This window comes from Pseudomonas sp. NFPP12, assembly GCF_900103205.1.
GTDB classification, from domain to species: domain Bacteria; phylum Pseudomonadota; class Gammaproteobacteria; order Pseudomonadales; family Pseudomonadaceae; genus Aquipseudomonas; species Aquipseudomonas protegens.
Genome location: NZ_FMWW01000003.1, coordinates 281,194 through 336,358, shown reverse-complemented (window position 1 = coordinate 336,358; position 55,165 = coordinate 281,194). Strand labels below are relative to the sequence as shown.

Below are 55,165 nucleotides of genomic sequence, written 5' to 3'. Positions count from 1 at the left end.
GCCAGCAGGTACACCAGCAGGAAGGCGCCGAACGGCGGCGCTTCGGGCAGCAGCAGATAAAGCACGGTGGCGGCTGCGGCGACATCCAGGGCGGTGATGATCAGTTGCAGGAAGGTCAAGCGACGCCCGGGCAGGCGCAGGGTACGGCGGCCAACCCGCACCAGCAGGTTGTCGCGCAGAGGCTGTTCCGGAAGGCGCCGGCGATAGATGCCGATGGCCAGCACCGCTCCCAGCAGCAGAATGGCCAGGGCGATGCCCGCCAGCAGGCTTTCCGGCAGGCGCAGGGCCGCGGAGGCTGCCGGCAGGTTGCTCAGTGTGGCCAGGGCTGCCAGCGGAGGCAGGGCGCAGCCCAGGGACAGGCTGGCGAACAGGGTCATGTGGGCCACATCGGCGGCCCCCAGCCCATGGCGGGCGTACAGCCGGTAGCGCACTGAACCGCCGGAGAGCAGCGACAGGCCTATGGCGTTGCCGATGGCGAAGGCCGTGAAACCGCCCAGGGCCAGGGTGCGGCCGGGCAGGTTGACCCCAGCATAGCGGCTGGCGGACCACTCGTAGCCCAGCAGGATGATGAAGCCGACGATGGTCGCGCCCAGGGCGCCGAGCAGGGCCGGCTTGGGCACGTCGAGGATCGAGTCGTGCAGTGCGTAGAAGTCCAGCTCGCTGAGCAGGTGGCGACAGGCGATCAGGGCAATGGCGAACAGCAGCAGGGTCACGGCCAGGCCCAGCGGCTGGCGGTATTTGCTCAACAGGTCCAGCCAGCGCAAGCGAGTGACTGTAATGGGTTGAGTGGTGGTAGCGGTATCGGCGTCTTGTGAATCAGACATGTTGGCGCGCATCAATCACCTCGTGGATTGTGCGCGACAGGATGGAGGTATCCAGCCAAGTTACCAATCCCTGTAGAAAAAATAATTTCAAATATTAACGCGTCTCACCGTGGCCCGGCGAGCCTGCGCGATCAACGCAAGGTGGTTGCCCCGAGACAGAGCATAGCTTGCATGGTGAAGAGTCGACGCGCTGCTAAAGGTTCGCAACACATTGCCAGATCATTGTTGCCAAAGGACTTTTTCGACAGATACAAAAAAGGCCACTCTTTCGAGTAGCCTTTTTTGATGTTTGGTTGCGGGAGCCGGATTTGAACCGACGACCTTCGGGTTATGAGCCCGACGAGCTACCAGACTGCTCCATCCCGCGTCTGTGTGGCGGCATTCTACAGGCGAACGACCGAGTGTCAACCTTTAATGGTCCCAGAGGTCAAATTAACGTCGAAAACCTGGCTGGCCAACTTAAGTCATGGACCTGCAAGGAGTTTTACAGGGCGTGAAGGTAAGGAAAAACACGCGCGCACAAAAAAGGCCACTCTTTCGAGTAGCCTTTTTTGATGTTTGGTTGCGGGAGCCGGATTTGAACCGACGACCTTCGGGTTATGAGCCCGACGAGCTACCAGACTGCTCCATCCCGCGTCTGTGTGGCCGAATTCTACAGAGCCGGCAGATCCTGTCAATCATTAAATTTTGAAAATTGCTTCCGGTTCAATCGCTTAGCTTCCTTGAAGGGGCTTTTCGGAGGGCTCGGGCCTAGCTAGAACGGGGCTTGCAGCTCTATTGACGGCGTTGTTGTCATTGAGCAAATAAATTCAGCCGGGCCTGATGAAGGTCAGCGCGAAGATGCAAGGTACTGGTGCTATATACAGGTGTCGGTAGATACTTGCCTTCTGCTTTCATTGCGACCTGTGCCTTCCATGATCTCTGCCTTTATATGATGCAGCGCAAAATCATCCACATTGACTGCGATTGCTTCTACGCCGCCATCGAAATGCGCGATGCCCCGCACCTGGCCAGCAAGCCGCTGGCGGTGGGCGGGTCTGCAGATCGACGGGGGGTGATTGCTACCTGCAATTATGAGGCGCGGGCCTATGGGGTGCGCTCGGCCATGTCCTCCCGGCACGCCCTGACCCTGTGCCCGGACCTGGTGATCGTCAAGCCGCGCATGGAGGCCTATCGGGAAGCTTCCAAAGAGATCCATACGATCTTTCGCGACTACACCGACCTGATCGAACCCCTGTCGCTGGACGAGGCCTACCTGGATGTTTCCGAAAGCCCGAGCTTTGCCGGCAGCGCCACGCGTATCGCCCAGGACATTCGCCGTCGGGTTTCCAATCAGTTGCACATCACCGTGTCGGCCGGGGTGGCGCCGAACAAATTCCTGGCGAAGATCGCCAGTGACTGGAAAAAGCCCAACGGCCTGTTTGTGATCACCCCTGACCAGGTGGAGGATTTCGTCTCCGAGCTGCCAGTGAGCAAGCTGCACGGAGTGGGTAAGGTCACGGCGGACAAGCTGGGGCGCCTGGGCATTGTCGACTGCCTGCAATTACGGGACTGGAGCAAGCTGGCGCTGGTGCGCGAGTTCGGCAGTTTTGGCGAGCGCCTGTGGAGCCTGGCCCGGGGCATCGATGAGCGGCCAGTGCAGAACGATAGCCGGCGGCAGTCGATCAGCGTGGAGAATACCTACGACGTGGACTTGCCGGATCTGGACAGTTGCCTGCAGAAGTTGCCGGAACTGATGGAGATCCTGGCGGGGCGCATGGCGCGCATCGACAGCAGCTACCGGCCGGGCAAGCCTTTCGTCAAAGTGAAGTTTCATGATTTTACCCAGACCACGCTGGAACAGGCGGGGGCGGGGCGTGACCTGGAGAGTTATCGGCAATTGCTGACCCAGGCCTTCAAGCGCGGCGGCAAGCCGGTGCGCCTGCTGGGAATTGGCGTGCGTTTGCAGGATATGCGCGACGGTCATGAACAGCTGGAGCTGTTCCAAGGGGGGGGGTAGGGGCTGGCCGGTTGCGATCCATCCGAGGCATCGCTTTCGCCGGCAAGCCGGCTCCTACAGGGGGTCAGTTGCTGCCGGGGTCGGCCACCAGGCGGCCGGCATTCTTGGTCAGGGACTTGAGGAACTCGTTCTGCAGCTCCGGATCGTTGCGGGTCAGCTCGATCAGGCTTTGCTCCAGTTCGCTGGCTTCTTCCTCCAGGCCCAGCTCCGACAGGCGCTTGACCCGGTGCACCCACTGGCTCACCTCATCATCTTCCAGGTCGTCGTAGATCAGTGCATGGGCTTCCTGCAATTTGCTGCGCAGGCCGCTGCTGATGCTCAGGGAGGAGTCCGAATGCACTTCGTCCTGAGCGTCTTCGACACTGATCTGCAGCTTGCCGATGTGATTCAGGTCCTGCTCGGAAAACGGATTGTCCAGCAGGTTCAAGCGCAGCACGCCATTGCGGTCGGTGCTCAGCTCGTAGGTCTGCTTGCCGGCCTTGACCTGCACCGGACGCTCGCTCCATGGCAGGCTCGAATACTCCAGGCGCTTGTCGCGCTGGACTTCATCGATGGCTGCCAGGTTCTGCTGAGCACGGCCATGGGACGGCATGTTCATGAACGGGTTGAGTCCGGACACGCCGTAGCTGATCCAGTCCTTGGTCACGCTGTCCGGCAGGTTGCCCAGGGCGAACACATTGACCACATTGGCTCCGACGCCCGCCACCAGTGCCACCGCGCCCAGCGGGATCTCGTAGATCTCGCGCCAGGGTTGGTAGGGCGTGTAGCGATCGTAGCGGCGAGTGACCTCGAACTCGGTGACTTCGAAGGTCTTCTGTTCGTGAATGCGCACTCGGCGTTGCGGCAGCTCAAGCACCTTAGGCTCACCGACATCGATCTGCAGGCTGTGATCGAGCAGTTTGCGCTCGACACGTTCCTCGTGTTCGCTGCGTTGCGACATCTGGTTGGCACAGCCGCTGACCAGCAGGGCGCCGCATAAAGCGGCGCCCCCGAGGCTTAAGGTGTTTCGCTTGAACATGACTTCTCTATCTGGTTTCAGCGACGGATACGGGCTTGAAGGAAGGACAGTACGTCGGCCACGGGCAGTGCTTGCGCCTCGGCTTCGGTACGGCTCTTGTATTCCAGGTTGCCTTCGGCGAGGCCGCGGTCGCTGACCACGATCCGGTGAGGAATGCCGATCAGCTCCATGTCCGCGAACTTGATGCCCGGGCTGGTCTTCTTGTCACGATCGTCCAGCAGCACTTCGAAGCCGGCAGCGGTGAGTTCCGAGTAGAGCTTGTCGGTGGCTTCGCGAACCTGCTCGGTTTCGTAGCGCAGTGGCACCAGGGCAATCTGGAACGGCGCCAGGGTGTCGCTCCAGATGATGCCGTTGGCATCGTTGTTCTGCTCGATGGCAGCAGCCACCACACGGGATACGCCAATGCCGTAGCAACCCATTTCCAGGGTCACCGGCTTGCCGTTCTCGCCCAGCACTTCGCACTTCATCGCCTTGCTGTACTTGTTGCCCAGCTGGAAGATGTGCCCGACTTCGATGCCGCGCTTGATTTCCAGGGTGCCCTTGCCGTCCGGGCTCGGGTCGCCGGCCACCACGTTACGCAGGTCGGCCACGGTCGGAACCGGAAGATCGCGTTCCCAGTTGACGCCGAAGTAGTGCTTGTCGTCGATGTTCGCACCGATACCGAAGTCGCTCATCAGCTCGACCGAACGGTCGATGATGATCGGCAGCGGCAGGTTCAGCGGGCCGAGGGAACCGGCGCCGGCGCCAATGGCGTCACGCAGTTCGGCATCGGACGCCATGACCAGCGGGCTGGCAACGCCAGGCTGGTTGGCGGCCTTGATTTCGTTGAGTTCGTGGTCGCCACGGATGATCAGGGCAATCAGCTTGCCTGGCTCTTCGGCGTGGACGATCAGGGTCTTGATGGTCTTTTCAATCGGCAGATTGAATTTTTCCACCAGCGCGGCAATGGTCTTGGTGTCTGGCGTATCGACCAGGCGCAGTTCTTCGGCTGGCGCTGGACGCGAGGTTTCGCGAGGCACTGCCTCGGCTTTCTCGATGTTCGCCGCGTAGTCGGAGCCGTTGCTGAAGACGATATCGTCTTCACCGGATTCGGCCAGCACGTGGAATTCGTGGGAGCCGGCGCCGCCGATGGAGCCGTTGTCCGCTTCAACCGGGCGGAACTTCAGGCCCAGGCGGGTGAAGACATTGCAATAAGCCTGGTGCATGCGGTCGTAGGTGACCTGCAAGGACGCCTGGTCGGCGTGGAAGGAGTAGGCGTCCTTCATGATGAACTCGCGGCCGCGCATCAGACCGAAGCGTGGGCGGATTTCATCGCGGAATTTGGTCTGGATCTGGTACAGGTTCAGCGGCAGCTGCTTGTAGCTGCTCAGCTCGTTGCGAGCCAGATCGGTGATCACTTCTTCGTGGGTCGGGCCGGCGCAGAAATCGCGACCGTGACGGTCTTTGAAGCGCAGCAGCTCCGGGCCGTATTCTTCCCAGCGACCGGATTCCTGCCACAGCTCAGCCGGCTGAGTGCTCGGCATCAACACTTCAAGCGCGCCCGCGGCGTTCATTTCTTCGCGAACGATGGCTTCAACCTTACGCATCACCCGCAAGCCCATCGGCAGCCAGGTGTACAGGCCGGAAGCCAGTTTACGGATCATGCCGGCGCGCAGCATCAGCTGATGGCTGATCACGACCGCGTCGGAAGGCGTTTCTTTCTGTGTGGCGAGCAAATATTGACTGGTGCGCATGGTAGGCCGTTGTCGGTTGCTGAAGACTGGAAGTGACGGAGCATTGTACGGGCGAGTTCCGCTGGCGTACAGGATTGCGCTCGGAGGGGGCGGGGGCTACTGCGAAAAGTGTGCAACCCCCGGGATTTTCTAGGATTCTTCGCCGACTGCGGTGCTGTTGGCGGAGCTTTCGGGCTCGGGTTTCGGCCCGGCGCGGCGGCTCTCCTGGAACCAGTGAATGGCGATCAGGATCAGTGTCGGCACCCCGAGGATCGCGGTGATGAGAAAGAAGTCGTGATAGCCGAACTTTTCCACCATGACCCCGGAATAGCCGCCGATCAGGCGCGGCAGCAGCAGCATGATGGAACTGAGCAGGGCGTACTGGGTGGCGGAGAACTTGAGGTTGGTCAGGCTCGACAGGTAGGCGACGAAGGCTGAAGTGGCCATGCCTGAACTGAAGTTGTCCAGGGAAATGGTGACGATCAGCATCTTCAGGTTCGGGCCCATGTCGGCAAGCATGAGGAACAGCAGGTTGGTCCCGGCCGATGCGGCGCCGCCGATGAACAGGATCGGCAGGATGCCGAACCGCACGATCAGCAGGCCGCCCATGCCGGCGCCGAGCAGGGTCATGATCAGCCCGAAGATCTTGCTGACCCCGGCGATCTGGTCTTTGGTGAAACCCTGGTCGATGTAGAACACGTTGGCCATGACGCCCATGACCGTGTCCGACATGCGATAGGTGGCAATCAGCCCCAATAGCAGAAAGGCTTGCCAGCGATAGCGCAGGATGAAGTCGTTGACCGGCGTCAGCACCGGCGCCAGGCCCCGGCGGCCCATGGCCGAGAGGCACAGGGTGCTGAGGGTGATGTAGAGGATGGCCCGCAGGAAGGCGCGGTCTTCCAGCAGCAGGTCCAGCAGGCTGACGCCGTCGAAGATCACGCTGGCGAAGTCGGTGTTGTACAGCTGGGTGAAGGTGGCGGGGACGGAAACCAGTAGCACGATCAGCACGAATACCGAGATCAACTGGTGAGCGAAGCTGTAGCGCCCGGCGGACAGTTGGGTGCGCAGCGGCACCGCGGGTTCACGCATCAGCAATGTGGTGATCAGCGCGGGGATCATCAGCACCCCGAACAGCACGTAGGTGCCGGTCCAGGCCGAGTGCTTGTAGCTGAAACCGGTGGAGCCGAAGCCTTCGGCGAAAAACAGTGCGCCGGCGGTGGCCAGCAGCACGGCAACCCGATAGCCGGACATGTAACTGGCGGCCAGGGCGGCCTGGCGGCTGTCGTCGGCGATTTCCAGGCGGTAGGCGTCGATGGCGATGTCCTGGGTGGCCGAGGCGAATGCCACGATCACCGCAATGGCAATCAGCCAGGAAAGGTGCTTTTGCGGGTCGCAGAAACCCATGCCGATCAGGCCGAGAATCACCAGGGTCTGCGCCAGCACCAGCCAGGAACGACGTCGACCGAGCTTGCCCAGGAGGGGCAGGCGCCATTGGTCGAGCAGGGGCGACCATACCCACTTGAAGGCATAGGCCAGGCCGATCAGGCTGGCGTAACCGATGGTTTCACGGGCCACACCGGCCTCGCGCAACCACACCGAAAGAGTCGAGAACACCAGCATGTAAGGCATGCCGGCGGCGAAACCAAGCAGCAACAGCACGAGCGTCGAGGGGCTGGCATAGGCGGCAAGTGCGGCGCGCCAGGTTTTACGGGGCATGGGCTGAAGTCTGCCTCAGATTACGGAAACAAAGCGCGCACTCTAACCGCTGTGCTCCACCGGGCGCCAGCCATGGCGCTGAATATCCACGCGATTGTTCAGGATAGAGACACCTTCGCCACGCAGTCTGGCCCGCTGCTCGTCGCCCGAGGGACTGCCGGCCGGCAAGCTCAGGCGACCACCGGCGCCGAGCACTCGGTGCCAGGGCAGGCTGGTGTCGGCGGGTAACTGGCTGAGGGTGCGCCCGACCCAGCGTGCCGCCCGTCCCAGGCCTGCCATCTCCGCCAGTTGGCCGTAGCTCACCACCCTGCCTTCGGGGACCTGGGCCAGGGTCAGGTATAGCGCCGTACGTCGGATCTGTGCAGGGCTTTGCGGCTCTTCGCTGTGTTCGGTCACATTCGCGCTTCCAGATAATAGAGGAGGGACGCCGGTCGGCTGTGGTGATCAAAGCCGGATGAGTATTGAACTCACTCTCAATACCCGGGTCAGTCCTGACTAAGGCTTGTTCAGCAGGAATAATGCCGTTTTTTTTCGCAAGATCGAGTCCTCTATTGCTTATGTTGCCTAGAACTTTGCTGTGTTTCGCGGTGCTCAGCGCCTCCATGCCTGTATTGGCCGATACCGTATGGTTGAAGAACGGTGATCGCCTGAGTGGCAAGATCAAGGTGTTCGACGGTGGCAAGCTGTTGATCCAGACCGACTATGGCGGCGCCATCAATATTGACTGGAAGCAGGTCAAGACTCTGGAGAGCGACCAGGAGCTGCTGGTCAAGCAGGATGCCTACACCGGAGAGAAGGCCAAGTCGCTGCAGGCGGCGGACGAAGGCAAGGTGATCCTGGCCAACGGCGAGGCGCCCAAGACGGTGGAGCTGGCGAGCATCCAGCAGATCATGAAGCCCAAGCCGCTGGTGGAGGACATGGTCTGGAAAGGCAACGTCGACGTGGCCATGGACTACAAGCGCGCCGAAAAGAATACCGATGACTACGACATCGACTTCAAGACCTCGGCGCGTCACGGGGCCTGGCGCCACAATGCCCAGGGCGAATACAACCGTGAGTTCCAGGATCATGTGGTGACCACGGACAACTGGAGCGCCGAGTACGCTCTGGACCGTTTCATCACGGAAAAGTGGTTCTGGGAGGGGCGCCTGACCTACAAGCGGGACAAGGTCGAGGACCTGGCGCGGCAGCGGGTGGTGGGTACCGGCCCCGGCTACCAGTTCTGGGATGATGAGCTGGGTGCGTTCTCCCTGGGCTCGCTGCTCAACCGTACCGATTACGAGTACGCCGATGGTGGCAAGGACAACTTCTATTCCCTGGCGATGAAGTGGGACTACAACCGTTACCTGATCGGCAAGCGGGTGGAGTTCTTCACCAATGGCGAGGTGGGGCGGCCGCTTTCGGGGGTGGCCGACTATGCACTGGATGCCGAGATGGGGCTGCGCTACAAGGTCACCGACTGGGCTTCATTGAACCTCAAGGCGGAAAAAGACCTGATCCGCGGTACCGAAGACAGCGATCTGGACAAGACCCGCTACACCGTGGGCTTTGGCGTGACCTGGTAACCCGGGACGCATGGGCGCCTTTTCAACGAGGGCGCCGACAAAAGTGACGGGCACAAAAAAGCCCCGCTGTTGAGGGCGGGGCTTTTTTACTGGATCAGTACAAGTTAGATAACTTGAACTTCTTCAGCTTGCATGCCTTTCTGACCGCGGGTAGCGATGAAAGAAACCTGTTGGCCTTCTTTCAGGCTTTTGAAGCCGTCGGATTGGATAGCTTTGAAGTGTACGAACAGGTCGTCACCGGATTGTGGAGTGATGAAGCCGAAGCCTTTTTCATCGTTGAACCACTTAACGGTACCGGTTTGGCGATTAGACATGGTGTATCTCCTTGGACAAAGTTAACTGCGACTCAGGAAAAGCCCTGGCCGAGACTGAGTGCAAAGAGCAGGAAAAATTCTTGGAGATGGTTGGATCGAAATTCAACATCGTGTAGAGATTCTCAGTGACACAAGCAGCACAGTGGCGCCACCTTAACCCTTTTTCCTGAACGTGCCAATGGTCAGCGCGAAGGTTTCTCGGTTTTCGTGACTGACGGCGGGGCGCTCGTCGCCCAGCCCTTGAAAATCGTGGCGTGAGGCGAGAAAAACGTCCCAGACTTTGAACCCGACCTCGCGCCCCGGTAAGATGCCAGACCGTTTTTTTTCACCTCGCTATTTCAGGACACCCGCCATGAGCATCAAATCGGACAAGTGGATTCGCCGCATGGCGCAAGAGCACGGCATGATCGAGCCCTTCGTAGAGCGCCAGATGCGTGGCGAAGGCCAGGATCGGCTGATCTCCTTCGGGGTGTCGAGCTACGGCTACGACGTGCGTTGCGCCGATGAATTCAAGGTGTTCACCAACATCAATTCGGCCACCGTCGATCCGAAGAACTTCGATGAAAAGAGCTTCGTCGACATCAAGAGCGACGTCTGCATCATTCCGCCTAACTCCTTTGCCCTGGCACGCACCGTCGAGTACTTCCGCATTCCGCGCAACGTGCTGACCATTTGCCTGGGCAAGAGCACCTATGCCCGTTGCGGCATCATCGTCAACGTGACCCCGCTGGAACCCGAGTGGGAAGGCCACGTGACCCTGGAATTCTCCAACACCACCACCTTGCCGGCGAAGATCTACGCCAACGAAGGCGTGGCGCAGATGCTGTTCCTGGAGTCGGACGAAGAGTGTGAAGTGTCCTACAAGGACCGTGGCGGCAAATACCAGGGCCAGCGTGGCGTGACCCTGCCACGCACCTGAGTTCGTCTGTCTGACGAATAGCGGGAATTCCTGAGCCGGCAGGCACTCTATTGGAGGTACTGCCGGTACGCGCAAGGCGTACCCGGCACAGCTCAGGAGTGCCCTCATGAAGATAGATCCGCGAATCAGTGCCACCTTGGCCAGGCTGGAACCCAATCAGGTTGGCGTACTGGCCTGGACCCTGCTGGCGCATCCTCCCGTTAGCATGGCCGGTGGCATTCCCGGCCAGCCGGATCCCGATTCCCCGCAACCCCTTGAACCCACCGAGCCGGGCGAACCGACCCTGCCCGACGAACCGCCTCCCGCGCCTGTCGCCTGAAGCCCGTACCGCGCCCGCCCGGCCCAGAGCCTGAACGGGCGCGGTATCGCTGTTACTTCAGGTTGCCGCTGAGAAACTGCTGCAAGCGCTCGCTTTTCGGATTGCCCAGCACGTCCTCCGGAGCACCTTCTTCTTCCACCAGGCCCTTGTGCAGGAACAGCACCTGGCTGGACACCTTGCGCGCAAAACTCATCTCGTGGGTGACCATGATCATGGTCCGGCCCTCTTCGGCCAGGCCCTGGATCACCTTGAGCACCTCGCCCACCAGCTCCGGATCCAGGGCCGAGGTGGGTTCGTCGAACAGCATGACCTCCGGCTCCATGGCCAGGGCCCGGGCGATGGCCACCCTTTGCTGCTGGCCGCCGGAGAGAAACGCCGGGTACTGGCTGGCCACCCGTGCCGGCAGGCCGACCTTGTCCAGGTAACGCCGGGCGCGTTCCTCGGCCTCCCTGGTGCTGACCCCCAGCACTCGGCGCGGGGCCATGGTGATGTTTTCCAGCACGGTCATGTGGCTCCACAGGTTGAAGTGCTGGAACACCATCGCCAGGCGGGTGCGAATCCGCTGCAGTTCGGCCGGGTCGGCCACGTGCATGCCGTGGCGGTCGCTGACCATGCGGATCTGCTGGCCATCCAGGCTCATGGCGCCGTCATCCGGGGTTTCGAGAAAGTTGATGCAGCGCAGGAAGGTGCTCTTGCCCGAGCCGCTGGCGCCGATCAGGCTGATCACGTCGCCGGTCCTGGCCTTGAGGGAAACACCTTTGAGCACTTCATTGTCGCCATAGCATTTATGCAGGCCTTCAACGGTCAATTTGTACATGGGGGCGTGCATCCTCAAGGCGAAAGTAGGTAACCGCTGCGATAGGCCTCGCGACCGGCGACATGGGCGATCACCATGCCTGCGGTGGCCATGCGTCGCAGCGAGCGGGCGTACATGAGCCCGGCGTTGTTGCAATGGATGGGGGTGACCCGGTCGTGGATCGGGTCGATGATTTCGGCCACCAGTTGCCCGGCCTCCAGGTATTCCCCCGGCAGGGCGTTGAACACCAGCAGCCCGCCTACCGGGGTCGCCACCGGTTCGACGCCGGCCAGGGGCGTGGCCGGGAAGGGCAGTTCGGGCAGTGGCGGCGCTTCACCGGCGATGGCCCCAAGCCGGGTCAGGTAGTCGATCAGGGCCTGGCAGTCGAGGCTGGCCAGGCCGTGGTTGACGTCGCCCTGGCCGCGCAGCTCGACGGTCACCGCAAAGCTGCCTGTCGGGATGGCGAAACGCTCGCCGAAGCGCTGTTGCAGTTGCCACCACAGCAGGCTGAAGCATTCGTCGAACGACCAGGCCGCGGAGTCGGTGGCCAGCAGGCAGGCTTCGGCGCCCAGGTAGCGAGCCAGCGGCTCCACCCGGGGCCAGGCTTCGGGGGTGGTGTAGAGATGCGCCACAGCCTCGAAGTCGCAATGCAGGTCCAGCACCATGTCGGCATCGCAGGCCAGCCGTTGCAGGGTCAACTGCAGGGACTGCAGTTGGGTTTGCGGCCGCTGGCGCGCCAGGGCATCGATCAGGTGACGGCGGATCAGTTCAAGGTTGTGTTCAGGGTCGGCATTGAGCAGCCCTTCGATGGCATCGCCGACTTGTTCGCCCAGGTCGGCGAAGCCGCGGTTGAAGTTCTGCCCGCTTTCCAGCTGGTAGCGGCCCAGGGGCACATCCATCAGCACCTGTTCCAGGCCCACCGGATTGGCCACCGGCACCAGGACGATTTCCTGGCGCAGGCGACCGGCGGCTTCCAGCTCGGCCAGGTGTTGCTTGAGGTGCCAGGCCACCAGCATGCCGGGCAACTCGTCGGCGTGCAGGGAGGACTGGATATAGACCTTGCCGGCGGCCTGGGGCGGGCCGAAGTGAAAGCTGTGGACCTGGCGCGCGGTGCCCGGCAGCGGGGCGAGCAGGTCGTGGATCTCGTGGCGCATTGACGGTTTTCCTGCAGCAAGTCCTAGTGGGTCGGCCCGAGGAAAGCCAGCCAGCGGCGTTCGGCGAGGCGGAACAGGCCCACCAGGGCGAAGGTCACGCACAGGTAGATGATGGCGGCGATGCCGAACGACTGAAAGGTCAGGAAGGTCGCCGAGTTGGCGTCCCGGGCGATTTTCAGGATGTCGGGAATGGTCGCAGTGAAGGCCACGGTGGTGGAGTGCAGCATCAGGATCACTTCGTTGCTGTAGTAGGGCAACGAGCGGCGCAGGGCCGAGGGCATGATCACGTAGGCGTACAGCTTCCAGCCGCTCAGGCCATAGGCCTTGGCCGCTTCGACTTCGCCGTGGGCCATGCTGCGGATCGCCCCGGCGAAGATCTCCGTGGTGTAGGCGCAGGTGTTCAGGGCGAAGGCAAGGATGGTGCAGTTCATTGCATCGCGAAAGAACGCATCCAGGACTGGCTGTGCGCGAATCGCGGCGATGCTGTAGATCCCGGTGTAGCAGATCAGCAACTGGATATAGAGCGGTGTGCCACGAAACAGGTAGGTGTAGAACTGCACCGGCCAGCGGATGTAGCGCTTGGGCGAGACCCGGGCGATGGACAGCGGGATCGACACCAAAAAGCCGATGCAGATCGAGGCACTGAGCAGCCACATGGTCATGGCCAGGCCGGTCACGTGGTAGCCATCGCTATAAAGGAAGGGACGCCAGTATTCCTGCAGGAGTTCGATCATCGCACGGCCTCCCGGGCGCCGGCGGCGTAACGCCGTTCAAGCCTGCGCAGGACAAAGTTGGAGGCACTGGTGATCAACAGGTAGATCAGCGCCGCCAGAACCAGGAAGTAGAAGAGTTGGTAGGTGCTCTTGCCGGCGTCCTGGGCAGCCTTGACTAGGTCGGCCAGGCCAATGATCGACACCAGGGCCGTGGCCTTGAGCATCACCATCCAGTTGTTGCCGATGCCTGGCAGGGCAAAGCGCATCATTTGCGGAAAGACCACGAAGCGAAAGCGCTGGCCGCGTTTCAGGCCATAGGCGGTGGCCGCTTCCACCTGGCCCCGGGGCACGGCAAGGATCGCCCCGCGAAAGGTTTCGGTGAAGTAGGCGCCATAGATGAAACCCAGGGTGATCACCCCGGCGCTGAAGGGGTTGATCTCGATGTAGTCCCACTCCATGAAATCGGTAAAGGAGGTCAACCAGGTTTGCAGGCTGTAGAAAATCAGCAGCATCAGGACCAGGTCCGGCACGCCGCGGATCAGGGTGGTGTAGAGCTGGGCCGGAACCCGCAGCAGGGCAACGCTGGACAATTTGGCGCTGGCGCCGATCAGGCCCAGCAAAACGCTGACCAGCAGCGACAACACCGACAACTTGATGGTCATCCAGGTACCTTCCAGCAGCAGAGGGCCGAAACCCTTCAGGCTGAGTTCGGAAAGCCCCAGGTTTTTTAGAAGTTCTTCGAGCATTGATCTGTGACCCGTAGCGATAAAAAAGGCGCCCATCGAGGATGGGCGCCGACAGGTTATTTACCGCTGTAGAGGTTCAGGTCACCGAAGTGTTTTTTCTGGATGGTGGCGTAGGTGCCATCATCGTGTAACGCTTTGATACCTTTATCCAGAAGCGCTTTCAGCTCTTTGTTACCTTTCGAGATACCCACCGCGGTCTTGGCCGGCAGCAGTGGGTCGTCCACCGGCTTGCTGATCTCATAGTCAGCGCCTTGCGGTGACTTGAGGAAGCCCAGTTCGGCCTGCAGCATGTCCTGGATCGAGGCATCGAGACGCCCGGAAGTCAGGTCGGCATAGACCTGGTCCTGGTTCTGATAGGCCTGGGTCTTGACCCCGGCCTTGTCCAGCACGGCCTTGGCGTAGGCTTCCTGAATGGTGCCCTGCTCGTAGCCGACGGTCTTGCCCTTGAGCGAGGCGGTGTCTTCGCTCAGGCCCGAGCCTTTCTTGAACACGAATGCGGTGGGGCCGGAAAACAGTTCGTTGGAGAAGTCGATGACTTTCTCGCGAGCCGGGGTGACGGTCATGGACGAGATCACACCGTCGAATTTATTGGCCTTGAGGCCTGGAATCATGCCGTCGAAGTCACTTTCGACCCACTTGCACTTGACCTTCAGCTCGGCACAGATGGCATTGCCCAGGTCGATGTCGAAACCCACCAGGCTGCCGTCGGCGGCCTTGGATTCGAAGGGGGCGTAGGAAGGGTCGACGCCGAAGCGCAGTTCCTTGTATTCCTTGGCCAGCGCGGAGCCGGCGGCCATGCAGAGAGCCAATGCAGAAAGGGTCAGCAATGCTTTTTTCATTATTCAATCCCTAAGAACCAATATGAGCGCTTGTGGCGCATGAGTACTGTTACTGGACCGCATAAGACTTAATGAAAGTAGCAATTTCCGAACCAGAGTCCCGAACAGGTGTTTTAAAAGCGCTGGAAAGCAGCGACACGAGGGAACCCGTGCGCCGAGATGGGGCGTGATTTTTGGCAGGCGCCAATAAGGTGCGAAGGGGTGGGCAATCTACGATGGGCGAACTGACAGGGCTGCCAGTGCCAAGCGCGGTTGAGGGCGCCGGTGAGCTGTTCGTTTTGGAGCAGGCCCGCTTGCACAGGACGTGCAAGCGGGTGGGGGAAGGTTACTTGCCTGGAACCAGGGTCAGGCGGGTCTTGCCGTAGCTGCGCTCGAAGTTCTGCGGTTGCATCGGCAGGCTCAGGTACTGGGCCTTGAGCCAGCCGTCGATGCCGTTGGCATAGTTGGGGCTCACCGGGTTGCCGGACTGGCCGCTGCTGTTGAGGCCCATCAAGGGTTCGCTGAGGCCGAAATCCACGATCAGGCGCAGGGCCGGTGTATCGGTGATGGCAAAATCCTGCCCCCAACGGTACGCGGCGCTGTTGATGGTGTTGTGGTCGCCTCCGGCCTGAAGCGGGCCACGGATCTGCCGGCCATTGGCGTTGGTCCACTGGTAGCTGTGCAGCTTGCCCCATTGCCAGGCCTTGCGGTCGGCGCCCAGCAGTTGCTCGCCGGAGCTGATGGCGGCTGCCAGGCTGCGGGCGAGGATGGCTGGCTTGTCTTCCTTTTGCGCGGTGCGCGAATCGTCCCAGAACGGGCTGTCTTCCTGGCCCAGCAGGTGGTCGGCCTGGGCCGAGTAGGAAAGGTTGCCGTTGGCGACGAAGGCTTGCCAGGCGTCACTGGACTCGGGGCCGAGCTTGTCGAGGAAGATTTGCTTGGCGCTCTCCTGCAGGAACAATTCGTACAACGCCGCGTCGGCCGAGCCGGCGCTGACCTTGCCGTCGAACGCGAGCAAGCGGCTATAGGCTTCCCTGGCCTTGGCGCGTTCGGTATCGGGCAAGGCCTCGATGGCCTGCTTCAGCGGCTGGGCCATGCCCGGAGCTTCGAACATCTTTTTCAGTTTGGCGGCGAACAGGGTGCTTTGGTCGTACTGCAGGGCGATCAGGCTGCGGTTGTCCTGCTTGCCGCTGGAGGCCAGACCGGCCATGCGCTCGGCCCGTTCCGGGGCGTGCCAGGAATTGGAAAGCTGCATGCCGTAGCCCCGCGAGATCACTCGCTGGTTGGCGGTGGCGATCCAGCCCTGGGGCGGGTCCTGGTCGTAGGGGTGGAGCATCGGGTCGGCGTAGCCGTCCCAGTCGTAACGGCCATCCCAACCCGGTGAGGGCAGCAAGCCTTCGCCTTCGCGGCGGTTGGGGAAGCGCCCGGTGACCTGCCAGCCGATGTTGCTGGCGTCGGCAAACACCATGTTCAGGGCGATGGCGCGGATTTCCCGACTGGCATCCGAGGCCTTCTCGACGTTCTGCGCCCGGGACAGGTCGAAGAAGGCATCCAGGGTCTTGTCGTCCTTGAGCTCCGGCGTCTGCAGGGCCAGGCCGAAACCGTTACCGAGCGCTGCCCCCAGGGCGCTGTTGAGCAGCGGGCCATGGCGGGTCTCGTACACGGCTTCGCGAATCGGCCGCTGGCCTTTGACGAAATAGGTTTCGTTGCGCACGGTCACCGGCTGCCATTTGCCGTTGTTCTGGTAGTACAGGGCGTTGCCCTGGCGCTTGAGCTTTTCCAGGAACAGGTCCTGGTTGTCTCCCTCCACCGAGCTCATGCTCCAGGCCACCTTGCCGTTGAAGCCCTGGAGAATCGCCGGCAGGCCAGCGATGGACGCGCCAGCGGCCTGGTATTTCGGCGCGCGGATCTGGGCGTAGTACCAGGCTTGCAGGTGGCTGTCGGCGGCCAGCAGGCTGCGGCCGGTGCGGCTGCGCTGTGGGGCGATGGCCAGGTTGCTGCCGCCGCGGGTGCCCAGGCTGTTGAGCTGGGCCAGACGGTTGATGGCGCGGCTGACTTCGTTCAGGCCCGGCACAGTGAGATTCAGGCCCTTGAGTTTGTCCGCTTCGGCCAAGGGCAGGGGTTCATCGGGATAGCTCGGAGTCAGCCACGGCAGTTTGTCGCTGCCGACTTTCTGCGCCAGCACCAGGGCGTTGATCTCTTCTTGCAGGTTGGCGGACTGGCCGAAGTTCAGCAGGCAGAAGATCAGCGCCGAATCCTCGGCTTTCCAGTATTCGGGGGTGTAGCCCTGGGCTGCCAGGTCCGGCGGCAGCTTGTCGCGATAGCGGAACAGGTAGGCGTTGACGCCCCGGGCATAGACCTCGAAGAAGCGCTTGATCCGTGGCGACGAAGCCTTGTACAGCTCATCGGCGCTTTTCTTCAGGTTGATCGCGCGCATCAGGCGGTCCACTTCCAGTGCGTCGGCACCGGACATTTCGGCCAGGCGGCCCTGTGCCAGCAGGCGCAGGGTCACCATCTGGCCAATGCGGTCGCTGGCGTGCACATAGCCCAGGGTGAACAGGGCGTCATGGAAGCTGCTGCTTTCGATCAGCGGTACGCCGACCGCGTTGCGCCGCACGGAAACGTTCTGTGCCAGGCCCTTGAGCGGTTGCACGCCAGAGGTGGGGGGCAGGGTGTCTTGAGTGTTCCAGGACTGGCAACCGGCCAGGCTCAGAGCACTGGCCACTGCCGCGGCAACGCCGAACCGGGGAAGAAAATGTGAGAAGGCTGGCGAGGCCATGGCAAAGCTCCTGCGGGGGGTAGCGTCGATAAAGGCGCTACGTTAGTGAGCAGGCGAGTGCCGCGCAAGCGGGGGCAGGAGGTATTTCTCGACGACGCTGCAAATAGCGATCGCTGGCGCGTCAGCGCCTGGCAAAACCCGTAGGAGCCGGCTTGCCGGCGAAGAGGCCTTCTGGCCTTGGCTGGCCCTTGCGGGCACCGTGACTGGCAAGCCAGCTCCTGCAGGCACAAGGCTCAGGAGGCGGGATTGACCTGCTCTACCAAGGCATAGGCCCGCTCGGTAGCCGGCCGGGCCTGGATGCTGTTGAACCAGCGGTGCAGATGCGGGAAGTCCTCGAGTTTCTGGCTCTGCTTCTTGTAGGAAGCGATCCAGGGATAGATCGCCATGTCGGCAATGCTGTAGTCGCTGCCGGCGACGAACTTGCGGTCCGCCAGGCGTCGATCGAGCACGCCGTACAGGCGCGCGGTTTCATCCACATAACGTTTGATGGCGTAGGGGATCTTTTCCGGGGCGAACTGGCTGAAGTGATGATTCTGCCCAGCCATCGGTCCCAGCCCGCCCATCTGCCAGAACAGCCATTGCAGGGCTTCCTGGCGCCCGCGCAGGTCCTGGGGCAGGAACTGGCCGGTCTTTTCCGCGAGGTACAACAGGATCGCCCCGGACTCGAACAGCGACAGTGGCTGGCCGCCATCGACGGGTTGGTGGTCAACGATCGCCGGAATGCGGTTGTTGGGCGCGATCTTCAGGAATTCGGGCTTGAATTGCTCACCCAGGCCGATGTTCACCGGGTACAGGGTGTAGGGCAGGCCGGCTTCTTCCAGGAACAGGGAGATCTTGTGGCCGTTGGGGGTGGTCCAGTAATACAGGTCGATCATGGAACGCTCCAATTGGGATGTATCTGTGCTTAAGGACAGCAAACTCCGGCATTAGGTCGTCCTGTCTGCATTCGATGGCTTGCCTGAACAGCTAAGTGATGCTCAAGTGCGGCAAATTCAATGACCTCGACAGAGAAAAACATGCCCCTTCCGGCCAGCACCGCACTGATGCTCATCGACCAGCAGCAAGGCATCCTCCAGCCTCGGCTTGGCCCGCGCAACAACCCCGAGGCGCAGGTGCGGATGCTCGAACTGCTGGCCCACTGGCGCGCCCGCGGCTGGCCGGTGATCCATGTGCAACACCTGTCGCGTTCGCCGGATTCGGTGTTCTGGCCCGGGCAGTCGGGGGTGGAGTTTCAACCGTGCTTTGAGCCCCGGGACGGGGAATGGCGGGTTCAGAAGCAGGTGCCGGATGCGTTTTGCGCCAATTCGCTGGAAGCGGATTTGCGGCGCGAGGGGATTGCCGGGTTGGTGATTGTCGGTGTCGCCACCAACAACTCTGTGGAGTCGACGGCGCGTACGGCTGGCAACCTGGGCTTTGCCGTGTGGGTGGTGGCCGACGCCTGCTACACCTTCGACAAGCCCGACTTCAGCGGTCGGGCCCGTAGTGCCGAGGAGGTGCATGCCATGTCGCTGGCCAATCTGGATGGCGAGTACGCCACCGTCCTGGACCTGGCGCAGTTGCTGGCCCAGGAGACCGGGCGCAGCTGAAGGCGCAAGTGCTCAGGCAGGCCCCGCCCGCGCTCAGGTCAGGCGCCGTGGCACTTCTTGAATTTCTTGCTGCTGCCGCATGGGCAAGGGTCGTTGCGGCCAACGTCTTTCAGTGCGTTGCGTACCGGCTCCTGGTGAGCGTGGTTGCAGTGCGGGCCGTGAACATGGCCATGGTCGTGATCGTGATGGTCATGATCGTGGTTGCAGTCAGGGCCATGGACATGAGGTTGCTGGGTCATTGCGGGTTACTCCGGGATAAAATCGCCGGGAATTATCACGCCATTGCGCTTCAGGTGCACGTCCTGGCCGATGAATAATCCGATTTCCAGTTTCCCTTCGAGGCGGTAGGGGATAGGTCGCTCGGGCTTGCGCAGCAATTTCACCACATCGCGGATCTGCGGCCACAGGTTGGTCCGCACCGGCACCTTGAAAAAGCGGCTGCTGTGGGGCGTGACGGTGAACCAGTGTTCGTGCTCGCCTTCGCTGAGCAGGAAGCGCTCCAGGTAGACCTTGTAGGTCAGGCGACGCACGGTCAGGTCGCTGTCGTTGGGGTTATCCACCCGCAGGTGCAGGGTGAAGCGTTGTTCCAGCAGGTTGGCCTTGACCACCTCGACCTTGACCAGATGCACCGTCGGGTCGACGGACTCATCGCTGAACCAGGAGGCACACCCCGTCAGGCCCAGCGCGCCGAGCAGGCACAAGGTTCGTAACGCACGCAGCTCACCGATCATTGCAAGAATCCCTCTGGATGCCGGTGCCCATCCTGGGCCCGGGTTGGTATCGGCCAGTCGCGGCTCAGCGGCTGAAGTAGCTGGCGCAGCACTTCTTGAACTTGTGCCCGCTGCCACAGGGGCAGGCGTCGTTGCGGCCGGATTTGAGGGGAACCGTGGGGTCGATGAAATACCAGCGTCCCTGGTTCTGCACGAAGGATGAGCGTTCGCGGTGGCTATGCTCGCCCTGGCTGTCGTGCCAGCGGGCAGTAAAGGTGACAAAGGCATGCTCGGGCTGGCCGCCGAAGACTTCCGAGCTTTCGACCTGCAACCCCAGCCAGGTGCTTTGGGCGCTCCAGTCGCTGATGGACTGGCGATCCAGGCCCGCCTGTTGCGCCGGCAGGGTGGTGGCCAGCAGGTAATCCACCTGCCCCAGCACATAGGCGCTGTAGCGCGAACGCATCAGGGCTTCCGCGCAGGGCGCGGGATGGCCGGCATGGTAATGGCCGCAGCAGGCATCCAGCAGGTTGCCGCTGCCGCAGGGACAAATCGAGGCACTCATTGTGTTACCACCAATACTTTCCAAAGTTTTCCGGGTTTGCCCAGAATCGTGAATTGAGCCAATCGGGCACTTGCTTGTATTCAAGCAGATCGTAGGTGAACAGGGTCAGGACCTGTTCATCGCGCTGAAAGCGTTCGCTGGCCTGCAACGCCAGGGAATAGAAGTCGGTTTCCTGCCAGCCGCAGGCCTGCAGATCGGCCAGTACGGCGATCCGGCTGGCATTGAGGTTGCGAATGCCCCCAAGCAGGTTCAGGCCGTCGCGCTTGGGCAAGTGCTCCAGGCAATCCACGGCCAGGGCCAGGTCGAAACGCCGCGCTGCCAGTTGCGCAGGCAGAGGGCCGGGTACCGCCTGGGCCACTTGGGTCGTGGGGTGGGCCTCCTTGAAGGCAGCCAGGGCAGGGAAGTCGCTGGCACCGATCAGCAGCAGCTGTTGTGGTGCGTAGCGATCCAGCAAAGCCGCCAGGGCCTGCTGCGGGGTACGGTTGGAAATGCCGGCGCTCATCTTAGCTCCTCGGTCAGAACGCTAAAGACTAGCGTGCCGGCATCTGCGGGCCTAGAGCGGTTCACCACTAAATCGGCGAACCTCCCGTGTTTACAGGGCGAAACCGGTGATAGCAAGGTGCTGGCGCAGATGAAATGCGCGGTCTTTACTCCGTGAATCGGCCTTGAGCCGATCCCTCAGGAGAAATCAGATGAGCATCATTCGGACGGCAGTACCCCTGGTTCTGTTAACCAGTGTGTTGACTGGTTGTGCAGGTTTGCAGAAAACCGACTGGCCGATCTGCGCCGCGGTAGGTGGCGTCACGGGCGCGGCGCTGGGCGCCACCGAAAGCTCCTCGTGGGCGGGCGGCGGCGCACTGGTAGTCGGTGGCCTGGCGGGTGCGTACTGCTGGGTAAAAGGTGATGGCGACGAGGACGGCGATGGCGTGCCGGACAGCCGCGACAAGTGCCCCCACACACCCAGAGGCGTCCAGGTCGATGCCAACGGCTGCCCACCACCGCCACCAGTGGTAGAAGAGGTGGTAGTGGTCAAGGAAGAAACCATTGTCATTCGTGATGTGCACTTCCATTTCGACTCGGCCAAGCTGACCGATGCCGACAAAACCAAGCTCAACACCATCGTCACCCGACTGAAACAGGAGGCGTCGAGTGCCCAACTGCGAGTGACCGGCCATACCGACAGCGTCGGCAGCGATGCCTACAACCAGAAACTCTCGGACAAGCGCGCCCACTCGGTCGTGGAGTACCTGATCAGCAACGGCATTCCCCGCAGCAGCTTCGTCTCGGTAACCGGCGCCGGTGAAAGCAAGCCAGTGGCGGATAACAAGACCGCCGAAGGCCGGGCGATGAACCGTCGTACGGAAATCCAGATCAACCGCTGAAACCCCAGGGCCTGTGCGGCGACGAGCCGCACGTGGCCGCCTCTGCTCCTGTGCCAGGGCCGTGCTGATGGCGCAGGAGCCTTTGATCCCGGTGCCTTCTCGGCGATGGGCTCAGCCTGTCTGTAACGGGCGATCCTCGTCGATCCGGTGGCTAAACAGCCACTTCGTGAAGAATTTTCATTCCCCTCTGGCTTACCCCCGGGATAAGTCGTTACTGTGCGCGCAAAGAATAATTTACGAGGGGAGCGTATGAAGGTTTTATGGGGGCTGGGGAAGTTTCTGACCTTGGTTTTCTGGTTGGTGGTGCTGATCAACCTGGCCAGGCCGTTGATCAACCCGCTGCATCTTCTAGTGAATCTGGCGGGCAGCCTGTTGCTGCTGACCCATTTGCTGGAACTGCTGCTGTTCAACGGCAGCCTCAAGGATCGGCCACATCCCTGGCGTGACCGGCTGTACATCCTGCTGGTGGGGATCTTCCACCTGCAGACTCTTCCTGCTCCTGTCGTTGTCGAGGCCGACCATGCGTAAGCTCTGCCTGCTGGCTCTTTTCTGCAGCCCCCTGGCCATGGCCCAGGTGGTCAAGGTCGAAACCAACTCCCTGATGCGTCTGCCCAATACCGCCAGCACTCTGCAACTGGAGCGGCTGGAAGTGGCGGACTATGGCACCTTGCTGATCCCGGCCAATGTCACCGAACTCAAGGTGGACGAACTGCGGCTGGGGCATGAGGCGCGGATCGCCATCGTCCCTACCGAACAGAGCCTGCACTTGACTGTTCGCCGTGCGGAGCTGGAAGCGGGCAGCCAGATCACTTCCCGCGGCGCGCCGGGTACCTACCTGAAGGCCGCCAAGCCGGGGCGCAACCTGAACCTGCGCATTGAGTCGTTACAGGCCGAGATGCTGTCCGTGGATGCCCGGGGCGGTGCCGGTGCGCCGGGTTATGTCGGTCTGGATGGCGCCAATGGCCAGGAACCGGGCTGCGCCTGGGGCAGCGCGGGGCGTGGGGCTGACGGTGACAATGGCGGCGATGGCCGTCCTGGTGCGGCAGGCGCCCAGGTCCGGGTGGAACTGCCGCGGGACTTCCCCAGCGAGCAGATCAAGGTCTGGGTCGATGGTGGCGCAGGCGGGCTGGCCGGTGCCGGTGGCAAGCCGGGTGCGGGCGGCAAGTCCAAGGGCTGCCTGGTGTACCGCACCGACGGTGGCAAGAGCGGACGGCCCGGCGCCCAGGGGCAGCCCGGCCCGGCCGGCGAGCCTGGCGCGCTGACGGTGCAGCGCCTGTAACGTAACGTTTGCGTTGAACCTTGCCCGGCCGCCCGCTTCTGTAGCGGGCGGCCTGTTTTCAGAAGGTCGGCCGGGCCGCCGCCAGGGCGACCAGCACCAGGCCGATGATCAGGTTGCTGCCCACCAGCCGGCGGATCTTGCCCAGCGCCGCGGCGCCAGCGGGCCAATCCTCGGCCGCTACTGCCTTGCGCAGCTCCGGCAACTGCAGGGACTGGATGCGGATGAACAGGGCGGTCATCACCAGGTACAGGCCCATCATGATCTGCACATACTTGGGCGCGGTTTCAAAGCCGCTGAAGCGCAAATGCAGCAGGCCGATACCGCTGATCGGCAACAGCACCACGGCGATCCACACCCAGACGAAAAAACGCGGAAACACTTGCGCCCACAGCTTCAGCCGCGCCGGCCCCTCCAGGGCCACCATGGCCGCCGGGCGCAGGACCATCCAGGCGAAGAACATGCCGCCGACCCAGACCAGGGCGGCCAGGACATGCAGGGTGTAGGCAAGGGCGAAAGGGGTCATTCGGGTACTCCGTTCTGCGCGGGATGAATTAGCGGGGTATGATAGCGGCCGATTCGAACCACTGAAAATTTATCCAGCGTTTTGTGCGCCCGAAAAACCATGATCAGCAACGAACTCAAAACCACGATCCAGGGCGCCTACTCGCGTTTTCTCGAAGCCAAGAGCCTCAAGCCGCGTTACGGCCAGCGCCTGATGATCGCCGAAGTGGCCAAGGTCCTGGGTGATATCGACACCGACGACGAAGGCCGGCGCAGTGGCGACCCGGCGGTGGTCGCCGTGGAAGCCGGCACCGGTACCGGCAAGACCGTGGCCTACAGCCTGGCGGCGATTCCCACGGCCAAGGCCGCCGGCAAGCGCCTGGTGATCGCTACCGCCACCGTCGCCCTGCAGGAGCAGATCGTCTACAAGGACCTGCCCGACCTGATGCGCAACAGCGGGCTGAACTTCAGCTTCTCCCTGGCCAAGGGCCGCGGTCGCTACATGTGCCTGTCCAAGCTCGACATGCTGCTCCAGGAAGGCCACGCCCAGACCGCCACGGCCCAGCTGTTCGAGGAAGAAGGCTTCAAGATCGAAGTGGATGAAGCCAGCCAGAAGCTGTTCACCAGCATGATCGAAAAACTCGCCGGCAATAAATGGGACGGCGACCGCGACAGCTGGCCCACTGCCCTGGAAGACGCCGACTGGGCGCGCCTGACCACCGACCACAGCCAGTGCACCAACCGCCATTGCCCGAACTTCGGCCAGTGCGCCTTCTACAAGGCTCGGGAAGGCATGGGCAAGGTCGATGTGATTGTCACCAACCACGACATGGTCCTGGCCGACCTGGCACTGGGCGGCGGCGCCGTGCTGCCGGACCCGCGCGACACTCTCTATGTGTTCGACGAAGGTCACCACCTGCCGGACAAGGCCATTGGCCACTTCGCCCATTACACCCGCCTGCGCTCCACTGCCGACTGGCTGGAGCAGACCGCCAAGAACCTCACCAAGCTGCTGGCCCAGCACCCGTTGCCGGGTGATCTGGGGCGCCTGATCGAGCAGGTGCCGGAGCTGGCGCGGGAGATCAAGACCCAGCAGCAGTTCATGTTCACCGCCTGCGAGCAGATCGCTGATTTCCGCACCGGCGAGGACATGGAAGGCCGCGAGCGGCCACGCCACCGTTTTGTCGGCGGGCTGATCCCCGAGCACATGCGCGAGATGGGCCTGGAGCTGAAAAAGGGCTTTTCCCGTCTCACCGACCTGTTCACCCGCCTGACCGAGTTGCTCAAGGAAGGCATGGATGGCGAGGTCAACATCGGTATCGCCAGCAACCAGGCCGAAGAGTGGTACCCGCTGTTCGGCAGCCTGCTGGCCCGTGCCTCGGGCAACTGGGAGCTGTGGACCGCGTTCACCATCGAGGACCCGGAAGACAATCCGCCCATGGCCCGTTGGCTGACCCTGGCCGAAAGCGGCTCGCTGTTCGACATCGAGGTCAACGCCAGCCCGATCCTCGCTGCGGAAATGCTCCGGCGCAATCTGTGGAACGTGGCCTACGGTGCCCTGGTTACGTCGGCGACCCTGACTGCCCTGGGCACTTTCGACCGTTTCCGCATGCGCGCCGGCCTGCCGAAAAAGGCCGTGACCGCCGTGGTGCCGAGCCCTTTCCACCATGCCGATGCCGGGGTGCTGCGGGTGCCCGACCTGCGGGCCGACCCGCGGGACGCGCCGGCGCATACCGCGGCGATCATTCGCGACCTGCCGGAACTGGTGGAGGGCTCGCGGGGCACCCTGGTGCTGTTCTCCTCGCGCAAGCAGATGCAGGACGTGTTCGACGGCCTGGACCGGGACTGGCGCAAGCAGGTGTTCATCCAGGGCAACCTGTCCAAGCAGGAAACCCTGAACAAGCACAAGGCGCGGGTCGACGGTGGCGATTCCAGCGTGCTGTTCGGCCTGGCGAGTTTCGCCGAAGGGGTTGACTTGCCCGGGGCCTACTGCGAACACGTGGTGATCGCCAAGATCCCGTTCTCGGTGCCGGATGACCCGGTGGAGGCGGCGCTGGCGGAGTGGATCGAAGCCCGTGGCGGCAACCCGTTCATGGAAATCTCGGTGCCGGATGCATCCCTCAAGCTGGTCCAGGCCTGCGGTCGCCTGCTGCGCACCGAACAGGACCGCGGCACCATCACTCTGCTGGACCGCCGTCTGGTCACCCAGCGCTATGGCAAGGCTATCCTCAATGCCTTGCCGCCGTTTCGCCGAGAAATATCTTAAGCACGGCCCGCATATTTGCGTGCCGTGCTGTCTATTTCATGTCACCGCTTCAGCACCGGCCGTTCATCGGTCTTTAGGGAGAGCCAGGTTCATATGATTCGCCGTTCGTTGCCCGCTGTATTTGCCCTGTTGTTTGCCGCGCCCGTCTGGGCGGCCCCTGCCGGACAACAGACGCTGTTCAACTTTGTCCGACCTGCTGCTGTGGTGCAGGTGGCGACACAGGATGCCAGCCTGCCGCAATCCAACGCAGAGCAAACGGCCGAAGGCGAAGTGCTGCGGCGCATCATCTTCAACCCCACGAGCCGGCCGAGCCTGAGCCTGGCGCCCCAGAGCGGGGCCTGGGACTGGTCACAGTCGGGGATGATGAGCCTGCGTATCCAGAGCGCGATGAACTGGGCCCTGACCCTCTACGTGACCATCCAGAGCAATGATGGCAAGACCCTGGTCAGCCGCGTCGACCTGCCGGCCGGCCCGGCGCAGACCCTGCTGGTGCCGCTGGTGGCCAGCAGTCCGCTGAGCCAGGGCATGAAGGCCGCGCCACCGATGCCGATGACCCTGGACGGCCAGCGCATCCTGCTGGCCAGCAGTGAAGGGCAACTGGATCGCAGCCAGGTGGTGTCGGTGACCTTGTCCATGGACAACCCCAAGGCGGCCCAGAGCATTCTGCTGGAGCGTTTCGGCGTGCAGGACGGCGAGGGGGTGATCAAGGCGGTCTACGGTTCCCTGGTGGATGCCTACGGTCAATCGACCCGGGCCCGCTGGCCGGAAAAGATCACCAGCGACGATCAGCTCAAGGCGGCCGACGCCAAGGAGCAACAACAGCTCCAGGGCTGGCTGGGGGAGCGCGAGAAGGCTTCGCTGGACAGCTACGGTGGCTGGAACAAGGGGCCGAGCTTTAAGGCCAGCGGTTTCTTTCGCACGGAAAAACGAGATGGCCGCTGGTTCCTCGTGACCCCGCAGGGGCATCCGTTCTATTCCCTGGGGGTCAATACTGTGGCGCCCGACAACAACCAGACCTATGTTGCGGGCCGGGAATGGATGTTCGGCGCCTTGCCCAAGGACGACGAACCCCTGGCGGCGTATTACGGTCAAGGCGACAACCGTGGCGGCAATGGCGCCGACCAGGGCCGTGGCTATGGTTCAGGGCGCTGGTATGACTTCTATCAGGCCAACCTGCAACGAACCTACGGCAAGCCCTGCACCGCGGACAGTGCCACTGCGCAGCAGGCGCCGGCCGACACCTCGCCGGCGCCCCGGGCAACTCCTTGCGTGGCACCGGCCTTCGACCAGAAACGCTGGGTTGGCCACACCCTGGACCGCTTGCAGGCCTGGGGCTTCAATACCATCGGCAACTGGAGCGCTCCGGCCCTGGGGCTGGCCGACCGGGTGCCTTACACCTTGCCGCTGTCGATCGTGGGTGATTACGCCAGCATCAGCACCGGCAGTGACTGGTGGGGCGGCATGCCGGATCCTTTCGACCCGCGCTTTGCCATGGCCACCGAACGTGCCGTCGCCATTGCCGCCCGCGACCATCGGGACGACCCCTGGCTGATCGGCTACTTTGCCGACAACGAATTGGCCTGGGCTGGCCCCGGCGACGATGCCAAATCCCGCTATGCCCTGGCCTACGGCACCCTGCGCCTGACCACCGACGTACCGGCCAAGCGCGCGTTTCTCAAGCAACTGCGGGACAAGTACCGCAACCAGGCCGGGCTGTCGAAAGCCTGGGGCATCGACCTGCCGGCCTGGGAGTTGATGGAAGACCCGGGGTTCGTGCCGCCGTTGCCGAGCCCGGAGCACCCGGAGATCGAGGCCGATTTCAAGTATTTCCAGAAGGTCTTCGCCGATACCTACTTCAAGACCATCTCCGACTCGCTGAAATGGCACGCCCCCAATCACCTGCTGCTGGGCGGGCGGTTTGCCGTGAGCAACCCTGAGGCCGTGGCTTCCTGCGCCCAGTACTGCGATGTCCTGAGCTTCAACATGTACACCCTCAAGCCCCAGGACGGTCAGGACTTTGCCTACCTGCGCAGCCTCGACAAGCCGGTACTGGTGACCGAGTTCAACTTCGGTTCCCGGGATCGCGGTCCGTTCTGGGGCGGTGTGACCGAGCTGGCCCGGGAAGAGGACCGTGGCCCGGCCTATGCCAACTTCCTCAAGCAGGCGGTCAGCGAGCCGTCGATTGTCGGCGTGCACTGGTTCCAGTACCTGGACCAGCCGGTGACCGGGCGCTTGCTGGACGGTGAAAACGGCCATTTCGGCCTGGTGGGCATCACCGATGTGCCGTTCCAGGGCTTTGTCGACAGCGTGCGCAAGAGCAACCTGCAGGCCATTGACCAGTTGGGCAAGGCCGCGGAGCAGGCTCGGGTCGAGGCGGAGCAGGCCGTGGCTGGCGAGCATGGGGGCGATGGTGCTGACAAAGGCCGCGCCGGCAAGGGCCCGGGCGGGCACGCCGGAGGCCATGCCGGCAACGGTCATTGACATTCACAAGGCCTGAGCGGCTTTCCGGGAAACCCCGGGCAGCCCTCTGAAACGAGGGTTTGCCGGTGATAGCCGGCAGCTCGCCGGCTGTTCCCAAATGCCTTCGGGGCTGGAACAATGCGCGCCACGTTGTCGAGCATTGTTGCAGGGGGAGTCAGGGGTGCAGATTCAAGGTCATTACGAGCTTAAATTCGAAGCGGTACGCGAGGCGTTCGCGGCCCTGTTCGAGGACTCCCAGGAGCGTGGCGCGGCGCTGTGCATCCAGGTCGGCGGGGAAACCGTCATCGACCTGTGGGCCGGTACCGCGGACAAGGACGGCGCCGAGGCCTGGCACAGCGACACCATTGCCAACCTGTTCTCCTGCACCAAGACCTTTACCGCGGTCACCGCCCTGCAGTTGGTGGCCGAGGGCAAGCTCAAGCTGGATGCTCCCGTGGCCGACTACTGGCCGGAATTCGCCGCGGCGGGCAAGGCAGCCATTACTTTGCGCCAGTTGCTCTGCCATCAGGCCGGCCTGCCGGCAGTACGCGAGCTGTTGCCCGCGCAAGCCCTGTACGAATGGCAGACCATGGTCGATGCCCTGGCCGCCGAGCAGCCCTGGTGGACGCCCGGTGAGGGGCACGGCTACGCAGCCATCACCTATGGCTGGCTGGTGGGCGAGTTGATCCGGCGTGCCGATGGGCGCGGGCCGGGGGAGTCCATCGTGGCCCGGGTCGCCAGGCCTTTGGGACTGGACTTCCATGTCGGCCTGGCCGATGAGGAGTTCTACCGCGTGGCGCATATCGCCCGTGGCAAGGGCAATATCGGCGATGCTGCGGCCCAGCGCCTGCTGCAAGTCACCATGCGCGAACCCGATGCGATGAGTACTCGGGCGTTTACCAACCCACCGTCTATCCTGACCAGCACCAATAAACCCGAGTGGCGGCGCATGCAGCAGCCGGCGGCCAACGGCCACGGCAATGCCCGCAGCCTCGCCGGGTTCTACAGCGGCCTGCTGGACGGCAGTTTGCTGGAAGCCGACATGCTCGAAGAGCTGACTCGGGAACACAGCCTGGGCATGGACAAGACGTTGCTGACCCAGACCCGCTTCGGCCTGGGTTGCATGCTCGATCAGCCCCAGGTAGCCAATGCCACCTTTGGCCTTGGCGCGCGGGCGTTCGGGCATCCGGGGGCAGGGGGCTCCATCGGTTTTGCTGACCCGGAGCATGATGTGGCGTTCGGTTTTGTGACAAATACCCTGGGGCCCTATGTATTGATGGACCCTCGGGCACAGAAGCTGGTGCGGGTTTTGTCGGATTGTCTGTAAAAAGGTTGCTGTTAAGAACTTTTTTGCTTAAACATGCTTGGAAAGCTGCAGGATGGAACCCTGTGGCTTTTATAATTTCCAAGCGTCTGTTTGTAACGGTTGTTTAGACCGAATTTTTTATCTCATTTTGTGGATATCCCATGTCGTCGAACAAGTCTCTAGCCTTGGCCATCTGCCTGACCGTTACCGGTTGCGCGCAAACCCCACAAAATGAAGCGGATGGCGGCCATTGGTGGTCATTCGGCTCCGATAAGGCCAGCAGCAAGGAAACCGCAGCTGCGCCTGAAAAGCCGGTTGCCACCACTGAAGCCGCACCTGCCGCTTCTGCAAGCAAGCCTGCGGTAGTAGCCAAGGCCGCTGCACCGGCCCCTGCTGCCAAGAACACAGCCGCTGGCAAGCACCCGGCCCCTGCGGCCAAGGCCGCTGCTGGCGCCAAGCCGGCGCCTGTCGCTGCTGCCGAGCCCGCTCCAGCTCCAGCGCCGGTCGTTGCCGCAGCCCCTGCCGCTCCTGCCGCCAAGGCCGAGAGCAGCAAGTGGTGGTGGCCGTTCTCCTCCAAGGATTCTTCCGACAAGCCAGTGGCCGAAGCGAAGAAGGCCGAGCCTGCCCCAGCGCCGGCAGTGGCAGCGGCAGCCGACTCCGAAACCCACTGGTGGTGGCCGTTCCCCAAGAGCCAGCCCAAGCCTTTGAGCAAGGTCAATGTGGCGGACATCCCGATGCCCGACCCGAAAATCACCCAGGCCTGGCTGGACGACTACGAGCCACGCCTGCGCGAAGCGGTGAAGGACAGCAAGCTGCAGATCGAGCGTCGTGAAAACGTGCTGGTGGTCACTGCGTTGGTAGATGCCTCGTTCAACCCGGATCGTCCAGCCATGTTGCTGCCGGTCACCCTGGGTCCGTTCACCCGCGTCGCCAAGGCGGTGGAAGGTGATCCGAAGACTGCCGTACTGATTCTCGGCCATGCCGACGCCACCGGCCCGACCCTGGCCAACCAGAAGCTGAGCCGTGATCGTGCCCAGTCCGTAGCGGCGATCTTCAGCCTCAGCGGCCTGAAGCAGGACCGCCTGATGCTGCGTGGCATGGGTTCGGTGATGCCGCGTGCCGCCAACGACAGCCCCCAGGGTCGCTCGCTGAACCGTCGGGTGGAAATCATGCTGACCCAGCGCAGCACCATGCTGGGCCTGCTGAGCAAGTACAACCAGCCGACGCCTTCCGAGACTGAAATGGTTGCCGTACAGGATGCCGTGCCTCCAGTACCCGCGGCTTCTGCCAAGAAAGCGGCGCCTGCGAAGAAGGCTACCGTGGCCAAGAAGCCGGCAGCCAAGAAGGCTCCGGTGAAGAAGGCCGCCGCCTCTTCGAAGACCGCAACGGCTACCGCCCAGGCTAAAAACTGATTTTCAAGGATAAGGAAGCAGGCATGACTCAGTCCCTGGCTGATATGCGCCGCGACTACACTCGCGACGGCTTGTCCGAGGCGCAGGCCCCGGCTGAACCTTTTGCGCTGTTCCACCAGTGGTTCGCCGATGCGGTGAAAACCGAGCAACCGCCGGTGGAAGCCAATGCCATGACCGTGGCGACCGTCGATACCGATGGTCGCCCTCACTGCCGCATCCTGTTGCTCAAGGGCCTGGATGAGCAGGGCTTCACCTTCTTCACCAACTACGAGAGCGCCAAGGGCCAGCAGCTGGCTGCACGGCCCTTCGCCGCCATGACGTTCTTCTGGCCGACCCTGGAGCGTCAGGTGCGGATTGAAGGACGGGTGGTCAAGGTCACTCCACAGGAGTCCGATGCCTATTATCAGGTGCGTCCCCTGGGCAGCCGGCTGGGAGCCTGGGCTTCACCGCAGAGCCGGGTGATCGCCGATCGTGACGAACTGCAAGAGTTGCTCAAGGCCACTGAGGCTCGCTTCAGCGATAGCCAGCCCGATTGCCCGGAACACTGGGGTGGTTATCGCCTGCTGCCGGAGCGCATCGAGTTCTGGCAGGGGCGCCCCAGCCGACTGCATGACCGTTTGAACTATCGCCTGCAAGGCCAGGAGTGGGTCCGCGAACGTCTGGCTCCTTGATCGGATTGCAGGTCACTCGCCGGGGTAGCCGGCCGCAGCGGCTTCCAGCCATTGCGGCAGGTCCCGGCGTTTTACTTTCTGGCGCTGGGCCTCGGCCAGTTGCTCGAGCATGAATTGCTTCTTCTGGGCATCGGTTCCGGCCAGGGAGAGGGCCAGGTCCCGATCGGTCCAACGCTTGATGCGTACATACAGCCACCAGTGGAAATACAAGCCTGCAGCGGTGGTCGCGATGATGATGAAGTAGTCCATGGAAAATCCTTTGTTCGGTGGCGCTATGCAGGGAGCTGGAGCTACCGTAATGAGAAAGCCTGGCGTTTACACAGCCTGTACTTTGGCTGAATGAAAGCAATTTTATCCGGGCGATGCCGTGACAGGCGTCAAGCTGCGGAGTCTAATGATTATCTGTCCTTTGGAGTTGATCCTATGCGTAAGTCTGTTTTGCTGGTTGCATCCTTCACCACGATGGCAATGTTGCTCGGTGGCTGTGCCTCCAACCTGACCGGTGACTCCTATTCCCGTGATGAAGCGCGTCGTGTGCAAACCGTGCGCATGGGCACCATCGAATCCCTGCGTCCGGTGAAAATCGAAGGCACCAAGACCCCGATCGGCGGCGCTGCAGGTGCTGTGATCGGCGGCGTTGGCGGCAGCGCCATCGGCGGTGGCCGTGGCAGCATCGTCACCGCAGTCATCGGTGCAGTAGCCGGCGGCCTGCTGGGCTCGGCCACTGAAGAAGGCCTGACCCGTACCCAGGGCGTTGAAATCACCGTTCGTGAAGACGACGGCAGCATGCGTGCCTATGTGCAGCAGGTTCAGGAAAACGAAGTGTTCCGCGTGGGCGACCGCGTGCGCATCATGACGGTCAACGGTACCAGCCGCGTTACCCGCTGACCCTCCCTGCTACAAAACAAAACCCCGGCCAGGCAACTGGTCGGGGTTTTGTGTTTTCAGCCTGGCCAAGCGCTGCGGATCAGGACGCCAGGGTGTTGTTCCTGCGGCTGGCAGCGGCGGTGACGGCGTAACCGATCAGGGCCGCAAACAGTGAACCGGTCAGGATGCCCATGCGGTCCATGCCGGCGTATTCGCTGCTGCCGGGCTCGAAGGCCAGGGAGCCGACGAACAGGCTCATGGTGAAGCCGATACCACACAGAATTGCCACGCCGAGCACCTGGCCCCAGTTGGCCCCGGACGGCAAGGCAGCGATACCGGTTTTCACTGCCATCCAGGTCAGGCCGAAGACGCCGATGGTCTTGCCCAGCAGCAGGCCGACCGCGATCCCCATGGGAACATGGTGGGTGAAGCTTTCGAGGGTCACGCCGCTCAGCGACAGCCCGGCATTGGCGAAGGCGAACAGCGGCAGGATGCCGAACGACACCCAGGGATGCAGGGCGTGTTCCAGCGCCTTGAGCGGCGAGGGTTCGGCGTTGCGGGTGCGCAAGGGTATGCAGAAGGCCAGGGTCACGCCGGCCAGGGTCGCGTGGACCCCGCTCTTGAGCACGCAGACCCAGAGGATCAGGCCGATGATCATGTAGGGTCCGAGCTTGACCACGCCCATCCGGTTCATCGCCACCAGGGCGGCGATGCAGGCGCCAGCCAGCATCAGCGACAGGGTCGACAGCGTGCCGGAGTAGAAGATCGCGATGATCACGATCGCTCCCAGGTCATCGATGATCGCCAGGGTCATCAGGAACAGTTTCAGCGAGGTCGGCACCCGCTTGCCCAGCAAGGCCAGCACCCCGAGGGCGAAGGCGATGTCGGTGGCGGTGGGAATCGCCCAGCCATTGAGGGCGGGCGGGTTGTCACGGTTGAGGAACCAGTAGATCAGCGCTGGCACCAGCATGCCGCCGATGGCCGCTGCGCCGGGCAGGACGATCTGCGACGGCTTGGCCAACTGCCCCTCCAGCACTTCGCGCTTGACCTCCAGGCCTATCAGCAGGAAGAACAGTGCCATCAGGCCATCGTTGATCCACAGCAGCAGCGGCTTGGCGATCTTCAGGGCGCCAACCTGGGCCACCACCGGGGTCTCCAGCAGGCCGTTGTACAGCCAGGACAGGGGGGAGTTGTTGATAATCAGGGCCAGGATGGCAGCGGCGATCAATAACAGACCGCTGGCAGCTTCCATGGCAAAGAAACGAGTGAAAGTGCTACGCAGAGGCAAGGTCGCTCTCCATCTAAAAACTAAAAAGGTGGCACACCCTAACCCGTACAGTTAGTTGTTAAAACAAAAGTTATATTCTTTTTTGTTATATGCAGAAGGCAAGCGGGCTGCTGAAAAATCCCCCTTGCAGTTGTGTTTCCAATTGCTTCATAGCTGTACCTGTAAGGGGGGCAGGATATTTCCTAACATGTCCGTCCGCAGCGGCTGACGGGGCATTTTTTCCAGGAAAAGGCGCCTGCCCGTCGCGAGCCTGGATCACCTATGCTGGGTGCATTTCATCTTCTTGCGCCGGTACGGCGTGCGATCCAACGAGAATAGAGCATGAGCGACAATCGCCAGTGGGCCCGTGAGGCCATCCGTATCATCGAAGCCGACTTCCAGCGCAGCGCCGACACTCACCTGATCCCGCTGCCGTTGCCGGGCCTGCCGGGCATCGAGCTGTATTTCAAGGATGAGTCCAGCCATCCCACCGGCAGCCTCAAGCATCGCCTGGCCCGCTCGCTGTTCCTCTATGCCCTGTGCAATGGCTGGCTCAAGCCCGGCGCGCCGGTGATCGAGGCCTCCAGTGGCTCCACGGCGATCTCCGAAGCCTATTTCGCCCGGCTGCTGGGGCTGCCGTTCATTGCCGTGATGCCGGCGACCACTTCCCAGGAGAAAATCGCCCAGATCGCCTTCTATGGCGGCAAGAGCCACCTGGTGCAGGACCCGACGCAGATCTACGCCGAGTCCGAGCGCCTGGCCCGGGAGAGCGGCGGCCATTTCATGGACCAGTTCACCTATGCCGAGCGCGCCACCGACTGGCGGGCCAACAACAACATCGCCGAGTCGATATTCCAGCAGTTGCGTTTCGAGCGTTATCCGGAGCCCAGCTGGCTGATTTCCAGCCCGGGCACGGGCGGTACCACCGCGACCCTGGGGCGCTACGTGCGCTATCGCCAGCACTGCACTCGGGTGCTGTGTGCCGACGCCGAGCGCTCGGTGTTCTTCGACTATTACCAGAGTGGCGACGCCAGCCTGCGCCTGGACTGCGGTTCGCGGATCGAGGGCATCGGCCGGCCACGGGTCGAGGCTTCGTTCCTGCCCAAGGTGATCGACGCCATGGTCAAGGTGCCGGATGCCCTGTCCCTGGCGGCCATGCATTATCTGGCCCAGCGCCTGGGTCGTCGGGTTGGCGGCTCCAGCGGCACCAACCTGATCGGCGCGCTGATGGCCGCGCAGCAGATGGTTGCGGCCGGCGAGTCGGGGTCGATCGTGGCGATTCTGTGTGATGGGGGCGAGCGCTATGCGACCACCTACTACGATGAGCAGTGGCTGGCAGAGCAGGGTTATGAACTGACGGTGTTGATCGAGGCGGTAGCCGCCAGTGCCGAGCGTGGTGAGGCGCTACCTGCCAGCGTATTGCGCGCCGGTATCTGAACTTGTCGTAGGCGCCGGCTTGCCGGCGAAGAGGCCCTTGAGCCTTGCGTTGTTCTGGACGACGCCTTCGCCGGCGAGCCAGCTCCTACGGTAGGCGGTAGGAGCCGGCTTGCCGGCGAAAGGGCCCGTCCCTCAGGCCTGGATGCCGAGAATGTCGCGGGCCACGGCTTCGGCAATGCGAATCCCGTCGACCCCGGCGGAGAGAATCCCACCGGCATAACCGGCGCCTTCACCGGCCGGGTACAGCCCCTTCACATTCAAGCTCTGCATCGAGGCGTCGCGGGTAATGCGCAGCGGCGATGAGGTGCGGGTCTCGATACCGGTCAGCACCGCGTCATGTAGCGAGTAACCCTTGATCTGCCGTTCGAAGGCCGGCAGGGCTTCACGAATGGCCTCGATGGCAAAGTCCGGCAAGGCCAGGGCCAGGTCACCCAGGGTCACGCCGGGCTTGTAGGACGGCTCGACGCTGCCCAAGGCGGTGGTGGGCTTGCCGGCGATAAAGTCGCCCACCAGCTGCGCCGGGGCCTGGTAGTTACTGCCACCCAGGACAAAGGCGTGGGACTCCAGGCGCTCCTGCAACTCGATGCCTGCCAGCGGGCCGCCCGGGTAATCCACCTCCGGGGTGATGCCCACGACGATGCCGGAGTTGGCGTTGCGCTCGTTGCGCGAGTACTGGCTCATGCCATTGGTCACCACCCGGTTCGGCTCGGAGGTCGCCGCCACCACGGTACCGCCTGGGCACATGCAGAAGCTGTAGACCGAACGGCCGTTCTTGGCGTGGTGGACCAGCTTGTAGTCGGCGGCGCCGAGTTTCGGGTGGCCGGCGTACTTGCCCAGGCGCGCGCTGTCGATCAGCGATTGCGGGTGCTCGATACGAAAGCCCACCGAGAACGGCTTGGCTTCCATGTACACGCCGCGGCTGTGGAGCATGCGGAAGGTGTCGCGGGCGCTGTGGCCCAGGGCCAGGATCACGTGCCGCGAATGCAGTTGTTCGCCGCTGGCCAGTTCCACACCTTGCAGTTGACCGTCTTCGATCAGCACGTCGGTAACCCGCTGCTCGAAGCGCACTTCACCGCCCAGGGCGATGATCTGCTGGCGCATGTTTTCCACCACGCCGGTGAGGCGGAAGGTGCCGATGTGCGGCTTGCTGACGTAGAGGATTTCGTCCGGCGCACCGGCCTTGACGAACTCGTGGAGCACCTTGCGGCCGTGGTGTTGCGGGTCCTTGATCTGGCTGTAGAGCTTGCCGTCGGAGAAGGTGCCGGCGCCGCCTTCGCCAAATTGCACGTTGGACTCGGGGTTGAGCACGCTCTTGCGCCACAGGCCCCAGGTGTCCTTGGTGCGCTGGCGCACTTCCTTGCCACGTTCGAGGACGATCGGCTTGAAGCCCATCTGCGCCAGCAAGAGGCCGGCGAAGATCCCGCAGGGGCCGAAGCCCACCACGATCGGCCGCTGGCTGAGGTCGGCCGGAGCCTGGCCCACCACCTTGTAGCTGACATCCGGCGCCGGGTTGACGTTACGGTCGTCGGCGAACTTGAGCAGCAGCGGCGCTTCGTCGCGCACGCTGAGGTCGATGGTGTAGATGAAGCACAGCTCGGAAGACTTCTTGCGCGCATCGTAGCTGCGCTTGAACAAGGTGAAATCGAGCAGCTCATCGCTGGCGATCCCCAGGCGCTGCACGATGGCGGCGCGCAGGTCTTCATCGGGATGGTCGATCGGCAACTTGAGTTCGGTGATTCGTAACATGACAGGATCCGGGGTAGGCGGTGCGCAACAGTGCGCCGGCTTGCTTTGCACAAACGGGCGATTATAAGCCGCAAACCACCTTGGCCGTGAGGCTAAAACCGCTGCTCGTCGAATCAGTCGTTGCGCGAGCCGCCGAAATAGCCGCAGCCGCGCTGCACCTGGCCGTCCACCCGAAGCTCTGCGCTCAGGTGCTGAACGCTGCCGGTGACGGGGTCGACGCAGCGTTGCGGGGCCACCCACAGCTCCACGCGCTGGTGATTGGCTTCACTGGTGAGGTTGAAGCGGCCATCCCCCAGCTGTTCTTCCAGATAGGGCAGGGCCAGGGTCGGCTGGCCGGCGCGTTCGATCATCATGCCCTTGGCGCTGACATCGACGTTCCACGCCGGGTTCTTGCTACCGGCCCGCAGGATCAGGCGCTGGAAGTTCGGGTCGCTGCAGGCGCTGGCGGAGCGCTCCACGCGGTACAGCTGGCGCAGGTCCAGCTGGCCGTCGCTGCTGGCACTGGCGGAGAACTTGCCCCGCAGGTCGGCAAACAGCTTGCCCTGCTTCTCGGCCAGGGTTGCCGCTTCCTGCAGCACACTGGTGTTGCCGCCATCGTTGACCACATAACGGCGGTCTTCGGTGCAGGGTTTGAACAGCAGCTTGCCATCGGCGGCACTGAGTTCACCCTGCATCCGGGTCAACCCGGCCATGGACGGCGCCTGGGGCTGTTGGTTGAACATCGGCAGCATCTGGCAGCCGGCAAACAGCGGCAACAGGGCGAAACAAAGCAGGGAACGGGCGGTGCGCATCATTGGGCCTCCAGGCGGAAGTCCGACACGTTACGCAGCCCGCCCGGCCACCACAACCCCGGATTGAACGCAGCAGCGCCATCCACTGTAGGCGCCGGCTTGCCGGCGAAGAGGCCCAGGAGCCTTGTGTGGGTTGGGAGGACGCCTGCGTGGGCGAGCCAGCTCCTGCACAAGCCGGCTTTTGCACAAACGGGCTTAGCCGACGCGGTAGGTCTGGCCGGTCTGCAGGCCTTCCACGCTCTTGGCGTAGGCCAGGGCCACGTCGGCCGCCGGCACCGGCTTGAAGCCACGGAAGTAGGGCGCGTAGCTGCCCATGGCTTCGAGCAGCACGTTGGGGCTGATGGAGTTGACCCGCAGGCCCCGGGGCAGCTCGATGGCAGCGGCCCTCACGAAGCTGTCGATGGCGCCGTTGACCAGGGCGGCCGAGGCGCCGCTGCGGATCGGGTCATGGCTCAGTACGCCAGTGGTGAAGGTGAAGGAGGCGCCGTCGTTGGCGTACTCGCGGCCGATCAGCAGCAGGTTGACCTGGCCCATCAGCTTGTCCTCGAGGCCCAGGCTGAAGTGCTCGGCAGTCATTTCCCCCAGCGGCGCGAAGGTCACGTTACCGGCGGCGCACACCAGCGCATCGAAGCGCCCGGTCTTTTCGAACAGCGCGCGGATCGACTGGCTGTCGCTGATATCCACCTGGAAATCACCGCTGGTACGGCCGATGCGCACCACTTCGTGACGTTGTTCCAGCTCCCGCGCGACCGCCGAACCAATGGTGCCATTGGCACCGATCAAGAGAATCTTCATGGGCTGTTCCTCGAAAAGGGGGGTGAGGTTGCAGTCTAGAGTGGTTTTTTTCATGGATTAACGCGCTAATAGGCAACCTTTGGTTTTCAAATGGAAACAATCCATGAGCGAGATGGATGACCTGGCGGCATTTGCGGTGCTGGTGGAAGCCGGCAGCTTTACCCTGGCGGCCCAGCGGTTGGGGTGCAGCAAGGGCCAGCTCTCCAAACGCATCAGCGCCCTGGAAGCCCGCTACGCCGTGGTACTGCTGCAACGCACCACCCGGCGCCTGGACCTCACGGCCGCCGGCGCGGCGTTGCTACCCCAGGCCCAGGCCCTGGTGGCTCAGGTCGAGCGGGCCCACCAGGCCCTGGCGCGGCTCAAGGACGATATGGCCGGGCCGGTGCGCCTCACCGTCCCGGTCTCCCTGGGGGAAACCTTTTTCGACGGCCTGCTGCTGGAGTTCTCCCGGCACTATCCCCAGGTGCAGATCGAGCTGGACCTGAACAACAGCTACCGCGACCTGACCCGGGAGGGTTTCGATCTGGCCGTGCGCTCGGAGGTGGCCAACGACCAGCGCCTGGTGGCCCGGCCGCTGTTGGCCTGGCATGAAATGACCTGCGCCAGCCCGGCCTACCTGGAGCAATACGGCGAGCCGCGCACGCCTCAGGAGCTGGCCGGGCATCGCTGCCTGCTCAATAGCCATTACAGCGGTCGGGAAGAGTGGTTGTACCACCAGCGCCATGAACTGTTGCGGGTGCGGGTCAGCGGCCCCTTCGCCAGCAACCACTACAACCTCCTGAAGAAGGCTGCCCTGGTAGGCGCGGGGATCGCCCGGCTGCCGTCCTATGTGCTGCACAGCGAACTGGCGGACGGCCGCCTGCGCTGGCTGTTGCGGGACTACCAGACCCGCAGCATGCCGATGTACCTGGTGCACTCCTATCAGGGCGGCCTGCCCAAGCGTACCCAGGTGCTGGCCGATTACCTGATGGACTGGTTTCGTCGCAGCGGTGAGGCGCTGGATCGTTTGTAGCTTCCTCCGGCTTTACCGTCGTTTGTGAACTTGATGGGCCTGCGGCCCTTTTCGCAGCCTGCGGCAGCGGCTACAGAGGACGGTGGCGAAAATGCCGGGCCAGCAGGTGGTCGAGGGACAACACGCCCGGGCCGCGGGCCATCAACAGCAGGAAGATCGCCGCCCAGGTGCCGTGGGTCGGGTAGGCGTCCGGGTAGACGAAGAGCTGGATGGTCAGGGTCATCCCCAGCAACGCCAGGGCGGAAAAGCGCGTGGCCAGGCCCAGCAGGATCAGCATCGGGAAAAAATGCTCGGCAAAGGCCGCCAGGTGCGCCGCCACTTCCGGCGTCAACAGGGGCACGTGGTACTCGCTCTTGAACAGGGGAATGGTCGAATCCGCCAGGCGCGGCCAGCCCATTTGGAAGGTGCCATCGACCAGGTCGATGGCCAGCCCCTCGACCTTGGTCTGTCCGGATTTCCAGAACACCGCGGCAATGGAAAAACGCGCGATAAAGGCGATCAGGCTGTAGGGAATGCGCTCAAACCCTTGAATGATCCGATTCACCAGTCCGGCAATGGGTGTTTCTGTCTGGGTGTTCATGGTCAGGCCTTCTTCTGGGGTTGCAGGTCGATAAGAGCGCCGTGGCCGAGCAGCAGCCCCAGGCACTGGCCCAGGTCGAAGTCGGCCTGGGCGTCCAGGGCATGGGCCGCGGCGATTTCCAGCGGCCAGTGGTTGCGTAGGGCTTCAATGAAGGTCATGGCGCCGGTATCCACGGCGATCACCTCGACCTCCAGGGCGTTGCGTAGCACCAGGGCGTTCTGCCCCTGCTGCAGGTCGAAAGCCGGCCAGGGCTGGTCGCTCTGGTGCGCCGCCCACAGGCTCACTACGGCGTAGCCGGAGTGCAGGGTGCGCAGTGACGGATGCAGGAGCAGTTGCGCCTGGCCGAGGCGGTCGGGCTGGTTCATCGCCGCCAGTAGCCGTGACGGCTCCATGGGGCGGGCGTCGGCGGCGTGGTAGGCCTCGACCCGCAGCCGTTCAAGGCGGGCCATGTCGGCCAGGTAGGGCAGGCCGGCGGCCGGCCCGAAGCCCTGGATAAAGTCGCCCAGGTCCCGGCCATAGTCGTTGAGCAGAGGGCTGGCGGGGGCGAAGTCCCGGATGTAGAGCGCGGCCATGGCGTTGAAAAACTCGCGACCAACCAATTGCATGACGACCGGGTATGACTCGGCCAGGGCGTTGCTCAACGAGGCCTGCACATTGTTGCGATAGACCGCGAAGCGGCTGGCCGGATCGGCGCCGTTGCTGCTGGACAGCCCCTGTGGGCAGCCCGGTTCGGCGCTCAGCAGGGCCCTGGCGAATTCCCCCTGGCCGCTCATGGCTGCACCTGGGCGCCGAGCAACAGCGCTTCTGCCTGGCAGGCCTCGGCCATCAGGGTGGCAAAGGCCGGCAGGTGGTTGTCGCGCTCGATCAGGGTGGCCATCGGGCCGATGAGCCCCAGCACCTCCTGGTACAGGGCCCAGACCGCAGCGTCGACCGGGGCACCGTGATCGTCGATCAACAGACGGTCACCGAGGCTGTCCCGGTCTTCGGCGAACCCGGCCAGATGAATCTCGCCCACCGCCTGCAGCGGCAGTGCTTGCAGGTAGGCCAGGGGATCGCGCTGGTGATTGATGCACGACACATAGAGGTTGTTGACGTCCAGCAGCAGGCCGCAGCCGCTGCGCTGGACCACTTCGCGGATGAAGTCGGTCTCATCCAGGGTCGAGCGTTGGAATTGCAGGTAGGTGGCCGGATTTTCCAGCAGCATGGTTCGTCCCAGATGGTTCTGCACCTGGTCGATGTGCTCGCAGACCCGGCGCAAGGTGGGCCCGTCGTAGGCCAGGGGCAGCAGGTCGTTGAGGAACACCGGGCCGTGGCTGGACCAGGCCAGGTGTTCGGAAAAGGACTGGGGCTGATAGCGTTCGATCAAGCCGGCCAGCCGCTCCAGGTGAGCCAGGTCCAGGGGGCCTTCGCCACCGATGGACAGGCCGACACCGTGCAGCGACAGCGGGTAGCGTTCGCGGATCAGGCCCAGGTAATGGTGGAAAGGGCCGCCCGCCACCATGTAGTTCTCCGCATGCACCTCGAAGAAACCGATGTCGGGCCGCTGTTCCAGCACGTGTTTGAAATGCTCGGTCTTGAGCCCCAGCCCGGCGTGGGGCGGCAGGCTGGAGGCGCGCGCCTGAATGTCGTGGCCAGGATGGTGCAGCGGAGTGGTGTTCATCGTCGACACTCAGGCTGGCGCAGGATCAGGACTTGGCTTTGAAGGCTTCGAGCTGGCCGAAACCGGTAGGCGAGGTACTGCTGGCGGTTTTCTCGCAGCTACCCTTGGGTACCAGCTTCCAGGCGTTGGCCTGGTCGTTGACCTTGGAGGTCCCGGCGCAGGTGGTGCCGGCGCCCGCGGCGCAATCGTTCTTGCCCTTCATGGCCACGCCGAAGCACTTTTCCATGTCGTCCGCAGCATGGGCGGTGGTGGGCAGGGCGGCGACGCTGAGGGCAGAGCCCAGGGCCAGGACCAGGGCAGTGGCGGACAGGGTACGAGTGTTGCTCATGATGTTTCTCCAGTGCGGTTGGGGTAAGGAAGCATCTGTGCTTGCTTACCCCTCTAGAGAAGGCTCATAGGGATTCGTTACAGCCCGGGGCAGTTTTTTATCCCGGAATAAAAAAAACGGCCCCGAAGGGCCGTTTTCAGTGACGCAGGTGCTTAGCCGCCCAGGTAGGCTTCACGCACCTTCGGATCGGTCAGCAGCGATTCACCGGTGCCTTGCATCACCACCCGGCCGTTTTCCAGCACATAGGCGCGGTCGGCGATCTTCAGCGCCTGGTTGGCGTTCTGCTCCACCAGGAACACCGTCACGCCGTCGCGGCGCAGCTGTTCGATGATGTCGAAGATCTGCTGGATGATGATCGGCGCCAGACCCAGGGACGGTTCGTCCAGGAGCAGCAGCTTGGGCTTGCTCATCAGCGCACGGCCGATGGCGAGCATCTGCTGTTCGCCGCCGGACATGGTGCCGCCGCGCTGGGTGAAGCGCTCCTTGAGCCGCGGGAACAGCTCCAGGACCTTGTCCATCTGCTCCTGGTAGTCGCCCTTGTCGGTGAAGAAGCCGCCCATGGCGAGGTTCTCTTCCACGGTCAGGCGGGCGAATACCCGGCGGCCTTCCGGCACCACGGCAATGCTCTTGCGCATGATCTGCGCCGAGCTTTGCCCCACCAGTTCTTCACCCAGGTAACGGATGCTGCCGCTGTGGGCCTGGGGCGAGCCGCAGAGGGTCATCAGCAGGGTGGACTTGCCGGCACCGTTGGCACCGATCAGGGTGACGATCTCGCCCTGGCGGATCTCGACGTTGACGCTGTGCAACGCCTGGATCTTGCCGTAGAAGGTGGAAACGTTTTCGAACTGCAGCATTTACGCTTCCCCCAGGTAGGCTTTGATCACTTCGGGATTGTCGCGGATCTGTTCCGGCGTGCCGTCGGCCAGGGGCGTGCCCTGATTGATCACCACGATATGGTCGGAAATGCTCATGACCAGTTTCATGTCGTGTTCGATCAGCAGCACGGTGACGTTGTGCTCTTCGCGCAGCACGCTGATCAGCGCTTTGAGGTCCTCGGTCTCCTTGGGGTTGAGGCCGGCGGCTGGCTCGTCGAGCATGAGGATCCGCGGGCGGGTCATCATGCAGCGGGCGATTTCCAGGCGCCGTTGCTGACCATAGGCCAGGGTGCCGGCGGGGCGGTTGGCGAACTCCCGCAAGTTGACCTTGTCCAGCCAGTAGCCGGCGTACTCCATGGCCTCGCGCTCGCTCTTGCGAAACGCCGGGGTCTTGAACAGCCCGGAGAGGAAGTTGGTGTTCAGGTGCCGGTGCTGGGCGATCAACAGGTTCTCGACCGCGGTCATGTCCTTGAACAGCCGCACGTTCTGGAAGGTACGCACCACGCCCTTGCGGGCGATCTTGTGGCCCGGCAGGCCTTCGATCGGCTCGCCGTCCAGAAGGATGCTGCCGGCGCTGGGCTGGTAGAAACCGGTCAGGCAGTTGAACACCGTGGTCTTGCCGGCACCGTTCGGGCCGATCAATGCCACCACTTGTTTTTCCTTGACGGTCAGGGCCACGCCGTTGACCGCCAGCAGGCCGCCGAAGCGCATCGACAGGCCGGTTACTTTGAGGATCTCACGGCTCATTTGCGCAGCTCCATGTGAGGACGTTGCATGGGCAGCAGACCTTGAGGACGCCAGATCATCATCAGCACCATCATGGCGCCGAACATCAACATCCGGTATTCGCTGAATTCACGCATCATTTCAGGCAAGAGGATCATCACGATCGCCGCCAGGATCACACCCAGCTGCGAGCCCATGCCACCCAGCACGACGATGGCGAGGATGATCGCCGACTCGATGAAGGTGAAGGATTCCGGGGTCACCAGGCCTTGGCGCGCGGCGAAGAAGCTGCCGGCGAAACCGGCGAACGCGGCGCCCAGGGTAAAGGCCGAGAGCTTGATCACCGTGGGGTTCAGGCCCAGGGCACGGCAGGCGATCTCGTCTTCACGCAAGGCTTCCCAGGCACGGCCGATGGGCATGCGCAGCAGGCGATTGATGACGAACAGCGCCGCCAGTGCCAGCAGCAGGGCCACCAGGTAGAGGAAGATCACCTTGTTGATCGAGTTGTACTGCAGGCCGAAGAACTCGTGGAAGGTCTGCATGCCTTCTGCTGCCTTGCGCTCGAAGGTCAGGCCGAAGAAGGTCGGCTTCTCGATGTTGCTGATGCCGTTGGGGCCGCCGGTGAGATCGGTCATGTTGCGCAGCAGCAGACGGATGATCTCGCCAAAGCCCAGGGTCACGATTGCCAGGTAGTCACCCCGCAGGCGCAGCACCGGGAAGCCCAGCAGGAAGCCGAAAGTGGCCGCCATCAGGCCGGCGATCGGCAGGCAGATCCAGAAGCTCAGGCCGAAGTAGTGCGACAGCAGCGCATAGCTGTAGGCGCCGACGGCGTAGAAACCCACGTAACCCAGGTCCAGCAGGCCGGCCAGGCCGACCACGATGTTCAGGCCCAGGCCCAGCATCACGTAGATCAGGATCAGCGTGGCAATGTCCACCGCCCCGCGGGAGCCGAAGAACGGCCAGACCAGGGCGCCAAGGATCAACGCCAGGATGATCCAGCGCTGGGTGCTGGGCAGGGTCAGGAAGTTGCTGGCCTTGGCCGGGATCAACGGCATGCTGGGAGAGGACTTCCAGGCGGCGCTGATCTGGCTATGGAACAGCACCCGCAGGAACATCAGCACCGAGCACACCGCGATGGTGGCAAGAATGGTCGGGCTGGTGTTGTGGACTTCCAGGTTGATGCCGACGATGGTCAGTTTCAGGCCCAGCACCGGGTAGGCGACAGCCCAGACCAACAAGGCGCTGAACAGCGCCGATTTAAGATTCCTAGTCATACTTTCTCAACCTCCGGACGGCCCAGAATGCCGGTCGGACGGAACAACAGCACCAGAACCAACAGGCCGAACGCCACGACGTCCTTGTACTGGTCGCCGAACACGTCGGCACCAAAGGCTTCGGCCACCCCCAGCACCAGCCCGCCGAGCATCGCGCCCGGGATACTGCCGATGCCGCCCAAGACCGCTGCGGTGAAGGCCTTCAGGCCCACCAGGAAACCGGCGTTGGGGTTGATCACACCGTATTGCATGCTCAGCAGCACGGCGGCGATGGCCGCCAGCGCGGCGCCGATCACGAAGGTCAGGGCGATGATGTTGTTGGTATTGATCCCCAGGAGGTTGGCCATCTTGATGTCCTCGGCACAGGCGCGGCAGGCGCGACCCAGGCGAGAACGGGAGATGAACAGCGTCAGGCCGAGCATGGCGATGAGGGTCACCACGAATACCACGATCTGCATGTAGGAAATCAGCACTTCATGTGCGCCGCCTGGCCCGATGGAGAAGTTGCCCGGGATCAGGTTGGGAATGGATTTGTCCTTGGAGTCCTGCGCCAGCAGAACGGTGTTCTGCAGGAAGATCGACATGCCGATGGCGGAGATCAGCGGGATCAGGCGGTTACTACCCCGCAAGGGGCGGTAGGCGATCCGTTCGATGCTGTAGCCGTAGGCACTGGTGACGACGATGCTCGCGATGAAGGCTGCGGTCATCAAGAGCGGGACGCTGTCGAGTCCCATCATGGCCAGCCCGGCGATGGCGATGAACGCCACGTAGGAACCGATCATGTACACCTCGCCGTGGGCGAAGTTGATCATTCCAATGATGCCGTAAACCATCGTATAGCCGATGGCGATCAGGGCATACGTGCTGCCAACGGTGAGACCGTTAACCAGCTGTTGGAAAAAGTGATAGATGTCAGGCATTACAACGCTCCTAAAAACCTGATACGCATTTCACTGGTGGAGTCATTTTCCCGCCCAGGCCCCGTGGATCTGCACCCACTTCGGGCTGGGTTTTGCCAGCGAACCGCTGATGACGGTTTTGAGATTTTCAGGTGGGCGGGATTCCGGATCACGGAACACAGGCCCATACATTCGTAAAACAAAGCCCACGGCACGCCGTGGGCTTTATTGGCAGTCAGTCAGGCCGCGCCTTACTGAGGGGAAACTTCGGTTTTAGGTTTGCCGAAGTGCCACTCGTAGACCACGAACTTGAAGTCTTTCAAGTCGCCCTTGGCGTCGAAGCTCAGGTCGCCGGTAGGGGTCTTGAAGGTGCCGGCGTGGATGGCTTCAGCCACCTTGGCCGCGTCTTCGCTCTTGGCGTTGGTGATGGCGCCGGCGATGACTTCAACTGCGGAGTAGGAAGGGAATACGAAAGGACCGCTCGGGTCTTCTTTCTTGGCCTTGAACGCGTCAGCCAGGGCCACGTTGGCCGGGTCCTGGTCGAAGGATTTAGGCAGGGTGACCAGCAGGCCTTCGGAAGCATCCTTGGCGATCTGCGAAATGGAGTCGTTACCCACGCCTTCCGGGCCCATGAACTTGGCCTTCAGGCCTTTTTCCTGGGATTGGCGCAGGATCAGACCCAGCTCAGGGTGGTAGCCGCCGTAGTAGACGAAGTCGACGTTGGCCTGCTTGAGCTTGGCGATCAGCGAAGAGAAGTCCTTGTCGCCGGCGTTGATGCCTTCGAATACGGCGACCTTGGTGCCTTTCTTCTCCAGGGTCTGCTTCACGGCGGTGGCGATGCCTTCACCGTACTGCTGCTTGTCGTGGAGCACGGCAACCACTTTGGGTTTCACGTGGTCGGCGATGTAGTTACCGGCGGCAGGGCCCTGGGCGCTGTCCAGGCCAATGGTGCGGAACACCATCTTGTAACCACGGGCGGTGATGTCCGGGCTGGTGGCAGCCGGGGTGATCATGATCACGCCTTCGTCTTCGTAGATGTCGGAAGCAGGTTGAGTGGAGCTGGAGCACAGGTGGCCGACCACGTACTTGACGCCATCGTTGACCACTTTGTTGGCGACTGCCACGGCTTGCTTGGGATCACAGGCATCGTCGTATTCAACGGCTTCGAGCTTCTTGCCGTTGACGCCGCCTTTGGCGTTGATTTGTTCGATGGCCATTTTCGCGCCACTGAACTGCATGTCGCCGTATTGGGCTACAGGACCGGTCTTGGGGCCGGCGATACCGATCTTGATGGTGTCAGCTGCGAACGAATGGCTGGCAACCCCGGCCAGGACCATAGCGGCAAACAGTTTGGAAATCTGCTTAGTAGCCTTATTCATAGTGCTCCACTCTTACTGTTGTAATTTTTATAGTTCCGGCGGCCTTGGTCGCAGAACCGAATCAGATATTTCGTGAATACCCGTCGGAAAATGCCCCTGGCAACTGTACCGGTACAGTGTAGAGCGCCGGTTGTTCGCTTGAAAAGCTGGCTGCTGGGGGCAAAAACGCGGGGTGTCGCTTAATTGAAAGAAAAAGACAGATTTGCGGCGTGGCTTGCGCCCGGTTCGGCGTCAGTCCCTGGCGCTTCTGAGCTTCTCGATCGGTGTCACGCTTGCTTCTGGGTTTTTCTGCCAGAGCCCCGACGTTATGATTGCGCCGATTTCATTTCTGGACAGTCCCATGACTCAAGAACCTAGCACCCTCTATGCCAAGCTGCTTGGTGAGACCGCATCTATCAGCTGGAAGGAACTGGAGCCGTTCTTCGCCAAGGGTGCCCTATTGTGGGTCGAGGCTGACCTGGATCTGATCGAGGCGGCCCAGGCCGTGGCCGAGAACCAGGCAGAAAAAGTGGCGGCCTGGCTGGCCGAAGGAAAGGTCGAGAAACTGTCTGCGACGCGGGCATCCGATCTGCTGGAACGTGATCCGACGCTGTGGGCGGTGGTGGTTTCACCCTGGATCCTGATCCAGGAAAGGGCATCGCGCTAAGCGCGTGCACCGATAAGGGGCGGGTTTTTGTCGGACAAAAGTGTGTAGCCGAGTAACCGTGAATCCAGTGATGGCACCTTGCCGTAGAGAAAGGCCCCACGGGCTTTTCCCTCAGGGTGACGTTCACGGAAGGGGAACAGTTTCAAGCCCAGCCGACGAGCTGCTTAATTGTTTCGCGATGTGAGCAAGTTGACCATTCGCCAGCCAGCCGGCTCCCACAGGACAGCAGGTTTTCCCCTGCCGTGCAGAAGCCGGCTGGCCGGCGAAGCCCTTCTTAATACGCGGTCTTGCCCGTGTGACTGTTGAGCGAGATGACCCGGGTCTTGCCGATACGGTGGCGGTAGATTTCCCGCAGGTACTTGATGGCCTTCTTCACGCAATCGCGGGACAGGCGGATGTCGTTGATCGAGACGAACTTGTCCTTGTCGTTGATCAGCTCGCGGTATTTCTTCTCGTACATCGGCTTGATCGCATACCAGTTGGTGTCGAGGATCTTCGCCGGGTTCTCGAATTCGTTGAGCAGATCGTCGATGCGGTCTTCATCGAACTGGTCACTGACGATGAAATCCAGCACCGAGTTGTCCAGGGTGTCGTCGAAACGGTATGGATTACGCGCAAAGCAACGCTTGATAAAGGCCACGATCAGGGTCAGGAAGTCATCCGACAGGCACGGGCTCTTGGCGATCAGGGTGGTCAGCGACAGGTTGGCCGAAGCGCCGATCACCAGCGCGTAGCGCTTGAGGGTGGTGTTGGGAAACAGGCTGTTGAGGTGGGTCTTGAGCCGGTTCAGGTCCATGTAGGACAGTTTGTAGTCCTTGGGCAGGGACACGATCGATACCACCGACGAGCAGTTCTTGAAGAAGTGCAGGTCATGCAGCGCCGCGGCGTCATAACCCGAAGCCTTGTATTGCTCCAGGGCCGCGCGGTAGCGCTTGGACTCGATCGGCAGCAGGCTGATGCCCTCGATGGCCTGGGTCACCTTGTTGAAGTGCGGCAGGTCGATGGAGCGGAAGAACAGGTCGTCGATGTTCAGGCGCTGGGGTTCTTTTTCGAACACCTTGAACTTGTCGCCCGTGGGCACCGGCTGCTCCGGCACCACGGACTCGGCATAGGCGATCGCCACCGGGCCCGCCAGGCTCATGAACAGGTCGTTGGCATCCAGGCGGATGGTTTCGCCGATGTCGATGCCGGCCCGCCGGAAGTAGTTCTGGTCGTAGTCGGTGGTCACCGCCTGGGCGGTGAGGATGTTGAAGATCTGCTGGGAGATGTACTGGTTGGCGTGCTTCTCCATGGCGTTGACGTCGATGTTCTGGATGTTGCCGTCATCGCTTTCTTCGGCGTAGCGCATGATGTCGTTGGAGATCAGCATCATCGCGTTCCAGGGGCGGATCCGTCCCATCACGCTGGCTTCGCTGCTGTCTTCATTGTCGAAGTTGTAGGAGAAGTCCCACTCTTCCGAAAGGTATTTGCACAGCAGGCGGCCGGCGTTGATGTGCAGCGCCTCGGACATTTCGCTGCGATGGTCCGAAATGTTCGGTAGCACGCAGATGCCACTGGTGAAGATCGGCTCGAAGACGAAGGAGTGCCCGCTCTTGCTGTCGTGCTCGTCCATCGGCTTGGTGTCGAAGGTCTTGTTCATGTACGAGTACTGCTGGGCCAGGCCGAATTCCGAGGCCATGCCCGAGCCGGTACCGCCGCCGGCACTGAAGATCGAGAAGTACAGGCGCGACTGGTTGGCCTTGATCCCGCAGGAGTCGATCAGGTACGAGTGGATCATCTTCCAGTCGGGGCTGGAGAAGCGCTGGGTGTCCTTGTTGAGGATGATCTTGGCCAGGTACTGGCCGAGGATCGGCGCGTTACCGGCGCCACCGGCGTGGACTTCCGAGAGGTCCATGATCTTCATTTTGCTGTAGTCGCGGATGAAGCCGCTTTTCTCGCCCTTGCGCGAGAAACGGATGCGCCCGGCAATGTCCTTGTCCAGGTCGCCGAGCATCACCAGCGGCTCCACCAGGAACACCGGCTTGCTGGCCTTGTTCTGGCCCAGGCGCAGGTTCTGGCGGATCCACTGGCCGGGGCTATAGCCGCCTTCGTAGGCCTTGTCTTCGTTATTGAATTCGTTGAGGTAGAACTTGCGGGCGTTGTACACCAGCTCGGCCACATCCAGGGCGATGTTGGAGCCGCAGCGGCCCAGGCCGATCAGGCAGACCGAAGGAAATTCCTGGTCGCGACGGTTGTCCGGCTCGCCTTCCAGGTGCGGTGGCCGCGGGAACACCGTGTCGCGCAGACCGTCGAGGTTGTCGAGGATGCGGTCGGTATTGGTTTCGGTGAAATACAGGTACTGCTGAGTCGACAGGGGGCGTGAGCTGGACAATGGCTTCGGGTCTGAGGGGCTAGTTGTGGGGGAGGTCAGCGTCATCTCGGAGACTGCGTTGGCAGGTTTGTTTTTAGAAGTCATTGTGCGCCATATGCCTGGTCAGGTTGGCTCGTGGACGAGGTGTCGTCGAACCATCACGGAATGGGACCTCGTCGCTGCGTGGAGCGCGAATTTTGCCCAAGGCGTCAGGGTTTTTTCTGAGCGACGCTCGGGGGAATCCTTTCCTGAATCATGATGAATCGGCCAGTATTCGGTGATCTTTAATCAAATGAGGGCAATATGATGTCAGCGTTACCTTCACTCGGCTTTGCCGGAATCGGCCTGATGGGCTTGCCGATGTGCCGCCGGCTGTTGGCGGCGGGCTATCCGCTGACGGTGTGGAACCGCAACCCGGAAAAATGCGCGCCCCTGGTGGCTGCCGGGGCGCGACAAGTTGCCACGCCGGCGCAGCTGTGTGCCCATGCCGACCTGTTGCTGATGTGCCTGGCCAATACCGAGGTGGTGCGCGAGGTGGTGTTTGGCCCCGAGGGTATCGCCCAGGGGGCCCGGGCCGGCCAGCTGCTGCTGGATCTCTCCAGCCTGGAACCCACGGCTACCCGGGAAATGGCCGCCGAACTGGCCGCGAGCCGCGGCGTGGCCTGGGTCGATGCGCCGGTGTCCGGCGGTACCCCGGGCGCCGAGGCCGGCAGCCTGGCCATCATGGTTGGCGGTGCGGCGACGGACGTCGAGCGGGTGCGGCCAGTGCTGCTGACCCTGGGGCAGCGGGTCACGCACATGGGGGCGGTGGGCGCCGGGCAGGTGACCAAGGCCTGCAACCAGATGATCGTCGCCTGCAACGCCCTGGTGATCGCCGAGGTGGTGGCCCTGGCCGAGCGCTCGGGGGTGGATGCGCGGCTGATCGCCGAGGCCCTGGCCGGTGGCTTTGCCGACTCGAAACCTTTGCAGATCCTGGCCCCGCAAATGGCTGAAAGCCGGTTCGAGCCGGTGAAGTGGCATGTGCGCACCCTGCTCAAGGACCTGGATGGAGCGGTGAAGTTTTCCCGCGAACAGGGCTCGGCGACGCCGATCAGCGGATTAGCTGCGCAGTTGATGCGTCTGCATGGTGGGCAGGGCTATCTGGAAAAAGATCCAGCGACCCTGGTTCGCCTTTATCGGGACCCGGCGCCCGCGGATTGATCGGCGCGGCGTGGCGCTGGTCGAGCTCCTCCAGCACCCCGCGCAACTCCCGCAGCGGCACCGGATGGCTGAGCAGGTAGCCCTGCAGGTAGTCGCAGCCATGGTGCTGGAGAAACGCTTGCTGTTCCGGGGTTTCGACCCCTTCGGTGACCACCTGCAGGTGCAGGGTGTGGGCCATGATGATGATCGCCTGGACGATCTCCATGTCCTGGGTCGACTTGGGGATGTCCTGGATGAACGATCGATCGATCTTCAGGGTGTTCAGGGGCAAGCGCTTGAGATAGGCCAGGGATGAGTAGCCGGTGCCGAAGTCGTCGATCGACAGCGACACCCCCAGCCCGCGGATCTGCTTGAGCAGCGCCAGGGTGCTGGCAATATTGCCCATCAGGGCGTTTTCCGTGACTTCCAGCTCCAGCCGCTGCGGCGCCACCTGAGCCTGGCGCAGGGCGCTTTCGATCTCCCCGGCGAGCTCTTCGCGGGTCAGGTTCAGGGCCGAGCAGTTGACCGCGATCTTCAGTTCGCCACAGCCATGGCGCGACAGGTAGGCCAGGTCCGCGCAGGCCTTGCGCAGCACCCAGTTGTCCAGCTCGGCGATCATGCCGTTGGCTTCGGCAATGGAGATGAAGCGATCCGGGGTCAGCAGCCCATGTTGCGGGTGCTGCCAGCGGATCAGGGCTTCGAGCTTGGTGACCCTGCCGCTCTTGAGGTCGTAGATAGGTTGGTAATACAGCAGCAGGCCCTGGTCGTCGCGCAGGGCGTTGCGCAATTCCTCTTCCAGTTGCAGTTCCAGGGTGGCCCGGGTCTTGAGGTGGGAGTTGAAGAAATGCAGGCTGTTGCGCCCGCAATCCTTGGATTGATACAGGGCCAGGTCGGCGTTCTTGAGCAACTCCTCGCAGGTCTTGCCGTCATCGGGGAAGACGCTGATGCCGATGCTGGTGGTCATCACCATGCGCCGCCCTCCCAGTTCGATCGGCTCCTTCATTTTCTGCATGATGCGCTGGGCCATCTGCCGGGCTTCTTCGCGGTCGTACAGATTGATGAGGATGCAGAACTCGTCGCCGCCCAGGCGTGCCACCACGTCTTCATGGCTGCGGGTGGAGCTCTTGATGTGCCCGGCGATGACTTTCAGCAACTCGTCCCCGGCATCGTGGCCGAGGCTGTCATTGATGCGCTTGAAGTGGTCGATGTCGAGGAACATCACCGCCAGCATGCCGCCAAAGGTGGTTTTCTCGATGAGCTTTTCGGCGAACAGCTGGTTGAAGCCGCGGCGGTTGATCAGGTTGGTCAGGGCGTCGTAGTGGGCCACCTGCTGCAGGGAAACCCGGGCCTGGTCCAGTTGCGAAAGCAGCGCATTGACCCGCCGCAGGTCCCGCTCCTTGTGTTGCAGCTTCTTGTCGGCCAGGGCCGCGCTGATGCCGCTGCCGATGATCAAGAGCACGATCGCGCTCAGGGTCAGGCCCAGTTGCAGATGCCCGTCGGATGTGGCGGGGGCGGGCAGGCTGCCGGCGGGCAGCACCAGGGTCATGGCCCAGATGCCGGTGAAGTGCATGAGCACGATGGCAGCGCCCAGCACCAGGCTGCTGGCGTACTTGAGCAACTGGTGGAACATGCCGCTGCCTTCGCGCAGGTGACGGGACAGCAGCAGCGCCGCCAGGCTGCAGGCGATCGCCACCAAAACCGACAGCGCCATCAGTAAGGGGTCGTAGTACAGGCTGGCGCTGCTGCGCATGGCCGCCATGCCGACGTAGTGCATGGCGGCGATGCCCAGGCCGATCCAGATCGAAGCAACGCCATAGCGCCACAGCGGCATGTGCGCGTGGCTCAGGGTGTTCATCGCCAGCCAGGCGGCGACCAGCGCGATCAGGAGCGACAGCAGGGTCAGGGGCAGGTCGTAGTGGATCTGCAGCGGCGCCTCGAACGCCAGCATGGCGATGAAGTGCATGGCCCAGATCCCCCCGGCCAGGCAGCAGGCTCCGACCCAGCGCCACAGGCGCTGGCTGGCCGGTCGCTCGGCATGACTGACACGTTCGGCCATGTCCAGGGTGGCGAAGCTGGCGGCACAGGCTACCAGGTAGGCCAGAAGCACCAGAACCGGGTTGTGGGTGCAATGCAGGACCACTTGCCCGGCCTGTGGAAGCTCGGTAATGAAATGCACGCCCAGCCAGTCCATAGCCTGCCCATCTCTGAGTCATCTGAGGTCGGCGGAGCCGCGCGCCAACGAGTGCTTGGAGTATAGAAGGCACCCGCTGGCTGCAATGGGAGGTGGCACGCTGCTGCTAATGATTTGCTTATGAGCCCTATCGCCAAAGGTGCTAAGCGCTTTCCTCGTACCAGGGCTCGGTGTCCGCCGGTTCCAGGGGGGCCAGGCCGAAGGCGGCGCGGGCGGCGTCGCAGTCGCTGTTGGGCTGGCCGTCGGTCCAGGAAGCCTCGAACTCGCGGCACGGGCTGGAGCGCTGGTCATAGATCGAACAGCTCACACCCTGGCCGACCTCGCCTTCAAGGGCGATGCAGCGCGGGGATTTGCAGTCGGTTCCGAGCATTGCCACCCGGCTGGGGCTGATGCTTTGCACCAGCTCGTCGGGGACAGTCCCGCCGGATGAGGCGCATTCGCCCCAGAAAAAAGACACACGAAAGTATGAACAGCAGGCACCGCAATTCAGACACGGACTGGCTTCGGACATTGGCGTATTCGATGGGGGAGGGGTTGATAAGGGGGGCTGGGAAGGCGGCTATTCTAGGCTTCGCATCGGCCTTGGGAAGGGGGGGCGCAAGGTATTTTTTCGGCCTTGGCCAAGCCCTTGAAAAGACTGGGAAAGGCCCGGGTAGCGGGGACTGTGGCGAAGTTCGGGCGGCTTGTTCCGGGGAGCCGCAAGTGCCATCCCCGCGCCTGCCTGCGATGCCTTGGTATCAGGCTGGCGAATGATTACAGACAGCGTGGGTGCGGCTGACTAGATTGCAGCTTCCAGGCCCGCTCGCGTCTGGCCCAATAACAATAAAAGAGATCGATCCATGGATAATTCGACTCAAGCGGCAAATGCCTGGCGCATTCTGTTCCTGTTGTTTTTGGCAAACCTGTTCAACTTCTTCGATCGCACCATCCCCGCCATCATCATCGAGCCGATCCGCATGGAATGGCACCTGAGCGACTTCCAGCTGGGGATCATCGGCACCGCCTTCACCATCGTCTATGCCATTGCCGGCTTGCCCCTGGGGCGCCTGGCCGACACCGGCTCGCGCAGTAAGCTGATGGGCTGGGGGTTGGCGGTGTGGAGCGGGCTCACCGCGGTCAACGGCATGGTCGGCAGCTTCTGGAGCTTTTTGCTGGTGCGCATGGGCGTGGGGATTGGCGAGGCCAGCTACGCCCCGGCCGCCAACTCGCTGATCGGCGACCTGTTCCCCGCTCACCGCCGGGCCCGGGCCATGGGCATCTTCATGCTCGGCCTGCCTCTGGGGCTGGTGCTGGCGTTCTTCACCATCGGTGCCATGGTCAAGGCCTTCGACAGCTGGCGGGCGCCGTTCTTCATTGCGGCGGTGCCAGGGTTGGTGCTGGCGGTGTTCATGTTCTTCATCAAGGAACCCAAGCGCGGCGCGGCGGAAACGGTGAAAGTGGCCCAGGTGCGGATTGACCGGCCCATTCGCCGGGTGCTGGCGATACCGACCTTTCTCTGGCTGACTCTGGCCGGGCTGACTTTCAACTTCGCCACCTATGCCTGCAACTCGTTCCTGGTGCCGATGCTGCAGCGCTACTTCCTCATGCCCTTGCAGGAAGCCGCCATGGCCACCGGGCTGATCGTCGGGGTGACCGGCCT

General features: G+C 62.7%; 54 protein-coding genes and 2 tRNA genes (2 of these 56 running past the window's edge). 19 read left to right on the top strand and 37 right to left on the bottom strand.

What is annotated here, in order from left to right; all coding sequences use genetic code 11:
• The 3 genes from mprF to BLS75_RS14335 all read right to left on the bottom strand — a co-directional run.
• Positions 1–824, bottom strand: the 5' portion of a protein-coding gene (gene mprF / locus BLS75_RS14345) for a bifunctional lysylphosphatidylglycerol flippase/synthetase MprF (RefSeq protein ID WP_239690668.1). The gene continues 1,813 nt to the left of window position 1, outside the view; 824 of the gene's 2,637 nt are visible here — the first part of the coding sequence; the start codon lies at positions 822–824; the stop codon falls past the left edge of the window.
• Positions 825–1,114: 290 nt separating this feature from the next.
• Positions 1,115–1,191: transfer RNA gene (locus tag BLS75_RS14340), tRNA-Met, on the bottom strand.
• 192 nt (positions 1,192–1,383) lie between these two features.
• Positions 1,384–1,460 (bottom strand) — tRNA-Met (locus tag BLS75_RS14335).
• Positions 1,461–1,755: 295 nt separating this feature from the next.
• Between BLS75_RS14335 and dinB the strand changes: the two genes are divergently transcribed.
• Positions 1,756–2,823, top strand: coding sequence for a DNA polymerase IV (gene dinB, locus BLS75_RS14330; RefSeq protein ID WP_072451127.1), 1,068 nt, complete (start codon positions 1,756–1,758; stop codon positions 2,821–2,823).
• Positions 2,824–2,887: 64 nt separating this feature from the next.
• Here the strand turns inward: dinB and BLS75_RS14325 are convergent, their stop codons facing one another.
• The 4 genes from BLS75_RS14325 to BLS75_RS14310 form a co-directional block, all read right to left on the bottom strand.
• Complete coding sequence (locus BLS75_RS14325; RefSeq protein ID WP_011059599.1) at positions 2,888–3,841, bottom strand: hypothetical protein; 954 nt, start codon at positions 3,839–3,841, stop codon at positions 2,888–2,890.
• Between the two features lie 17 nt (positions 3,842–3,858).
• Positions 3,859–5,574: a proline--tRNA ligase gene (locus BLS75_RS14320; RefSeq protein WP_011059600.1), complete on the bottom strand. Its 1,716-nt coding sequence runs from the start codon at positions 5,572–5,574 to the stop codon at positions 3,859–3,861.
• Positions 5,575–5,703: 129 nt separating this feature from the next.
• Positions 5,704–7,269, bottom strand: coding sequence for an AmpG family muropeptide MFS transporter (locus tag BLS75_RS14315; RefSeq protein WP_011059601.1), 1,566 nt, complete (start codon positions 7,267–7,269; stop codon positions 5,704–5,706).
• A 42-nt stretch (positions 7,270–7,311) separates the two neighbouring features.
• On the bottom strand, positions 7,312–7,665 hold the full coding sequence (locus BLS75_RS14310; RefSeq protein WP_015634389.1) for an MGMT family protein: 354 nt from the start codon (positions 7,663–7,665) through the stop codon (positions 7,312–7,314).
• A 161-nt stretch (positions 7,666–7,826) separates the two neighbouring features.
• On the opposite strand from BLS75_RS14310, the gene BLS75_RS14305 reads away from it, so the two are divergent.
• A complete protein-coding gene (locus BLS75_RS14305; protein ID WP_026020131.1) occupies positions 7,827–8,834 on the top strand; it encodes a DUF481 domain-containing protein in 1,008 nt (335 codons plus the stop codon).
• A gap of 104 nt (positions 8,835–8,938) precedes the next feature.
• Here BLS75_RS14305 and BLS75_RS14300 read toward each other — a convergent pair whose 3' ends face one another.
• Positions 8,939–9,148: a cold-shock protein gene (locus BLS75_RS14300; protein WP_002554837.1), complete on the bottom strand. Its 210-nt coding sequence runs from the start codon at positions 9,146–9,148 to the stop codon at positions 8,939–8,941.
• 352 nt (positions 9,149–9,500) lie between these two features.
• Here BLS75_RS14300 and dcd point away from each other — a divergent pair, with 352 nt between their 5' ends.
• Both dcd and BLS75_RS14290 read left to right on the top strand, forming a co-directional pair.
• A complete protein-coding gene (gene dcd / locus BLS75_RS14295; RefSeq protein ID WP_011059604.1) occupies positions 9,501–10,067 on the top strand; it encodes a dCTP deaminase in 567 nt (188 codons plus the stop codon).
• 106 nt (positions 10,068–10,173) lie between these two features.
• Entirely contained in the window at positions 10,174–10,386 is a 213-nt protein-coding gene (locus BLS75_RS14290; RefSeq protein ID WP_011059605.1) for a hypothetical protein, read from the top strand.
• 52 nt (positions 10,387–10,438) lie between these two features.
• Here BLS75_RS14290 and BLS75_RS14285 read toward each other — a convergent pair whose 3' ends face one another.
• The 7 genes from BLS75_RS14285 to BLS75_RS14255 all read right to left on the bottom strand — a co-directional run bounded on the left by BLS75_RS14285 (position 10,439) and on the right by BLS75_RS14255 (position 18,264).
• The gene (locus tag BLS75_RS14285; protein WP_015634391.1) at positions 10,439–11,203 is read right to left on the bottom strand and encodes an ABC transporter ATP-binding protein; all 765 of its coding nucleotides are present in this window, start codon (positions 11,201–11,203) and stop codon (positions 10,439–10,441) included.
• A 14-nt stretch (positions 11,204–11,217) separates the two neighbouring features.
• Positions 11,218–12,336, bottom strand: a complete 1,119-nt coding sequence (locus tag BLS75_RS14280) for a succinylglutamate desuccinylase/aspartoacylase family protein (RefSeq protein WP_011059607.1) — start codon at positions 12,334–12,336, stop codon at positions 11,218–11,220.
• 23 nt (positions 12,337–12,359) lie between these two features.
• Entirely contained in the window at positions 12,360–13,070 is a 711-nt protein-coding gene (locus BLS75_RS14275; RefSeq protein WP_011059608.1) for an ABC transporter permease, read from the bottom strand.
• Positions 13,067–13,795 (bottom strand): ABC transporter permease, encoded by a 729-nt coding sequence (locus BLS75_RS14270; RefSeq protein WP_072451126.1) that lies wholly within the window; start codon positions 13,793–13,795, stop codon positions 13,067–13,069. The genes BLS75_RS14275 and BLS75_RS14270 overlap by 4 nt, the downstream gene beginning before the upstream one ends.
• Positions 13,796–13,851: 56 nt before the next feature.
• A complete protein-coding gene (locus BLS75_RS14265) occupies positions 13,852–14,634 on the bottom strand; it encodes a transporter substrate-binding domain-containing protein (RefSeq protein WP_011059610.1) in 783 nt (260 codons plus the stop codon).
• Positions 14,635–14,959: 325 nt separating this feature from the next.
• Positions 14,960–17,389, bottom strand: a complete 2,430-nt coding sequence (locus tag BLS75_RS14260) for a penicillin acylase family protein (RefSeq protein ID WP_053149396.1) — start codon at positions 17,387–17,389, stop codon at positions 14,960–14,962.
• Positions 17,390–17,622: 233 nt separating this feature from the next.
• On the bottom strand, positions 17,623–18,264 hold the full coding sequence (locus tag BLS75_RS14255; RefSeq protein ID WP_072451125.1) for a glutathione binding-like protein: 642 nt from the start codon (positions 18,262–18,264) through the stop codon (positions 17,623–17,625).
• Positions 18,265–18,405: 141 nt separating this feature from the next.
• Between BLS75_RS14255 and BLS75_RS14250 the strand changes: the two genes are divergently transcribed.
• Complete coding sequence (locus tag BLS75_RS14250) at positions 18,406–18,975, top strand: cysteine hydrolase family protein (protein WP_072451124.1); 570 nt, start codon at positions 18,406–18,408, stop codon at positions 18,973–18,975.
• A 38-nt stretch (positions 18,976–19,013) separates the two neighbouring features.
• Here the strand turns inward: BLS75_RS14250 and BLS75_RS14245 are convergent, their stop codons facing one another.
• The 4 genes from BLS75_RS14245 to BLS75_RS14230 form a co-directional block, all read right to left on the bottom strand.
• Positions 19,014–19,214, bottom strand: a complete 201-nt coding sequence (locus BLS75_RS14245; RefSeq protein WP_007923047.1) for an SEC-C metal-binding domain-containing protein — start codon at positions 19,212–19,214, stop codon at positions 19,014–19,016.
• A 6-nt stretch (positions 19,215–19,220) separates the two neighbouring features.
• Positions 19,221–19,706, bottom strand: coding sequence for an LEA/WHy family protein (locus tag BLS75_RS14240; protein WP_072451123.1), 486 nt, complete (start codon positions 19,704–19,706; stop codon positions 19,221–19,223).
• Between the two features lie 64 nt (positions 19,707–19,770).
• A complete protein-coding gene (locus tag BLS75_RS14235; RefSeq protein ID WP_011059615.1) occupies positions 19,771–20,247 on the bottom strand; it encodes a YchJ family protein in 477 nt (158 codons plus the stop codon).
• A 4-nt stretch (positions 20,248–20,251) separates the two neighbouring features.
• Positions 20,252–20,749 (bottom strand): DUF6231 family protein, encoded by a 498-nt coding sequence (locus tag BLS75_RS14230; RefSeq protein ID WP_072451122.1) that lies wholly within the window; start codon positions 20,747–20,749, stop codon positions 20,252–20,254.
• A gap of 190 nt (positions 20,750–20,939) precedes the next feature.
• Here BLS75_RS14230 and BLS75_RS14225 point away from each other — a divergent pair, with 190 nt between their 5' ends.
• From BLS75_RS14225 to BLS75_RS14215, 3 genes are all read left to right on the top strand, one after another.
• On the top strand, positions 20,940–21,629 hold the full coding sequence (locus BLS75_RS14225; protein WP_011059617.1) for a PA1041 family peptidoglycan-binding anchor lipoprotein: 690 nt from the start codon (positions 20,940–20,942) through the stop codon (positions 21,627–21,629).
• Positions 21,630–21,878: 249 nt separating this feature from the next.
• On the top strand, positions 21,879–22,157 hold the full coding sequence (locus BLS75_RS14220) for a DUF1145 domain-containing protein (protein WP_011059618.1): 279 nt from the start codon (positions 21,879–21,881) through the stop codon (positions 22,155–22,157).
• Positions 22,150–22,908, top strand: a complete 759-nt coding sequence (locus BLS75_RS14215; protein WP_072451121.1) for a hypothetical protein — start codon at positions 22,150–22,152, stop codon at positions 22,906–22,908. The genes BLS75_RS14220 and BLS75_RS14215 overlap by 8 nt, the downstream gene beginning before the upstream one ends.
• Positions 22,909–22,966: 58 nt before the next feature.
• Here BLS75_RS14215 and BLS75_RS14210 read toward each other — a convergent pair whose 3' ends face one another.
• Entirely contained in the window at positions 22,967–23,431 is a 465-nt protein-coding gene (locus BLS75_RS14210; RefSeq protein WP_011059620.1) for a CopD family protein, read from the bottom strand.
• 99 nt (positions 23,432–23,530) lie between these two features.
• Between BLS75_RS14210 and dinG the strand changes: the two genes are divergently transcribed.
• The 5 genes from dinG (at position 23,531) to pdxH (ending at position 31,524) form a co-directional block, all read left to right on the top strand.
• A complete protein-coding gene (gene dinG / locus BLS75_RS14205) occupies positions 23,531–25,675 on the top strand; it encodes an ATP-dependent DNA helicase DinG (RefSeq protein ID WP_015634399.1) in 2,145 nt (714 codons plus the stop codon).
• 93 nt (positions 25,676–25,768) lie between these two features.
• Positions 25,769–28,156 carry a beta-galactosidase gene (locus tag BLS75_RS14200; protein WP_072451120.1) on the top strand — a complete coding sequence of 796 codons (2,388 nt, stop codon included), beginning with the start codon at positions 25,769–25,771 and terminating at the stop codon, positions 28,154–28,156.
• 160 nt (positions 28,157–28,316) lie between these two features.
• Positions 28,317–29,462 carry an EstA family serine hydrolase gene (locus tag BLS75_RS14195; RefSeq protein ID WP_019094465.1) on the top strand — a complete coding sequence of 382 codons (1,146 nt, stop codon included), beginning with the start codon at positions 28,317–28,319 and terminating at the stop codon, positions 29,460–29,462.
• Between the two features lie 140 nt (positions 29,463–29,602).
• The gene (locus BLS75_RS14190; protein ID WP_015634402.1) at positions 29,603–30,853 is read left to right on the top strand and encodes an OmpA family protein; all 1,251 of its coding nucleotides are present in this window, start codon (positions 29,603–29,605) and stop codon (positions 30,851–30,853) included.
• 23 nt (positions 30,854–30,876) lie between these two features.
• The gene (gene pdxH, locus BLS75_RS14185) at positions 30,877–31,524 is read left to right on the top strand and encodes a pyridoxamine 5'-phosphate oxidase (RefSeq protein ID WP_011059625.1); all 648 of its coding nucleotides are present in this window, start codon (positions 30,877–30,879) and stop codon (positions 31,522–31,524) included.
• A gap of 12 nt (positions 31,525–31,536) precedes the next feature.
• On the opposite strand, the gene BLS75_RS14180 is transcribed toward pdxH, so the two are convergent.
• Positions 31,537–31,773 (bottom strand): hypothetical protein, encoded by a 237-nt coding sequence (locus BLS75_RS14180; protein WP_072451119.1) that lies wholly within the window; start codon positions 31,771–31,773, stop codon positions 31,537–31,539.
• Between the two features lie 174 nt (positions 31,774–31,947).
• Here BLS75_RS14180 and BLS75_RS14175 point away from each other — a divergent pair, with 174 nt between their 5' ends.
• The gene (locus tag BLS75_RS14175) at positions 31,948–32,412 is read left to right on the top strand and encodes an outer membrane lipoprotein (RefSeq protein ID WP_011059627.1); all 465 of its coding nucleotides are present in this window, start codon (positions 31,948–31,950) and stop codon (positions 32,410–32,412) included.
• Positions 32,413–32,491: 79 nt separating this feature from the next.
• On the opposite strand, the gene nhaA is transcribed toward BLS75_RS14175, so the two are convergent.
• On the bottom strand, positions 32,492–33,679 hold the full coding sequence (gene nhaA / locus BLS75_RS14170) for a Na+/H+ antiporter NhaA (protein WP_011059628.1): 1,188 nt from the start codon (positions 33,677–33,679) through the stop codon (positions 32,492–32,494).
• Between the two features lie 321 nt (positions 33,680–34,000).
• Between nhaA and BLS75_RS14165 the strand changes: the two genes are divergently transcribed.
• Positions 34,001–35,095, top strand: coding sequence for a PLP-dependent cysteine synthase family protein (locus BLS75_RS14165; protein ID WP_072451118.1), 1,095 nt, complete (start codon positions 34,001–34,003; stop codon positions 35,093–35,095).
• A gap of 132 nt (positions 35,096–35,227) precedes the next feature.
• Here the strand turns inward: BLS75_RS14165 and BLS75_RS14160 are convergent, their stop codons facing one another.
• From BLS75_RS14160 to BLS75_RS14150, 3 genes are all read right to left on the bottom strand, one after another.
• A complete protein-coding gene (locus tag BLS75_RS14160) occupies positions 35,228–36,841 on the bottom strand; it encodes an NAD(P)/FAD-dependent oxidoreductase (protein ID WP_011059630.1) in 1,614 nt (537 codons plus the stop codon).
• Between the two features lie 113 nt (positions 36,842–36,954).
• Positions 36,955–37,632 (bottom strand): COG3650 family protein, encoded by a 678-nt coding sequence (locus tag BLS75_RS14155; RefSeq protein WP_041120567.1) that lies wholly within the window; start codon positions 37,630–37,632, stop codon positions 36,955–36,957.
• 195 nt (positions 37,633–37,827) lie between these two features.
• Entirely contained in the window at positions 37,828–38,427 is a 600-nt protein-coding gene (locus BLS75_RS14150; RefSeq protein ID WP_011059632.1) for a short chain dehydrogenase, read from the bottom strand.
• Positions 38,428–38,530: 103 nt separating this feature from the next.
• Here BLS75_RS14150 and BLS75_RS14145 point away from each other — a divergent pair, with 103 nt between their 5' ends.
• Entirely contained in the window at positions 38,531–39,439 is a 909-nt protein-coding gene (locus BLS75_RS14145) for a LysR family transcriptional regulator (protein WP_072451117.1), read from the top strand.
• Between the two features lie 70 nt (positions 39,440–39,509).
• On the opposite strand, the gene BLS75_RS14140 is transcribed toward BLS75_RS14145, so the two are convergent.
• The 9 genes from BLS75_RS14140 to BLS75_RS14100 all read right to left on the bottom strand — a co-directional run bounded on the left by BLS75_RS14140 (position 39,510) and on the right by BLS75_RS14100 (position 47,160).
• Entirely contained in the window at positions 39,510–40,019 is a 510-nt protein-coding gene (locus BLS75_RS14140) for a DoxX family protein (protein ID WP_072451116.1), read from the bottom strand.
• 2 nt (positions 40,020–40,021) lie between these two features.
• Positions 40,022–40,792, bottom strand: a complete 771-nt coding sequence (locus BLS75_RS14135) for an HvfC/BufC N-terminal domain-containing protein (RefSeq protein ID WP_072451115.1) — start codon at positions 40,790–40,792, stop codon at positions 40,022–40,024.
• Entirely contained in the window at positions 40,789–41,679 is an 891-nt protein-coding gene (locus BLS75_RS14130; protein WP_072451114.1) for an MNIO family bufferin maturase, read from the bottom strand. The genes BLS75_RS14135 and BLS75_RS14130 overlap by 4 nt, the downstream gene beginning before the upstream one ends.
• Positions 41,680–41,704: 25 nt before the next feature.
• Complete coding sequence (locus BLS75_RS14125) at positions 41,705–42,010, bottom strand: BufA1 family periplasmic bufferin-type metallophore (RefSeq protein ID WP_026020136.1); 306 nt, start codon at positions 42,008–42,010, stop codon at positions 41,705–41,707.
• A gap of 149 nt (positions 42,011–42,159) precedes the next feature.
• Positions 42,160–42,861: an ABC transporter ATP-binding protein gene (locus BLS75_RS14120; protein ID WP_015634412.1), complete on the bottom strand. Its 702-nt coding sequence runs from the start codon at positions 42,859–42,861 to the stop codon at positions 42,160–42,162.
• On the bottom strand, positions 42,862–43,629 hold the full coding sequence (gene livG / locus BLS75_RS14115; protein WP_011059639.1) for a high-affinity branched-chain amino acid ABC transporter ATP-binding protein LivG: 768 nt from the start codon (positions 43,627–43,629) through the stop codon (positions 42,862–42,864).
• On the bottom strand, positions 43,626–44,882 hold the full coding sequence (locus tag BLS75_RS14110) for a high-affinity branched-chain amino acid ABC transporter permease LivM (protein WP_011059640.1): 1,257 nt from the start codon (positions 44,880–44,882) through the stop codon (positions 43,626–43,628). Before BLS75_RS14110 ends, livG begins: the two co-directional genes overlap by 4 nt.
• Complete coding sequence (gene livH / locus BLS75_RS14105; RefSeq protein ID WP_011059641.1) at positions 44,879–45,802, bottom strand: high-affinity branched-chain amino acid ABC transporter permease LivH; 924 nt, start codon at positions 45,800–45,802, stop codon at positions 44,879–44,881. The genes BLS75_RS14110 and livH overlap by 4 nt, the downstream gene beginning before the upstream one ends.
• A gap of 230 nt (positions 45,803–46,032) precedes the next feature.
• Entirely contained in the window at positions 46,033–47,160 is a 1,128-nt protein-coding gene (locus BLS75_RS14100) for a branched-chain amino acid ABC transporter substrate-binding protein (protein WP_011059642.1), read from the bottom strand.
• A gap of 340 nt (positions 47,161–47,500) precedes the next feature.
• Here BLS75_RS14100 and BLS75_RS14095 point away from each other — a divergent pair, with 340 nt between their 5' ends.
• Entirely contained in the window at positions 47,501–47,806 is a 306-nt protein-coding gene (locus tag BLS75_RS14095) for a DUF2288 domain-containing protein (RefSeq protein WP_041116319.1), read from the top strand.
• A gap of 274 nt (positions 47,807–48,080) precedes the next feature.
• Here the strand turns inward: BLS75_RS14095 and BLS75_RS14090 are convergent, their stop codons facing one another.
• Positions 48,081–50,261 carry a hypothetical protein gene (locus BLS75_RS14090; RefSeq protein WP_011059644.1) on the bottom strand — a complete coding sequence of 727 codons (2,181 nt, stop codon included), beginning with the start codon at positions 50,259–50,261 and terminating at the stop codon, positions 48,081–48,083.
• Between the two features lie 198 nt (positions 50,262–50,459).
• Between BLS75_RS14090 and BLS75_RS14085 the strand changes: the two genes are divergently transcribed.
• The gene (locus tag BLS75_RS14085; protein WP_072451113.1) at positions 50,460–51,356 is read left to right on the top strand and encodes an NAD(P)-dependent oxidoreductase; all 897 of its coding nucleotides are present in this window, start codon (positions 50,460–50,462) and stop codon (positions 51,354–51,356) included.
• On the opposite strand, the gene BLS75_RS14080 is transcribed toward BLS75_RS14085, so the two are convergent.
• Positions 51,247–53,526 (bottom strand): putative bifunctional diguanylate cyclase/phosphodiesterase, encoded by a 2,280-nt coding sequence (locus BLS75_RS14080; protein WP_011059646.1) that lies wholly within the window; start codon positions 53,524–53,526, stop codon positions 51,247–51,249. The two genes, BLS75_RS14085 and BLS75_RS14080, sit on opposite strands and share 110 nt — an antisense overlap.
• A gap of 142 nt (positions 53,527–53,668) precedes the next feature.
• Positions 53,669–54,037: a YkgJ family cysteine cluster protein gene (locus tag BLS75_RS14075; RefSeq protein ID WP_015634416.1), complete on the bottom strand. Its 369-nt coding sequence runs from the start codon at positions 54,035–54,037 to the stop codon at positions 53,669–53,671.
• A gap of 328 nt (positions 54,038–54,365) precedes the next feature.
• On the opposite strand from BLS75_RS14075, the gene BLS75_RS14070 reads away from it, so the two are divergent.
• Positions 54,366–55,165, top strand: partial view of a spinster family MFS transporter gene (locus tag BLS75_RS14070; protein WP_015634417.1) — the 5' portion only. It continues 583 nt past the right edge of the window; the window shows 800 of its 1,383 coding nt (coding positions 1–800); its start codon is at positions 54,366–54,368; its stop codon lies off the right edge, out of view.

Excerpts from the sequence above, each read along its gene's own strand:
- dinB (WP_072451127.1), top strand. The coding sequence starts at position 1,756 with ATGATGCAGCGCAAAATCATCCACATTGACTGCGATTGCTTCTACGCC.
- BLS75_RS14325 (WP_011059599.1), bottom strand. The coding sequence starts at position 3,841 with ATGTTCAAGCGAAACACCTTAAGCCTCGGGGGCGCCGCTTTATGCGGC.
- BLS75_RS14320 (WP_011059600.1), bottom strand. The coding sequence starts at position 5,574 with ATGCGCACCAGTCAATATTTGCTCGCCACACAGAAAGAAACGCCTTCC.
- BLS75_RS14315 (WP_011059601.1), bottom strand. The coding sequence starts at position 7,269 with ATGCCCCGTAAAACCTGGCGCGCCGCACTTGCCGCCTATGCCAGCCCC.
- BLS75_RS14305 (WP_026020131.1), top strand. The coding sequence starts at position 7,827 with ATGTTGCCTAGAACTTTGCTGTGTTTCGCGGTGCTCAGCGCCTCCATG.
- BLS75_RS14300 (WP_002554837.1), bottom strand. The coding sequence starts at position 9,148 with ATGTCTAATCGCCAAACCGGTACCGTTAAGTGGTTCAACGATGAAAAA.
- dcd (WP_011059604.1), top strand. The coding sequence starts at position 9,501 with ATGAGCATCAAATCGGACAAGTGGATTCGCCGCATGGCGCAAGAGCAC.
- BLS75_RS14290 (WP_011059605.1), top strand. The coding sequence starts at position 10,174 with ATGAAGATAGATCCGCGAATCAGTGCCACCTTGGCCAGGCTGGAACCC.
- BLS75_RS14285 (WP_015634391.1), bottom strand. The coding sequence starts at position 11,203 with ATGTACAAATTGACCGTTGAAGGCCTGCATAAATGCTATGGCGACAAT.
- BLS75_RS14280 (WP_011059607.1), bottom strand. The coding sequence starts at position 12,336 with ATGCGCCACGAGATCCACGACCTGCTCGCCCCGCTGCCGGGCACCGCG.
- BLS75_RS14275 (WP_011059608.1), bottom strand. The coding sequence starts at position 13,070 with ATGATCGAACTCCTGCAGGAATACTGGCGTCCCTTCCTTTATAGCGAT.
- BLS75_RS14270 (WP_072451126.1), bottom strand. The coding sequence starts at position 13,795 with ATGCTCGAAGAACTTCTAAAAAACCTGGGGCTTTCCGAACTCAGCCTG.
- BLS75_RS14265 (WP_011059610.1), bottom strand. The coding sequence starts at position 14,634 with ATGAAAAAAGCATTGCTGACCCTTTCTGCATTGGCTCTCTGCATGGCC.
- BLS75_RS14260 (WP_053149396.1), bottom strand. The coding sequence starts at position 17,389 with ATGGCCTCGCCAGCCTTCTCACATTTTCTTCCCCGGTTCGGCGTTGCC.
- BLS75_RS14255 (WP_072451125.1), bottom strand. The coding sequence starts at position 18,264 with ATGATCGACCTGTATTACTGGACCACCCCCAACGGCCACAAGATCTCC.
- BLS75_RS14250 (WP_072451124.1), top strand. The coding sequence starts at position 18,406 with ATGCCCCTTCCGGCCAGCACCGCACTGATGCTCATCGACCAGCAGCAA.
- BLS75_RS14245 (WP_007923047.1), bottom strand. The coding sequence starts at position 19,214 with ATGACCCAGCAACCTCATGTCCATGGCCCTGACTGCAACCACGATCAT.
- BLS75_RS14240 (WP_072451123.1), bottom strand. The coding sequence starts at position 19,706 with ATGATCGGTGAGCTGCGTGCGTTACGAACCTTGTGCCTGCTCGGCGCG.
- BLS75_RS14235 (WP_011059615.1), bottom strand. The coding sequence starts at position 20,247 with ATGAGTGCCTCGATTTGTCCCTGCGGCAGCGGCAACCTGCTGGATGCC.
- BLS75_RS14230 (WP_072451122.1), bottom strand. The coding sequence starts at position 20,749 with ATGAGCGCCGGCATTTCCAACCGTACCCCGCAGCAGGCCCTGGCGGCT.
- BLS75_RS14225 (WP_011059617.1), top strand. The coding sequence starts at position 20,940 with ATGAGCATCATTCGGACGGCAGTACCCCTGGTTCTGTTAACCAGTGTG.
- BLS75_RS14220 (WP_011059618.1), top strand. The coding sequence starts at position 21,879 with ATGAAGGTTTTATGGGGGCTGGGGAAGTTTCTGACCTTGGTTTTCTGG.
- BLS75_RS14215 (WP_072451121.1), top strand. The coding sequence starts at position 22,150 with ATGCGTAAGCTCTGCCTGCTGGCTCTTTTCTGCAGCCCCCTGGCCATG.
- BLS75_RS14210 (WP_011059620.1), bottom strand. The coding sequence starts at position 23,431 with ATGACCCCTTTCGCCCTTGCCTACACCCTGCATGTCCTGGCCGCCCTG.
- dinG (WP_015634399.1), top strand. The coding sequence starts at position 23,531 with ATGATCAGCAACGAACTCAAAACCACGATCCAGGGCGCCTACTCGCGT.
- BLS75_RS14200 (WP_072451120.1), top strand. The coding sequence starts at position 25,769 with ATGATTCGCCGTTCGTTGCCCGCTGTATTTGCCCTGTTGTTTGCCGCG.
- BLS75_RS14190 (WP_015634402.1), top strand. The coding sequence starts at position 29,603 with ATGTCGTCGAACAAGTCTCTAGCCTTGGCCATCTGCCTGACCGTTACC.
- pdxH (WP_011059625.1), top strand. The coding sequence starts at position 30,877 with ATGACTCAGTCCCTGGCTGATATGCGCCGCGACTACACTCGCGACGGC.
- BLS75_RS14180 (WP_072451119.1), bottom strand. The coding sequence starts at position 31,773 with ATGGACTACTTCATCATCATCGCGACCACCGCTGCAGGCTTGTATTTC.
- BLS75_RS14175 (WP_011059627.1), top strand. The coding sequence starts at position 31,948 with ATGCGTAAGTCTGTTTTGCTGGTTGCATCCTTCACCACGATGGCAATG.
- BLS75_RS14165 (WP_072451118.1), top strand. The coding sequence starts at position 34,001 with ATGAGCGACAATCGCCAGTGGGCCCGTGAGGCCATCCGTATCATCGAA.
- BLS75_RS14160 (WP_011059630.1), bottom strand. The coding sequence starts at position 36,841 with ATGTTACGAATCACCGAACTCAAGTTGCCGATCGACCATCCCGATGAA.
- BLS75_RS14155 (WP_041120567.1), bottom strand. The coding sequence starts at position 37,632 with ATGCGCACCGCCCGTTCCCTGCTTTGTTTCGCCCTGTTGCCGCTGTTT.
- BLS75_RS14150 (WP_011059632.1), bottom strand. The coding sequence starts at position 38,427 with ATGAAGATTCTCTTGATCGGTGCCAATGGCACCATTGGTTCGGCGGTC.
- BLS75_RS14145 (WP_072451117.1), top strand. The coding sequence starts at position 38,531 with ATGAGCGAGATGGATGACCTGGCGGCATTTGCGGTGCTGGTGGAAGCC.
- BLS75_RS14140 (WP_072451116.1), bottom strand. The coding sequence starts at position 40,019 with ATGAACACCCAGACAGAAACACCCATTGCCGGACTGGTGAATCGGATC.
- BLS75_RS14135 (WP_072451115.1), bottom strand. The coding sequence starts at position 40,792 with ATGAGCGGCCAGGGGGAATTCGCCAGGGCCCTGCTGAGCGCCGAACCG.
- BLS75_RS14130 (WP_072451114.1), bottom strand. The coding sequence starts at position 41,679 with ATGAACACCACTCCGCTGCACCATCCTGGCCACGACATTCAGGCGCGC.
- BLS75_RS14120 (WP_015634412.1), bottom strand. The coding sequence starts at position 42,861 with ATGCTGCAGTTCGAAAACGTTTCCACCTTCTACGGCAAGATCCAGGCG.
- livG (WP_011059639.1), bottom strand. The coding sequence starts at position 43,629 with ATGAGCCGTGAGATCCTCAAAGTAACCGGCCTGTCGATGCGCTTCGGC.
- BLS75_RS14110 (WP_011059640.1), bottom strand. The coding sequence starts at position 44,882 with ATGACTAGGAATCTTAAATCGGCGCTGTTCAGCGCCTTGTTGGTCTGG.
- livH (WP_011059641.1), bottom strand. The coding sequence starts at position 45,802 with ATGCCTGACATCTATCACTTTTTCCAACAGCTGGTTAACGGTCTCACC.
- BLS75_RS14100 (WP_011059642.1), bottom strand. The coding sequence starts at position 47,160 with ATGAATAAGGCTACTAAGCAGATTTCCAAACTGTTTGCCGCTATGGTC.
- BLS75_RS14095 (WP_041116319.1), top strand. The coding sequence starts at position 47,501 with ATGACTCAAGAACCTAGCACCCTCTATGCCAAGCTGCTTGGTGAGACC.
- BLS75_RS14090 (WP_011059644.1), bottom strand. The coding sequence starts at position 50,261 with ATGACTTCTAAAAACAAACCTGCCAACGCAGTCTCCGAGATGACGCTG.
- BLS75_RS14085 (WP_072451113.1), top strand. The coding sequence starts at position 50,460 with ATGATGTCAGCGTTACCTTCACTCGGCTTTGCCGGAATCGGCCTGATG.
- BLS75_RS14080 (WP_011059646.1), bottom strand. The coding sequence starts at position 53,526 with ATGGACTGGCTGGGCGTGCATTTCATTACCGAGCTTCCACAGGCCGGG.
- BLS75_RS14075 (WP_015634416.1), bottom strand. The coding sequence starts at position 54,037 with ATGTCCGAAGCCAGTCCGTGTCTGAATTGCGGTGCCTGCTGTTCATAC.